General features: G+C 70.6%; 47 protein-coding genes, 1 other RNA gene and 1 riboswitch (1 of these 49 only partly in view). Of the genes, 15 read left to right on the top strand and 33 right to left on the bottom strand.

Going from position 1 to position 56,658, the window contains the following annotated elements:
• Positions 1–701: the 3' portion of a methionine adenosyltransferase gene (metK, locus tag ABB33_RS12460; protein WP_054668775.1), read on the top strand. The gene continues 535 nt to the left of window position 1, outside the view; the window shows 701 of its 1,236 coding nt (coding positions 536–1,236); its start codon lies off the left edge, out of view; its stop codon occupies positions 699–701.
• Positions 702–834: 133 nt separating this feature from the next.
• Positions 835–1,350 (top strand): acyl-CoA thioesterase, encoded by a 516-nt coding sequence (locus ABB33_RS12455; RefSeq protein WP_054667581.1) that lies wholly within the window; start codon positions 835–837, stop codon positions 1,348–1,350.
• A gap of 99 nt (positions 1,351–1,449) precedes the next feature.
• On the opposite strand, the gene ABB33_RS12450 is transcribed toward ABB33_RS12455, so the two are convergent.
• From ABB33_RS12450 to ABB33_RS12440, 3 genes are all read right to left on the bottom strand, one after another.
• Positions 1,450–4,377, bottom strand: coding sequence for a serine/threonine-protein kinase (locus tag ABB33_RS12450; RefSeq protein ID WP_056932320.1), 2,928 nt, complete (start codon positions 4,375–4,377; stop codon positions 1,450–1,452).
• A 42-nt stretch (positions 4,378–4,419) separates the two neighbouring features.
• Positions 4,420–7,131, bottom strand: a complete 2,712-nt coding sequence (ppc, locus tag ABB33_RS12445) for a phosphoenolpyruvate carboxylase (RefSeq protein ID WP_056932319.1) — start codon at positions 7,129–7,131, stop codon at positions 4,420–4,422.
• Between the two features lie 350 nt (positions 7,132–7,481).
• Positions 7,482–9,986 carry a S9 family peptidase gene (locus ABB33_RS12440; RefSeq protein WP_056932318.1) on the bottom strand — a complete coding sequence of 835 codons (2,505 nt, stop codon included), beginning with the start codon at positions 9,984–9,986 and terminating at the stop codon, positions 7,482–7,484.
• A gap of 105 nt (positions 9,987–10,091) precedes the next feature.
• A riboswitch (S-adenosyl-L-homocysteine riboswitch) is annotated at positions 10,092–10,198 on the top strand.
• Positions 10,199–10,230: 32 nt separating this feature from the next.
• Here ABB33_RS12440 and ahcY point away from each other — a divergent pair.
• From ahcY to ABB33_RS12425, 3 genes are all read left to right on the top strand, one after another.
• Complete coding sequence (gene ahcY, locus ABB33_RS12435; protein ID WP_056932317.1) at positions 10,231–11,676, top strand: adenosylhomocysteinase; 1,446 nt, start codon at positions 10,231–10,233, stop codon at positions 11,674–11,676.
• Positions 11,677–11,842: 166 nt separating this feature from the next.
• The gene (locus ABB33_RS12430; protein ID WP_182212897.1) at positions 11,843–12,661 is read left to right on the top strand and encodes an alpha/beta hydrolase; all 819 of its coding nucleotides are present in this window, start codon (positions 11,843–11,845) and stop codon (positions 12,659–12,661) included.
• A gap of 105 nt (positions 12,662–12,766) precedes the next feature.
• The gene (locus tag ABB33_RS12425; RefSeq protein WP_054667587.1) at positions 12,767–13,231 is read left to right on the top strand and encodes a GNAT family N-acetyltransferase; all 465 of its coding nucleotides are present in this window, start codon (positions 12,767–12,769) and stop codon (positions 13,229–13,231) included.
• 6 nt (positions 13,232–13,237) lie between these two features.
• On the opposite strand, the gene ABB33_RS12420 is transcribed toward ABB33_RS12425, so the two are convergent.
• A complete protein-coding gene (locus ABB33_RS12420; RefSeq protein ID WP_054667588.1) occupies positions 13,238–13,792 on the bottom strand; it encodes a DUF3228 family protein in 555 nt (184 codons plus the stop codon).
• 231 nt (positions 13,793–14,023) lie between these two features.
• On the opposite strand from ABB33_RS12420, the gene ABB33_RS12415 reads away from it, so the two are divergent.
• The 3 genes from ABB33_RS12415 to ABB33_RS12405 all read left to right on the top strand — a co-directional run bounded on the left by ABB33_RS12415 (position 14,024) and on the right by ABB33_RS12405 (position 16,338).
• Positions 14,024–14,782 (top strand): COG4705 family protein, encoded by a 759-nt coding sequence (locus ABB33_RS12415; protein ID WP_056932332.1) that lies wholly within the window; start codon positions 14,024–14,026, stop codon positions 14,780–14,782.
• 94 nt (positions 14,783–14,876) lie between these two features.
• Complete coding sequence (gene metF, locus ABB33_RS12410; RefSeq protein ID WP_054667589.1) at positions 14,877–15,707, top strand: methylenetetrahydrofolate reductase [NAD(P)H]; 831 nt, start codon at positions 14,877–14,879, stop codon at positions 15,705–15,707.
• A gap of 55 nt (positions 15,708–15,762) precedes the next feature.
• A complete protein-coding gene (locus ABB33_RS12405) occupies positions 15,763–16,338 on the top strand; it encodes a DUF4124 domain-containing protein (protein ID WP_056932315.1) in 576 nt (191 codons plus the stop codon).
• Here ABB33_RS12405 and ABB33_RS12400 read toward each other — a convergent pair.
• The 3 genes from ABB33_RS12400 to ABB33_RS12390 all read right to left on the bottom strand — a co-directional run bounded on the left by ABB33_RS12400 (position 16,328) and on the right by ABB33_RS12390 (position 21,686).
• Positions 16,328–17,281, bottom strand: coding sequence for a Nudix family hydrolase (locus ABB33_RS12400; RefSeq protein ID WP_056932314.1), 954 nt, complete (start codon positions 17,279–17,281; stop codon positions 16,328–16,330). The genes ABB33_RS12405 and ABB33_RS12400 overlap by 11 nt on opposite strands.
• 585 nt (positions 17,282–17,866) lie before the next feature.
• Positions 17,867–20,578, bottom strand: a complete 2,712-nt coding sequence (gene secA / locus ABB33_RS12395; protein ID WP_056932313.1) for a preprotein translocase subunit SecA — start codon at positions 20,576–20,578, stop codon at positions 17,867–17,869.
• A 157-nt stretch (positions 20,579–20,735) separates the two neighbouring features.
• Positions 20,736–21,686, bottom strand: a complete 951-nt coding sequence (locus ABB33_RS12390; RefSeq protein ID WP_056932312.1) for a M23 family metallopeptidase — start codon at positions 21,684–21,686, stop codon at positions 20,736–20,738.
• Between the two features lie 12 nt (positions 21,687–21,698).
• Here ABB33_RS12390 and ABB33_RS12385 point away from each other — a divergent pair, with 12 nt between their 5' ends.
• Positions 21,699–22,136 carry a DciA family protein gene (locus tag ABB33_RS12385; protein WP_056932311.1) on the top strand — a complete coding sequence of 146 codons (438 nt, stop codon included), beginning with the start codon at positions 21,699–21,701 and terminating at the stop codon, positions 22,134–22,136.
• 180 nt (positions 22,137–22,316) lie between these two features.
• Here ABB33_RS12385 and lpxC read toward each other — a convergent pair whose 3' ends face one another.
• From lpxC to mraZ, 14 genes are all read right to left on the bottom strand, one after another.
• Positions 22,317–23,228, bottom strand: a complete 912-nt coding sequence (gene lpxC, locus ABB33_RS12380; protein ID WP_056932310.1) for a UDP-3-O-acyl-N-acetylglucosamine deacetylase — start codon at positions 23,226–23,228, stop codon at positions 22,317–22,319.
• Between the two features lie 265 nt (positions 23,229–23,493).
• On the bottom strand, positions 23,494–24,723 hold the full coding sequence (gene ftsZ / locus ABB33_RS12375) for a cell division protein FtsZ (protein ID WP_054668777.1): 1,230 nt from the start codon (positions 24,721–24,723) through the stop codon (positions 23,494–23,496).
• 175 nt (positions 24,724–24,898) lie between these two features.
• Positions 24,899–26,134 carry a cell division protein FtsA gene (gene ftsA / locus ABB33_RS12370; protein WP_054667596.1) on the bottom strand — a complete coding sequence of 412 codons (1,236 nt, stop codon included), beginning with the start codon at positions 26,132–26,134 and terminating at the stop codon, positions 24,899–24,901.
• Entirely contained in the window at positions 26,131–26,859 is a 729-nt protein-coding gene (locus ABB33_RS12365; protein WP_056932309.1) for a cell division protein FtsQ/DivIB, read from the bottom strand. The genes ftsA and ABB33_RS12365 overlap by 4 nt, the downstream gene beginning before the upstream one ends.
• 100 nt (positions 26,860–26,959) lie before the next feature.
• On the bottom strand, positions 26,960–28,396 hold the full coding sequence (murC, locus tag ABB33_RS12360; RefSeq protein ID WP_054667598.1) for a UDP-N-acetylmuramate--L-alanine ligase: 1,437 nt from the start codon (positions 28,394–28,396) through the stop codon (positions 26,960–26,962).
• Positions 28,397–28,439: 43 nt separating this feature from the next.
• Positions 28,440–29,573: an undecaprenyldiphospho-muramoylpentapeptide beta-N-acetylglucosaminyltransferase gene (gene murG, locus ABB33_RS12355; protein ID WP_056932308.1), complete on the bottom strand. Its 1,134-nt coding sequence runs from the start codon at positions 29,571–29,573 to the stop codon at positions 28,440–28,442.
• Positions 29,573–30,880, bottom strand: coding sequence for a putative lipid II flippase FtsW (gene ftsW / locus ABB33_RS12350; RefSeq protein ID WP_054667600.1), 1,308 nt, complete (start codon positions 30,878–30,880; stop codon positions 29,573–29,575). Before ftsW ends, murG begins: the two co-directional genes overlap by 1 nt.
• A complete protein-coding gene (gene mraY / locus ABB33_RS12345; RefSeq protein ID WP_054667601.1) occupies positions 30,880–31,965 on the bottom strand; it encodes a phospho-N-acetylmuramoyl-pentapeptide-transferase in 1,086 nt (361 codons plus the stop codon). The genes ftsW and mraY overlap by 1 nt, the downstream gene beginning before the upstream one ends.
• Positions 31,955–33,337 (bottom strand): UDP-N-acetylmuramoyl-tripeptide--D-alanyl-D-alanine ligase, encoded by a 1,383-nt coding sequence (locus ABB33_RS12340; RefSeq protein ID WP_054667602.1) that lies wholly within the window; start codon positions 33,335–33,337, stop codon positions 31,955–31,957. Before ABB33_RS12340 ends, mraY begins: the two co-directional genes overlap by 11 nt.
• Positions 33,334–34,902 carry a UDP-N-acetylmuramoyl-L-alanyl-D-glutamate--2,6-diaminopimelate ligase gene (locus ABB33_RS12335; RefSeq protein WP_054667603.1) on the bottom strand — a complete coding sequence of 523 codons (1,569 nt, stop codon included), beginning with the start codon at positions 34,900–34,902 and terminating at the stop codon, positions 33,334–33,336. Before ABB33_RS12335 ends, ABB33_RS12340 begins: the two co-directional genes overlap by 4 nt.
• On the bottom strand, positions 34,899–36,758 hold the full coding sequence (locus tag ABB33_RS12330) for a peptidoglycan D,D-transpeptidase FtsI family protein (protein ID WP_054667604.1): 1,860 nt from the start codon (positions 36,756–36,758) through the stop codon (positions 34,899–34,901). Before ABB33_RS12330 ends, ABB33_RS12335 begins: the two co-directional genes overlap by 4 nt.
• Before the next feature lie 115 nt (positions 36,759–36,873).
• A complete protein-coding gene (ftsL, locus tag ABB33_RS12325) occupies positions 36,874–37,137 on the bottom strand; it encodes a cell division protein FtsL (protein WP_054667605.1) in 264 nt (87 codons plus the stop codon).
• Complete coding sequence (gene rsmH, locus ABB33_RS12320) at positions 37,134–38,120, bottom strand: 16S rRNA (cytosine(1402)-N(4))-methyltransferase RsmH (RefSeq protein ID WP_056932307.1); 987 nt, start codon at positions 38,118–38,120, stop codon at positions 37,134–37,136. Before rsmH ends, ftsL begins: the two co-directional genes overlap by 4 nt.
• 14 nt (positions 38,121–38,134) lie before the next feature.
• Positions 38,135–38,623 (bottom strand): division/cell wall cluster transcriptional repressor MraZ, encoded by a 489-nt coding sequence (mraZ, locus tag ABB33_RS12315; RefSeq protein WP_104939605.1) that lies wholly within the window; start codon positions 38,621–38,623, stop codon positions 38,135–38,137.
• A gap of 288 nt (positions 38,624–38,911) precedes the next feature.
• Here mraZ and ABB33_RS12310 point away from each other — a divergent pair, with 288 nt between their 5' ends.
• Positions 38,912–39,676, top strand: a complete 765-nt coding sequence (locus ABB33_RS12310; protein WP_056932306.1) for an NRDE family protein — start codon at positions 38,912–38,914, stop codon at positions 39,674–39,676.
• 834 nt (positions 39,677–40,510) lie between these two features.
• Here the strand turns inward: ABB33_RS12310 and rnpB are convergent.
• Both rnpB and rsmI read right to left on the bottom strand, forming a co-directional pair.
• Positions 40,511–40,862, bottom strand: an RNA gene (gene rnpB, locus ABB33_RS12540) — RNase P RNA component class A.
• Positions 40,863–41,055: 193 nt separating this feature from the next.
• Entirely contained in the window at positions 41,056–41,880 is an 825-nt protein-coding gene (rsmI, locus tag ABB33_RS12305) for a 16S rRNA (cytidine(1402)-2'-O)-methyltransferase (protein ID WP_056932331.1), read from the bottom strand.
• Positions 41,881–41,961: 81 nt separating this feature from the next.
• On the opposite strand from rsmI, the gene ABB33_RS12300 reads away from it, so the two are divergent.
• Genes ABB33_RS12300 through ABB33_RS12285 form a run of 4 tightly spaced genes read left to right on the top strand, consistent with a single transcriptional unit; the run spans position 41,962 to position 45,986 of the window.
• Positions 41,962–43,689, top strand: coding sequence for a penicillin-binding protein activator (locus tag ABB33_RS12300; protein ID WP_056932305.1), 1,728 nt, complete (start codon positions 41,962–41,964; stop codon positions 43,687–43,689).
• Entirely contained in the window at positions 43,679–44,053 is a 375-nt protein-coding gene (locus tag ABB33_RS12295; protein WP_056932304.1) for a YraN family protein, read from the top strand. The genes ABB33_RS12300 and ABB33_RS12295 overlap by 11 nt, the downstream gene beginning before the upstream one ends.
• Positions 44,053–44,595: a metal-dependent hydrolase gene (locus tag ABB33_RS12290; RefSeq protein ID WP_056932303.1), complete on the top strand. Its 543-nt coding sequence runs from the start codon at positions 44,053–44,055 to the stop codon at positions 44,593–44,595. The genes ABB33_RS12295 and ABB33_RS12290 overlap by 1 nt, the downstream gene beginning before the upstream one ends.
• Complete coding sequence (locus ABB33_RS12285; RefSeq protein ID WP_056932302.1) at positions 44,592–45,986, top strand: FAD-binding oxidoreductase; 1,395 nt, start codon at positions 44,592–44,594, stop codon at positions 45,984–45,986. The genes ABB33_RS12290 and ABB33_RS12285 overlap by 4 nt, the downstream gene beginning before the upstream one ends.
• Before the next feature lie 165 nt (positions 45,987–46,151).
• Here ABB33_RS12285 and thiL read toward each other — a convergent pair whose 3' ends face one another.
• The 10 genes from thiL to ABB33_RS12235 form a co-directional block, all read right to left on the bottom strand.
• Positions 46,152–47,123, bottom strand: a complete 972-nt coding sequence (gene thiL, locus ABB33_RS12280) for a thiamine-phosphate kinase (RefSeq protein ID WP_056932301.1) — start codon at positions 47,121–47,123, stop codon at positions 46,152–46,154.
• Positions 47,124–47,219: 96 nt separating this feature from the next.
• Positions 47,220–47,699 carry a transcription antitermination factor NusB gene (gene nusB, locus ABB33_RS12275; protein WP_056932300.1) on the bottom strand — a complete coding sequence of 160 codons (480 nt, stop codon included), beginning with the start codon at positions 47,697–47,699 and terminating at the stop codon, positions 47,220–47,222.
• On the bottom strand, positions 47,696–48,163 hold the full coding sequence (gene ribH / locus ABB33_RS12270) for a 6,7-dimethyl-8-ribityllumazine synthase (RefSeq protein WP_056932299.1): 468 nt from the start codon (positions 48,161–48,163) through the stop codon (positions 47,696–47,698). The genes nusB and ribH overlap by 4 nt, the downstream gene beginning before the upstream one ends.
• A 111-nt stretch (positions 48,164–48,274) precedes the next feature.
• Positions 48,275–49,375 (bottom strand): 3,4-dihydroxy-2-butanone-4-phosphate synthase, encoded by a 1,101-nt coding sequence (gene ribB, locus ABB33_RS12265; RefSeq protein ID WP_054667616.1) that lies wholly within the window; start codon positions 49,373–49,375, stop codon positions 48,275–48,277.
• Complete coding sequence (locus ABB33_RS12260; protein ID WP_056932298.1) at positions 49,372–49,974, bottom strand: riboflavin synthase; 603 nt, start codon at positions 49,972–49,974, stop codon at positions 49,372–49,374. Before ABB33_RS12260 ends, ribB begins: the two co-directional genes overlap by 4 nt.
• Positions 49,975–50,433: 459 nt before the next feature.
• Positions 50,434–51,528, bottom strand: coding sequence for a bifunctional diaminohydroxyphosphoribosylaminopyrimidine deaminase/5-amino-6-(5-phosphoribosylamino)uracil reductase RibD (ribD, locus tag ABB33_RS12255; protein ID WP_152985071.1), 1,095 nt, complete (start codon positions 51,526–51,528; stop codon positions 50,434–50,436).
• A gap of 34 nt (positions 51,529–51,562) precedes the next feature.
• A complete protein-coding gene (locus tag ABB33_RS12250; protein ID WP_056932296.1) occupies positions 51,563–52,039 on the bottom strand; it encodes a GNAT family N-acetyltransferase in 477 nt (158 codons plus the stop codon).
• The gene (gene nrdR, locus ABB33_RS12245) at positions 52,036–52,563 is read right to left on the bottom strand and encodes a transcriptional regulator NrdR (RefSeq protein ID WP_054667620.1); all 528 of its coding nucleotides are present in this window, start codon (positions 52,561–52,563) and stop codon (positions 52,036–52,038) included. Before nrdR ends, ABB33_RS12250 begins: the two co-directional genes overlap by 4 nt.
• A 168-nt stretch (positions 52,564–52,731) precedes the next feature.
• A complete protein-coding gene (glyA, locus tag ABB33_RS12240) occupies positions 52,732–53,985 on the bottom strand; it encodes a serine hydroxymethyltransferase (RefSeq protein ID WP_054667621.1) in 1,254 nt (417 codons plus the stop codon).
• Between the two features lie 137 nt (positions 53,986–54,122).
• Positions 54,123–54,602, bottom strand: a complete 480-nt coding sequence (locus ABB33_RS12235) for an RcnB family protein (RefSeq protein WP_056932295.1) — start codon at positions 54,600–54,602, stop codon at positions 54,123–54,125.
• A 216-nt stretch (positions 54,603–54,818) separates the two neighbouring features.
• On the opposite strand from ABB33_RS12235, the gene ettA reads away from it, so the two are divergent.
• On the top strand, positions 54,819–56,483 hold the full coding sequence (gene ettA, locus ABB33_RS12230; RefSeq protein WP_054667623.1) for an energy-dependent translational throttle protein EttA: 1,665 nt from the start codon (positions 54,819–54,821) through the stop codon (positions 56,481–56,483).
• The last annotated feature ends 175 nt before the right edge of the window (positions 56,484–56,658 follow it).

Genomic DNA, 56,658 nt, shown 5'->3' with positions numbered 1-56,658 from the left:
GCTACGGCCAGGATGGCCGGATCGAGGGCCTGGACGCGGTGGTGCTGTCGACCCAGCATGACCCGGGCGTGAAGCAGAAGGACCTGATCGAGGCCGTGCGCGAGCACATCCTCAAGCCGGTCCTGCCCAAGGCGTGGCTGGACGCGCTGCCGAAGAACAAGGTGCACATCAACCCGACCGGCATCTTCGTGATCGGCGGCCCGGTGGGCGACTGCGGCCTGACCGGCCGCAAGATCATCGTCGACACCTACGGCGGCATGGCCCGCCACGGTGGCGGCGCGTTCTCCGGCAAGGACCCGTCCAAGGTCGACCGCTCGGCCGCCTACGCCGCCCGTTACGTGGCCAAGAACGTGGTCGCCGCCGGCCTGGCCGACAAGTGCGAAGTGCAGGTCTCCTACGCCATCGGCGTGGCCGAGCCGACCTCGATCTCGGTCACCACCTTCGGCACCGGCAAGATCGCCGACGCGCAGATCGAGAAGCTGATCCGCGCGCACTTCGACCTGCGCCCGTACGGCATCATCAAGATGCTCGACCTGATCCACCCGATGTACCAGCAGACCGCCGCCTACGGCCACTTCGGCCGCAAGCCGAAGGAGTTCTCGTACGTCGACGGCGACGGCAAGACCCAGAACGCCACCGCGTTCTCGTGGGAGAAGACCGACCGCGCCGAGGCGCTGCGCAAGGCCGCCAAGCTCAAGTAAGCCCGGCCCGGCAGGTACCGACCGGAAAGGCCGCCCGCACGGGCGGCCTTTCCATTTGCGGATGGGCCAGCGGCGCGTGCATCCAGCCACCATGCCGGGTTAGCCTGCGGCTCCGCCCATCGCGCCGCCGCCCATGTCCGCACCCACGCCCCACCAGTTGTCGATGACCGTGCTGATGACCCCGGAGATGGCCAATTTCTCGGGCAAGGTGCACGGCGGCGCGGTGCTGCGCCTGCTCGACCAGGTCGCCTATGCCTGCGCCAGCCGCTATGCCGGCAACTACGTGGTCACCCTGTCGGTGGACCAGGTGATGTTCCGCCAGCCGATCGCGGTGGGCGAACTGGTCACCTTCCTGGCGTCGGTGAACTACACCGGCACCTCGTCGATGGAGGTGGGCATCAAGGTGGTGGCCGAGGACATCCGCAAGGGCAGCGTGCGCCACGCCAACAGCTGCTTCTTCACCATGGTCGCGGTGGACGACGACGGCAGGCCCACGCCGGTGCCGCCGCTGCAGCCGGCGAGCGGCGACGAGACGCGCCGCTACGCCGCCGCGCAGATCCGCCGCCAGCTGCGGCAGGACATGGAGCAGCGCCACCGGGAGCTGCTCGGCAGCAGCCCCGCCGCCGCCACGCAGCCGCGGTCCCCGTAGCGCCGCGCCGGCGCGCTGCCGGTCGCCGCAACCGGAACGGGGAAGCGGGCGGGCACCGCAAGCGCGGCGCCGGCCAATCCCATCATGGCCACCGCGCCCTCAGCGGCCGCCGGCCGCGGCGATCACGTCCCTTGCCTTGTCGCGGACCGAACGCATCCCGGCATCCAGTTGCGCGGGGTCCATCTTCACCACCGGGTCCAGGTAGCGGGTGCGCAGCACGCTGGCCTCGTCCGTGCGCTGCAGGCGCTGCAGCAACGCGTACAGGCGCGCGGCGCTTTCGATCGTGTTCGGCGCCTGGGCGCCCAGCTTCTGCGTACGCAGCTGCAGGGCCGTCGCATAGGCCGCGCGCGCCGGTTCCAGCCGGCCCAGGGCGAGCAGGATGTCGCCGTTCAGGTTCCAGGTCCCGGCGATGATCGGGTGGTCCGGCGCGAGCGTGCGCCGCTGGCCCTCGAGGCAGCGCTGCGCATGCGGCAATGCCTGCGCATGGCGCCCCTGCCGGTGCAGCAGGCTCGCCAGGCTGCCCTGCGCCAGCAGGGTATTGGGATGATCCGGACCGCGGTGCTGCAGGTGCGAATCCAGCACTGCCTGCTGTACCCGCAGCGCCTGTGCCATGAACCCTGCACTGGCGGCCGGGTCGTCGGCCAGCGCGGCGCGCTTGCTCAGCACGCCGACCAGCCCGGTCATCGGCGAGATGGTCTGGGCACTGTCTTCGCCCTGCTGCTGGCGCCGGTACTCGACGACGCGCTCGATATCGGCCTGCACCTGGGCCAGCGCCGCATCGTCCCGCGCAAGCGCGAAGCCGTTGGTCGCCACCAGGTAGCGCGCCGACACGGTGTCCGGATGGCCTTCGCCGTAGCGCCGCGCCAGCACGTCGGCCACGCTGCGGGCCAGCACCTGCGACTGTTCGAACTGCTTCTGCTCGCGCAGCAGCTTGGCCTGGACCAGCGCCACGTACAGCGTGTCGCGATGCGTGGGCCCCAGGGCCCGCTGGTACAGCGACAACAACGCCTCGGCCTCCGGCCCGGCCTCCTCGCGACGGCCGGCCTGGATCAGCGCGTCGATGCGGTAACGGCGCAGCCGCAGCATGCGCTCGTCGCTTTCCGGCAGCGCGCTGCCGACACCCGTGCGGATCGCGTCGTAGGCGGCGATGGCGTCGTCGAAGCGGCCCTGGATGATCATCACGATGGCCCGCCCGAGTTCGGCCTCCAGCCGCTGCGGATCGCTCATCGGCCGTCCCGCGGTGGCGGCGTGCACCTGCGTATACAGGCGCTGCGCCTCGTCCGGGCGCCCGAGGGTGACCAGCACCCCGGCCAGCGCCAGTTCCGTAGACAGCCGCTCCGGGCTGTCCGCTGCCAGCGACTGCCGCTGCTCCAGCACCCGCCGCAACTGCGCCTCGGCGCTGACGTTGCTGCCGATCGCATGCAGCACGCCGGCCAGCGACTGCCTCAGCTCCGCCGCCAGCGCGGTGTCGTCGTCCACCTCGTTGCCGATCCGGTCCAGCGCATGCGCCACCACGTAGGTCTCCAGCGCATCGCGGGCGAGGTCGGTGGCACCGCGCGCGGCCGCGGCATCCACCAGCTGCAGCACCTGCGGCGAGGCCAGTTGCCGCCCGGATGCCGCGTCGGCCTTGAGCAGCATGTCCTTCTGCGCTTCGGCCAGCGAGCGCCCCATTGCCTGGATGTCCACGCTTTCCAGCGTGCTCCGCTGGAAATCGACGATCCGCTGCAGCTCATGTCCGCGGCGTTCGGCCAGCGCCTGCTGCGCCCGCGCCTCGCGCAGGGCCAGCACCGAGGCCAGCAGGCCGCCCAGTACCGACAGCAGCACCAGCGCGGCGGCGGCCAGCGGCCAGGCATTGCGCCGCAGCAGCCGCCGCGCGCGATAACCGCGCTCGCCGGCGCGCGCGCTGACCGGGCGATGGGCCAGGTAACGGCGCAGGTCCTCGGCCAATGCCGCGACCGAGGCGTAGCGACGCTCCGGCTCCTTGCGCAGCGCCTTGAGCACGATGGCATCGATGTCTGCCGGCACCGCACGGGCGCGCGGCCGCGGCGTGCCGGCGTCGCGCAGCCGCCGGCTGGGCGGCGGCACGTCGGTGTTGGCGATGGCGTTGTACAGGCCGGCCGGATTGTCGATCTCGGCGAACGGCAACTGCCCGCAGACCAGCTGGTACAGCACCGCGCCCAGCGAGTAGACGTCGGTGGCCGTGGTCAGCGGCTGGCAGGCGAGCTGCTCGGGGCTGGCATAGGCCAGGGTGAGCGCATGCTGGCCGGTACGGGTATCGCCGGCCGCCGCACTGTCCTCGTCGATCAGGCGGGCGATGCCGAAATCCAGCAACCGCGGCTGGCCGCGGGCGTCGACCAGGATGTTGGCCGGCTTGAGGTCGCGGTGGATCACCAGGCAGCGGTGCGCCTCGGCCACTGCTTCGCAGATCCTGACGAACAGCGCGATGCGCTCGTCCAGCGGCAGGCGCGCGGCATGCACGTCAACGCGCTCGCCTTCGACGTACTCCATCGCCAGGAACGGACGGCCGTCGGCGAGGATGCCGCCGTCGAGCAGGCGCGCGATGCCGGGGTGGTCCAGCCGTGCCAGCAGCTCGCGCTCGCGGGCGAAGCGTTCGCGCAGTTCCGGCGACGCCTCGGCGACCGGGTTGAGCAGCTTCAGCGCGACCTTCTGCACGAAGCCGCCGTGGCTGCGTTCGGCCAGGTACACCACGCCCATGCCGCCGGCGCCCAGGCGCTGCAGCAGGCGGTACTCGCGGCTGGCGTCGGCCGATGCCTCCTGGCCGCTGAGGTCCTGCCCCGGGTCGGGCGGCGGCAGCCCGGGCGAGCGGCACGACACCACCAGCGTCTGGTCGGCCTCCATGCCGGCGAGCAGCGCCCGCACTTCATCGGCGATCGTCGCGTCACCGGCCGCCTCGCGGGCGATCAGTTCCTCGCGGGCGCTGCCCTGCAGGTCCAGCGCCTGCAGCACGATCTGCTTGATCCGGTGGTAACGCGCCGCGTCGCCAGCGTTCTCCTCCCCTTCGCGCATCGTCCCCATTCCCCGTTCCCCTCCCCGTGCGGCAGGCCACCGTCAGCCGGTATTCTGCACGCCCTGCGACACTCCGTTCACGCAGGCCACCAGCGCGCGCAGCAGCGCCTCGTCCTCGCGGCCACTGTGCCGCCAGCGCTGCAGCAGGTCCACCTGCAGGGTACTGATCGGGTCGATGTAGGGGTTGCGCAGGCGGATGGACAGCGCCAGCCGCGGATCGTGCGCGAGCAGTTCCTGCTGCCCGCTGAGCCGCTTGACCCAGTGCGCGGTCAGCGCCAGCTCCTCGCGGATCACCGGGAAGAAGCGCGCGTGCAGCGGCCCGGCCAGGCGCGAGAACTGCTCGGCGATGTGGATGTCGCCCTTGCTCAGCACCATCGCCATGTCGTCCAGGAAGGTGGCGAAGAAGGGCCAGTCGTGCGCCATCTCGCGCAGCCGCTCCTCGTGGCCCGCATCGGCGGCGGCCTGCAGGCCGCTGCCCACACCGAACCAGCCGGGAATCACCGCGCGCGCCTGGCTCCAGGCGAACACCCACGGGATCGCGCGCAGGTTGGACAGGGCCGCGTCCTGGCCGAGCCTGCGCGAGGGCCGCGAGCCCAGGGTCATGCGCTCGATCACGTCGATCGGAGTGGCGTTGCGGAAGTAATCCATGAACTGCGCGTCGCCGACGAAGCCGCGGTAGCGGCGTGCGCTCTCGGCCGCGACGATGTCCATCACCGGCGTCCACAGCCGCTCGCGCGGCTCGGGCGCGCGCGGGCGCAGGCTGGCCCGCAGCACCGCGCCGGCGGCCTGCTCCAGCGAGCGCAGCGCCAGCGCGCGGATGCCGTACTTGCGGTGGATCACCTCGCCCTGCTCGGTGACCCGCAGGCGGCCGTCGATGCTGCCCGGCGGCGAGGCGTCGACCGCATGCGTGGTCTTGGTGCCGCCACGGCTGATCGAACCGCCGCGGCCGTGGAAGAAGGTCAGGCGCACGCCGTGGGCGGCGGCCACGGCCAGCAGTTCCACCTGCGCCTGCTGCAACCCCCAGCGCGAGGCGGCGATGCCACCGTCCTTGCCGCTGTCCGAGTAGCCGAGCATCACCATCTGCACATCGCCGCGCGCGGCCAGGTGCGCGCGGTACACCGGGTCGTCCAGCAGATCGCCCAGGGTCGCGGTGCCGTGGCGCAGGTCGTCCACCGTCTCGAACAGCGGCGCGATGTCCAGCGGCACCGCGTTGCCGGCGTCGACCAGGCCGCCACGGCGCGCCAGCGCCAGCACCGCGAGCACGTCGCCACGGTCGTGGGCCATCGAGATGATGTAGCTGCCCAGCGCGTCGGCGCCGTGCCGGGCGCGCGCATCGGCCAGCGCCGCGAACACCTTGTCCAGCCGCTGCCCGGCTTCGTCGTCGCCGCGCGGCAAGGTGGTCTCGCCGGCGGCATAGGGCGCCAGCTGGCGGGCGCGCGCCGCGCCGTCCAGTGCCTCGAACGCCGCCTGCCCGCCCAGCACCTCGGCCAGCGCGCGCGCATGCACGCTCGATTCCTGGCGCACGTCCAGCCGCGCCAGGTGGAAGCCGAAGGTGCGCACGCGCCACAGCAGGCGCCGCACCGAGAACCAGCCGGCGTGGCGGCCACGGTTCGCGTCCAGGCTGTCGAGGATCAACTGGATGTCGTCGGCCAGCTCATCCGGCGAGCGGTATGCGCCCTCGGCATCGTCGAGCGTGGCCTGCAGCCGCGCGCGCATGCGGTCGTTGAGCAGGCGGTAGGGCATGTCGGCGTGGCGCGGGCGCGACTGCACCTGCGGCAACAGCGCGCGATATACATCCACGCGCGCGCGCACCGCCTCGCTCACCCCGACCAGTTCGGTGGACTGGCTGAGCAGGCTGGCGAGCTTGAGCAGGTCCCTCTGGTACAGCTCCAGCACCGCGGCGCGCTGCGCGTTCAAGGTGGCGGCGATGGTGCCCGCATCGACATTGGGGTTGCCGTCCATGTCGCCGCCCACCCAGGTGCCGAAGCGCACCAGCCGCGGCAGCGGCAGGGTGCGGCCCCAGGTGTCGCGCAGCGCCTGCTCCAGCGATTCGTAGAACACCGGCATCACCCGGTACAGCACCCGGGTGAGGTAGAAGCCGACGTGCTCGCGCTCATCCTCCACGCCGGGCCGCACCGGCGATGAATCGGCGGTCTGCCACGACGCGGTGAGCGCCATGCGCAGGCGCGCGGTATCGGCGGCCTGCTCGCCCGGCGTGCGCTGGCCGTCGAGGTTGTCCACCAGGCTCGCCACCATCAGCTGCTCTTTCTCCAGCAGCGCGCGGCGCACCGCCTCGGTGGGATGGGCGGTGAACACCGGTTCGATGTCGATGCGCGGCAACCACTGCACCAGCTCTTCCAGGGTCACGCCCTGCGCCTTGAGCTGCTGCAGCGCATCCTGCAGGCCTTCGGGCTGCGGACGCTTGGTGCCGGCGCGCTGGTAGTCGCGGCGGCGGCGGATGCGGTGCACGCGCTCGGCGATGTTCACCACCTGGAAATAGGTACTGAACGCACGCACCAGCGCCTCGGCCTGGCGCGGCGTGCGCCCGGCCAGCTGCGCGCTGAGCGTGGCCAGCGGCGCCTGGCTCTCGCGGCGCGCGATCGCGGCGGTGCGCACCTCCTCCACTTCATCGAGGAACGCGGGCGAGACCTGCTCGGAAAGGAGATCGCCGACCATCGCGCCGAGGCGACGGACATCGTCGCGCAGGGGCAGGTCGGGGGTGGCGAAGACGACGCTGCTGCGGTACTCGTTCATCCAGGAACCGGAACCTCGGAAGCGGGAACGTCCCCAAGCCTAACTGAAAAATTCCGCGTTTTTTGCAGTGCATCAACCGGGAAAATGGTTGCATCTGCATGTTGTCCGGCGGCTGTCGTTGCGGACATCGCAATGGCACCGCGAGCGCCGCGCCATGGACAGTGGATGACGCGAGTGACGCCAGGCTTCCCGCGACAGCGCCCGCTGCCGGCAAGGCGGGCCGGAAAGGCCCCGGGCCAGGAAGCCGCGAGTACATGGCGCCGCGACAGCCGGGAACAGGCCCCACGGCCTGCGACGCAGACCGTGGGGCGGGCGCGCGGAGCGCCGGCATGCGCCGGCCCGCGGCGGGATTAGCGCTTGCCGTCCTTCGCCGGTGCCGCCAGCCAGCGGTCCAGCCAGTCCTCGCTCTCGGCGAGCATGGTCATGATCGATTCGCGTGCGCGGTAGGCGTGCGATTCGTTGGGCAGCATCACCAGCCGCGCGTTGCCGCCCAGGCCCTTGACCGCGGCGAACATGCGCTCGCTCTGCATCGGGAACGTGCCCGAATTGTTGTCGTCCACGCCATGGATGAACAGGATCGCGTCCTTGATGTCGCCGGCGTAGTTGAACGGCGACATCTTCAGGTAGGTGTCCTGCGCCTGCCAGTAGTTGCGCTCCTCGGCCTGGAAGCCGAACGGGGTGAGCGTGCGGTTGTAGGCGCCGGAGCGGGCGATGCCGGCCTTGAACAGGCGCGTGTGCGCCAGCAGGTTGGCGGTCATGAATGCGCCATACGAATGTCCGCCGACGGCGATGCGGCCACGGTCGGCCACGCCACGGCGCACCACCTCGTCCACCGCCGCCTGCGCGCTGGCCACCAGCTGCTGCACGTAGGTGTCGTTGGGCTCGGCATCACCCTCGCCGACGATCGGCATGGTCGGGTTGTTGAGCACCACGTAGCCCTTGGCCAGGAACGCCTGCGGGCCCCAGTAGCTGATCGCATTGAAACGGTGCGGGGAGCCGCTGACCTGGCTGGCGTCGCCGGCCGATTTGAATTCGGCCGGGTAGGCCCACATCAGCAGCGGGCGCGGACCGTCCTTCTTCGGGTCGTAACCGGGCGGCAGCAGCAGGTCGGCGGTGAGTTCGACGCCGTCGTTGCGCGTGTAGCGGATCTGTTCCTTGTTCACGCCACGCAGCTGCGGCAGCGGATGCGTGTTGCGGGTCAGGGCGAGCGGCGCCGTCGCATCGCCCAGCGCACGCGTGTACAGGTTGGACGGCTCGTCGTTGGACTCGCGGCTGTACAGCACGCGCGGCATGGGGCCCTCGATCACCGCCACCGGTGACTCGTAGTACGGCGCCTGCGAATGGAACAGGCGCTCGGCGCTGCCGCTGTCCAGGTCGATCCGGTCCAGGAACGGGCGGTCGCCTTGCGGCGAGGCGCCGTCACCGACGCGGTAGAAGCCTTTGCCGTCGGCGCTGAACTGCAGGCGCGCGCGGCCGCTGTCGTCCGGCTGCAGCAGCGGCTCGCCCGGATCGCCGTAGCGGTCGTCCTCCGAGCGCGCGTACAGCAACGCCGGCGCCTGCTCCGGATGATCCGGCGCGATCTTCCACTGCTTCACCTGGCGGGTCTTCCACCAGTACTCGTCCAGCAGCGCCACGTCGCCGCGGCCCCAGGTGATGCCGGCGTAGCGCGAGCCCAGCCGCGCCAGAGTCACCGGCGGCCGCTCGAACGGCGCGGCCTGGACCAGCACCGCGTCGCGGATCGCCGCCTCGCGCGCCGGATCGCCACCGTCCTGCGCTTCGGCCCAGACCAGGGTGGCCGGCGCATCGGCGCGCCAGGAGATCGAACGCACCCCGGTCGGCACCGCGTCGTTGCCGGTCGGCAGGCCCTCGACCAGCGGCAGCCTGGCCACCGTGTGCGCGACCCGACCCTGCGCGTCCAGCACCTCGATGCGGCGCGGGAAACGGTTCACCGGCACCGCGTAGGAGAACGGCCGCTCCACGCGCTGGCTGAGCAGGTAGTTGCCGTCCGGCGAGGGCGACAGCCCCAGGTACAGACCCGGTATGCCCAGCGGCCGGCTCTCGCCGTTGATCGCCACCCGCACCGGCTGCGCCTGCAGGTAGTACTCGAACAGGCGCGCGTCATGCTCGTTCTTCAGCAGGTCCTGGTAGGTACGCACCGAGCGCACGCCAGCGCCGGCCTCGGTCTGCTGCACCGCCGGACCGGTCGGGATGCCGTCGCCCACCGGCGCGGCGCCCTGGCCGGCCGGGCGCTGCATCACCAGCAGCGCATCGCCGCCCGGCGCCCACGCATAGCCGTTGCCGACCACCGAGTTCAGCCGCTCGGCCACGCGGCGCGCGCTGCCGGCGGCCACGTCCACCAGCCACAGCTCGTTGCTGCCGCTGGCCGGATCCACCTGGTTGAACGCCAGGTACTTCTGGTCCGGCGACCAGGCCAGCGAGGCCACCGACAACGGCTGCGGCAGGCCGCTGATCTGGCGCTCGGCGCCATCGGCGGTGGAGATCAGCCACAGTCTGCTGCCGAACGAGAAGCGGCTGTCGGAAAAGGTCCTGGGGTTGATCCGCAGACCGGCCAGCTTCAGTTCCGGCTGCGCCACCTGGGCGATCGACGGCAGCGGCGGGGTCTGCAGCATCGCGGCCAGGTCGCGGCGCGGCGACAGCCGCAGGGTCGGCGCGCGCGGGGCGTCGACCACCGCCTGCAGCGCCGCCGACGGCAGGCGATAGCCCTGGGCATCGCTGGCGGCGGCGTTGGCGGCCGGGGCGGCCGCCAGCAACGGCGGCACGGCCAGCAGCAGGCCGGCGCACAGCACCAGCGCCGCGGACGCGCGGCGGGGGCGGCGGGAAGCGAACATCGTCATGGCAATCCTCTGGGTGCGGTCTCAACCGCACACGTTAACAATCCCCGGCTGCCGGCTCCCCTGCCTTTGGTTGGGCAGGGCCGGCGCGCGATATAATCGGCGCCCCCGTCCGAGGGGCGCTGCGACCGCCGTGTGGAGTCCCCCGCAAGGGCCGGACCGGCACGGCGGCCAGGCTCGGACGGCACCGCATGCAACAACGGCGCCCGGCGAACGCGAGCCTGCTCGCACCACACCGGAGCCTCACATGAACGCTGTTGCAAAGACCTTCTCCCAGGAAGGCGACTACAAGGTCGCCGACATCTCGCTGGCCGACTGGGGCCGCAAGGAAATCGACATCGCCGAGCACGAGATGCCCGGCCTGATGGCGATCCGCCGCAAGCACGCCGCCGCGCAGCCGCTCAAGGGCGTGCGCGTGACCGGCTCGCTGCACATGACCATCCAGACCGCGGTGCTGATCGAAACGCTCAAGGACATCGGCGGCGACGTGCGCTGGGCCTCGTGCAACATCTTCTCCACCCAGGACCAGGCGGCCGCGGCCATCGCCGCCACCGGCACGCCGGTGTTCGCGTGGAAGGGCGAGACCCTGGAGGAGTACTGGGACTGCACCCTGGAAGCGCTGACCTTCAAGGCCGCCGACGGCACCCTGCTGGGGCCGGAACTGGTGGTCGACGACGGTGGCGACGTCACCCTGCTGATCCACAAGGGCTACGAGCTGGAGAACGGCAGCGACTGGGTGAACACCCCGTCCGGCTCGCACGAGGAACAGGTCATCAAGAACCTGCTCAAGCGCGTGCACGCCGAGCGACCGGGCTACTGGACCCGCGTGGTCAAGGACTGGAAGGGCGTCTCCGAGGAGACCACCACCGGCGTGCACCGCCTGTACCAGCTGGCCGAAGCCGGCACCCTGCTGGTCCCGGCGATCAACGTCAACGACTCGGTCACCAAGAGCAAGTTCGACAACCTGTACGGCTGCCGCGAATCGCTGGCCGACGGGCTCAAGCGCGCGATGGACGTGATGCTGGCCGGCAAGGTCGCCGTGGTCTGTGGCTACGGCGACGTCGGCAAGGGCTCGGCGCACTCGCTGCGCGCCTATGGCGCGCGCGTGATCGTCACCGAGATCGACCCGATCTGCGCCCTGCAGGCGGCGATGGAGGGCTTCGAGGTCAACACCATCGAGTCCACCCTGGGCCGCGCCGACATCTACGTCACCACCACCGGCAACAAGGACATCATCCGCATCGAGCACCTGAGCGCGATGAAGGACCAGGCCATCGTCTGCAACATCGGCCACTTCGACAACGAGATCCAGGTCGATGCGCTGAACGGCTACACCGGCGTGAAGAAGATCAACATCAAGCCGCAGGTGGACAAGTACGTGTTCCCGAACGGCAACGCGATCTTCCTGCTGGCCGAGGGCCGCCTGGTGAACCTGGGCTGCGCCACCGGCCACCCGAGCTTCGTGATGTCCAACAGCTTCGCCAACCAGACCCTGGCGCAGATCGACCTGTGGGCCAACAAGGACAGCTACAAGGCCGACGTCTACCGCCTGCCGAAGAAGCTGGACGAGGAAGTGGCTCGCCTGCACCTGGAAAAGATCGGCGTCAAGCTGACCACCCTGACCCAGGAACAGGCCGACTACCTCGGCGTGCCGGTCGACGGCCCGTTCAAGCCGGAGCACTACCGCTACTGACCGGCGCGCCGGTCATCGCGTGAAGCACCAAGACGGGCGCCGCAGGGCGCCCGTCCTGCTTTCGCCGGACGCCCACGACCGCGGCACGTGTTCTCGCCGGCCACGCGCGCTTGCTACCCTGCGCGACCCTGTCCCGACGCCGTCCACCGACATGACGATGAGATCGATGCTTCCCGCCATCGCGGCCCTGCTGATGGCAGCCCTGCCAGGCACCGCCAGCGCGCAACCGGCGCTGCCGGCACACGACAGCTTCGTCATCCAGTCGCAGCGCCTGCAGGAGGCGCGCACCATCAACGTCTACCTGCCGCCCGCCGACGCGGCAACGGCGCATCCGGTGCTGTACATGCCCGATGGCGGCATCGCCGAGGACTTCCCGCACGTGGCCGCCACGGTCGATGCCGGCATCCGCGCCGGGCGGATCGCGCCGCTGCTGGTGGTCGGCATCGAGAACACCCAGCGCCGCCGCGACATGACCGGCCCGACCCGGGTCGACAGCGACCGCCGCATCGCGCCGGTGGTCGGCGGCTCGGCCGCGTTCCGTGCGTTCATTGCCGAGGAGCTGGTGCCCGAGATCGAGCGCCGTTACCGCACCACGGGCTCGCGCGGCATCATCGGCGAGTCGCTGGCCGGGCTGTTCATCGTCGAAACCCTGTTCGAGCAGCCGACCCTGTTCGATACCTGGATCGCCTTCAGCCCCAGCCTGTGGTGGAACGAAGCGGCACTCACCCGCAGCGCCGGCGGGCGGCTGCAGGGCATGCCCGGCCTGAAGGGCCGGATGCTGCTGGCCTGGGGCGACGAGGACACCATCGGCCCGCACGCGCAGGCGCTGTCGGACACGGTGAAGCGTGCCGGTCCTGCGCACCTGCAGTGGCAGGCCCTGCCGCGCCCGGACCTGCGCCACGACACCATCTACACCACGCTCGAAGCCATGGCGATCGAGCGCATGTATCCGGCCACCCCCGGCAACGGCGACGGCAGGCGCTGACCCTTCGCGGGAGGCGACCAGGCGCATGGCCGCAAGCGGGCGCGGATTCGGCTTCCGGTGGAGAATCCGACGCCGACCCCGGTTTACCCTGACCCCGGTTCACGCATGTCTCTTTCGATCCACGAAGTACCGCCGACCGATGCGCCGCTGGCGCTGCTCCTGCTGGCCGATCCTTCCGAGTCCAAGGTACGCGCCTACCTGCCGGGCGCACGCTGTTTCGCAGCGCGCGTGGACGGCGCCATCGCCGGCATCTGCGCGGTGGTGACGCACGCGCAGGGCCGCCACGAGCTGATCAACATCGCCGTCGATCCGGCCTGGCAGCAGCGCGGCATCGGCTCACGGCTGCTGGTGCACGTGATCGACACGTACCGGCGCGAAGGCGCGGACCGGCTTGAAGTCGGCACCGGCGCCTTCGGCTACCCGCTCGCGTTCTACCAGCGGCATGGCTTCCGTGTGTTCCAGGTGGACCGCGACTTCTTCCTGCGCAACTACGACGAAGCGATCGTCGAGGACGGCATCCAGCATCGCGACATGCTGCGCCTGGCGCTCGACTACCGCCCGGCGCACTGAGCGCGCTCAGCGCCAGTTCGCGTTCGCTTCCCAGAATTCCACCGCGCGCCGGTAGGCATCGCGGTCGATGGGCACGCCCGAGCCGCCCTCCTCCACGCCGAGCGCATTGCGCATCATGGTGATCGGCGCCATCGGGATTTCCGCCGGCTCGGCGGTGTACAGGCAGCCGACCACGCCCCAGTCGGCCTCGATGGGCGCGCCTTCCTTGGCCAGCTGTTCGCGGCTGTAGAGGATGACGACCAGGTAGTCGGCCACCGGCGGCTCCACGCCTTCGAACCAGCGCACCAGCACCGGCAGTTCCTCGCGCGTGCGCGCCTCGTAGGCCGAGCGCAGCAGGTGGCGGTTGCCATCGGTGACCGGCACGGTCAGGCAGCGGGTGGAGGTCCAGTTGCGGTGCACGTGCAGCTTGCAGAACGGCGCGTAGCCGTCGAGCACGCGCAGCGGCGCATGTGCGTTGAGGTGCCGCTCGAACTGCTCGGGCGTGCAGTCGCGGATCGTGTTCGGGCGCGGCGTGCGGGGGAACAGGCGGGTACGGGCGAAGGGGGTGAGGAAGATCGACATGGCCGGGACGTTCGGAAAACCCGGTCATTGTCGGCCATCGCCACCCGCCCGCGCACGCTGCGGCCGGGTCCGCGCCGGCGGTGGATGCGCGATGCGACCGGCACGTACAGCGCATGCCGGCCCCGGCGCCGTCCGCAGCGTGAACCGCTGGCGCCGCACACGGGATTCCGACACGGCTCCGACCGCCGCCCGCGCACGGTGGCGTTGTCGCCTCCACACCGGACCGCCGTCATGCAGACCCGTCCCCACCTGGGCGACAGCAAGGTTCCCGAAGTCACCCTCGCTTTCTGGATCACCAAGATCCTTGCCACCACCCTGGGCGAAGTCGGCGGCGACGCGGTCACCATGTCGATGGGCCTGGGCTACCTGGCCGGCACCGCGCTGTTCGCCGTGGTGTTCGCCGCCGCCGTGGCCGCGCAGATCCGCGCCAGCAGCTTCCGCCCCTGGCTGTACTGGGCGGCGATCATCGCCAGCACCACCGTGGGGACCACCCTGGCCGACTACCTGGACCGCTCGCTCGGCATCGGTTACGGCGGCGGCAGCAGCGTGCTGCTGGCATTGCTGCTGGGCACCCTGTTCTGCTGGCAGCGCAGTACCGGCAGCGTCTCGGTGGTGGACATCAACTCGCGGCGCAGCGAGCTGTTCTACTGGCTGACCATCACCTTCTCGCAGACCCTGGGCACCGCGCTGGGCGACTGGGCGGCCGATACCCGGGGGCTGGGCTATGCCGGTGGCATGGTCCTGTTCGGTGGCCTGCTGGCACTGGTCGCGGCGCTGCACCTGACGACCCGCCTGTCCAGGACCCTGCTGTTCTGGGCCGCCTTCATCCTCACCCGGCCACTGGGCGCGGTGGTCGGCGACTTCCTCGACAAGCCGCTCGATCACGGAGGGCTGGCGCTGAGCCGCTATGCCGCCTCGCTGGTGCTGTTGATGGCGATCGTGGCCTGTATCGCCCTGTTGCCGCAGCGCGCCGCCCGGCGGGCCCACTGAACCCACGCACGGGCGCCCGGTGACAACAGAAACAATTGCACATCCATCTTGATGGAGAGATATAATCTCGGCCAGGCCCACTCACCGCCCCGCCATGACCGCGCTCAGCTTCGAGTTCTACCCGCCCAAGACCGATGACCAGCGCGCGCAGCTGGACCGCACCGCGAGCAAGCTCAAGGTGCATGCCCCCGAGTACGTGTCCTGTACCTTCGGCGCCGGTGGCTCGACCCTGAGCTACACCTCCGAGACGGTGCGCCACCTCAACCAGCACCATGGCCTGCAGGCCGCGCCGCACCTGTCCTGCGTGGGCGGTACCCGCGAGGAGATCCGCGAGCTGCTCAAGCTGTACCGCGCCATCGGCGTGCGCCGCATCGTCGCCCTGCGCGGCGACCTGCCCTCGGGCATGGGCTTCCCCGGCGACCTGCGCTACGCCTCGGAGCTGATCGCGTTCATCCGCGCCGAGCACGGCGACGCGTTCCGCATCGAGGTCGGCGCGTATCCGGAAACGCACCCGCAGGCCAGCGACGCGCTGGCCGACCTGCGCCATTTCAAGGCCAAGATCGACGCCGGCGCCGACGCCGCCATCACCCAGTACTTCTACAACGCCGACGCCTACTTCCAGTTCGTCGATGCCACCCGCAAGCTGGGCGTGGACGTGCCGATCGTCCCCGGGGTGATGCCGATCTCCAACTTCAGCCAGCTGCGGCGCTTCTCCGAGCAGTGCGGCGCGGAGATCCCGCGCTGGATCGCCAAGCGCATGCAGGCCTATGGCGATGATGTCGACTCGGTGCGCGCGTTCGGTGCCGACGTGGTGGCGGCGTTGTGCGAGCGGCTGATCGCCGGCGGTGCGCCGTCGCTGCACTTCTACACGCTCAACCTGGCCAGGCCGACCAGCGCGGTGCTGCAGCGGCTCGGCCACGGCTGATCCCCCGCCGCACGGGTACACATCCCGTCACCCGGCCGCGGGTTAGGCTTGGCCCATGCGATCACTGCCGCTCCTGCTGCTCCCTGCCGCCCTGTGGGCGGGTGCCGCGCATGCGCAGCACGTCAACCGCTGCACCGACCCGCAGGGGCGGACGGTATACGGCGACAAGCCCTGCGAGGCGATGGGCGCGCGCGCGCGCCTGCTGCCCGAGGCGCGTCCTGCCGGCGCCAGCGGCCTGTACCGCGACAGCTGCGCGCGCCGGCTCAGCGAGGTCGTGGCGCAGATCCGCGCCGCGGTCGAGGCGCGCGACCCCAATCACCTGTCCGGCATCTATGCCTGGAGCGGGCTGTCCAGCACCGAAGCCACGCGGGTCATGGACCGCCTGGACGCCATCGTGCAGCGTCCGCTGGTCGACATCGCGCCGGTGTTCCCGCGTGACCCGGAGCTGCTGCCCGAGGGCGAAGGCGACCATGCCGCCGGCGACGCTGCGGCCATGTCCACCGAGATGCCGGCGCGGCGCCCGCGCCCGGTGGCGCTGCGCCTTGAGCAGACCCTCGGGCAGGGCGCCACGCCGTCGCGCACGCTGCTGAAACTGCGCCGGCAGTACAACTGCTTCTGGATCAGCCTGTAACCGGCCGCGGCCACAACGCGCGGATCGCGGCCACGCCCTGCGCGCCGTGCCGGCGCGCGGTGTCGATATCCGCGGCGGCCAACCCACCGATGGCGTAGATCGGCAGCGACACCTGCTCGCGCAGCTGCTCGAACGCGGCCCACCCCAGCGGCGTCGCCGCCGGATGGCTGGCGGTGGCCTGCACCGGGCCGAGCACCGCGAAGTCGCAGCCCAGGCGCTGTGCGGCCTGCAGCTGTGCCAGGTCGTGGCAGGAGGCACCGACCAGGACGCTTTCCGGCAACGGTCGCTGCTGCAGCTGCTGCAGCTGCTCGCTGCCCAGGTGCACGCCCACCCCCAGCTCCCTGGCCAGCGCGATGTCGCGGTTGAGCAACAGCTCGGCCTGGCGGCCGAGGCGCTCCACCGCGTCGCGCGCCAACGCTGCGCGGTCGCCGGCCTGCGGCGTGCGCAGCTGCACCCGGCGGATGCCGGCGTCCACCGCGGCCTGCACGCCCTCCAGCCAGGCTTCGCCGCCGGCCGCGGGCTCGGGCGTGACCAGGTAACGATCGGCCTGGCGCAGCGCGGCCACCACCGGCAGGTCCGCCGGCGGCATCGAATAGCGGCCCAGCCTGTCAGGCGCCACCCAGGTGATGGCCTGTCCTTCGCGCCCGCGCGCGCTTCCCTTCCAGCGCTGCACCAGGCGCACTTCCAGGCGCAGGCGCTTGTCCGGATAGAGTTGCGGCACTTCCATCAGCCAGTCGCCGACCTCGGCCTCGATGCCAAGCTCTTCGTGCAGCTCGCGCGCCAGCGCCTGCTCGGAGGTCTCGCCCGGCTCGCGTTTGCCGCCGGGGAATTCCCACAGCCCGGCCATGTCGCTGGTGCCATTGCGGCGGTTGAGCAGGATGCGGCCACGCGCGTCGGTGATGACGGCGGCCACGACATGGATGGAGCGCAACGGAGGAGTCATGCGCCGAGAATGCCGAAAACCCGGGGGACGGCGCAATCGCCTGCATGCGTGCATTTCCGGGCTGGGCGGTCATCGGAGGCCCGGTGTGGGGCGAGCCCCGCACCTGCGGTCATGCGCTGAGCCCAGGGACGCGCGCCACGGTCAACGGGCGGTATCACCGGGGAGCGCCTTTGGAGGAGCCCGCTGCGCCTGGGCGCGTCGGCGTACGAAGCGCGAATGGCGGAGCCGGCCCGAAGAGCGAACCACGTGCGGCAAGTCAAGGCGCGGGGTAGGCGTGACCTGCCTGCGCGACACCACCGGGCAGGCCAGCCGGGCGCCCGGTGCACTACGCCGGTCCGGGGAGGAAGAAAGCAACGCGTGGCCGCGGCCTCCGGCGCAGATCATGGAACAACGGCGCGCAGCGATGGCATGTCGCGGCCAATGGCCGGCATTGCGGGTATCCACCCGATGAGCCCCCCCCCCTTGGCAAGGGGGGCGCGTCGAAGGCGCAGGGGATCGGGGACAAAGACCGTGTACCCATGATCCGTGCAACGGATCATGGATGTGTAGCCCGCCGCGCGGGCTACACCACGGTCAACTCAACTTTCAGTTGAGTTGACCGTGGCAGTGCTTGTACTTCTTGCCGCTGCCGCAGGGGCACGGATCATTGCGGCCGACCTTGGGCTCGGCGAGCGCGGCCTGCACCTCGGCCGCCTCCTCGTCGGCGCCGTAGCCGCCGTTGTCCTGGTGCTGGAACTGCGACATCTGCAGGCGCGCTTCGGCCTGCTGGCGTTCCAGCGCCTCCATCGCCGCCACTTCCTCCTCGCTGCGGATGCGCACGCGCGAGAGCAGCTGGATCACTTCGCGCTTGACGTTCTCCAGCATCTCCGAGAACAGTTCGAAGGCTTCCTTCTTGTATTCCTGCTTGGGCTGCTTCTGTGCGTAGCCGCGCAGGTAGATGCCCTGGCGCAGGTAATCCATGCGCGCCAGGTGCTCCTTCCAGCTCTGGTCGAGCACGGTCAGCATCACGTGCTTCTCCAGCGCGCGCATGGTCTCGGCGCCGACCGCCGCTTCCTTCTGCTCGAAGTGCCGCTCGATGTGGTCGGCAACGGCCTGGGCGATGCCCTCGGCATCCAGTTCCTCGTGCTGCTTGAACAGCCCCACCAGGTCCATCTGCACGCCCAGGTCGGACTCCAGCGTGGCCTGCAGGCCCGGCAGGTCCCACTGCTCGTCCACCGAGTTCGGCGGCACGAAGCGGGCCACCAGGTCGTAGATCACGTCGCCGCGGATGCCATCGATGTTGTCCTTGACCGACTCGGCGTCGAGCAGCTCGTCGCGCTGCGCGTAGATCACCTTGCGCTGGTCGTTGTTGACGTCGTCGAAGTCCAGCAGGTTCTTGCGGATGTCGAAGTTGTGCGCCTCGACCTTGCGCTGCGCCTTCTCGATCTGGCGGCTGACCAGGCGGTCCTCGATGACGTCGTCTTCCTTCATGCCCATCAGGCGCATCGCCTTCTGCACCCAGTCGGAGGCGAAGATGCGCATCAGGTTGTCTTCGAGCGACAGGTAGAAGCGCGAGGAACCCGGGTCGCCCTGGCGGCCGGAACGGCCGCGCAGCTGGTTGTCGATGCGGCGCGATTCGTGGCGTTCGGTGCCGACGATGTGCAGGCCGCCGGCGGCCTTGACCGCGTCGTGACGCTCCTGCCAGGCCGCCTTGACCGCGGCCTTCTGCTCGGCGTTGGCCTCCTCGCCCAGTTCCTGCAGCTCGGTCTCCAGCGAACCGCCGAGCACGATGTCGGTACCGCGGCCGGCCATGTTGGTGGCGATGGTCACCGAGCCCGGGCGGCCGGCATTGGCGACGATGGTCGCTTCGCGGTCGTGCTGCTTGGCGTTGAGCACCTCGTGCTTCACGCCGGCCTTGCGCAGGTGCTCGGACAGCATCTCCGAGGTTTCGATCGAGGTGGTGCCGACCAGCACCGGCTGGCCGCGCTTGGCACATTCCTCGATGTCGGCCAGCACCGCGTTGAACTTGCCCTTGCGGTTGAGGAACACCTGGTCCGGGTGGTCCTTGCGGATGGTGGGCTTGTTGGTCGGGATCACCACCACTTCCAGGCCGTAGATGCTCTGGAACTCGTAGGCTTCCGTGTCGGCCGTACCGGTCATGCCGGACAGCTTCTTGTACATGCGGAACAGGTTCTGGAAGGTGATGCTGGCCAGCGTCTGGTTCTCGCGCTGCACCGGCACCCCTTCCTTGGCTTCCACCGCCTGGTGCAGGCCGTCGGACCAGCGGCGGCCGGCCAGGGTACGGCCGGTGAACTCGTCGACGATCACCACTTCGCCGTCGCGCACGATGTAGTCCACGTCGCGCTGGTAGATCGCGTGCGCGCGCAGCGCGGCGTTGAGGTGGTGGACCACCGTCAGGTTCTGCGCGGCGTACAGGCCGCCGTCGTTGTCGGCGTCGATGATGCCAGCCTGCCGCAGCAGGTCCTCGGCGTGCTCCATGCCCGCTTCGGACAGGTGCACCTGCTTGCCCTTCTCGTCGACCCAGAAATCGCCTTCGCCTTCCTCGGTCTCCTGCTTGACCAGCTGCGGCACCACGCGGTTGACGCGGATGTACAGCTCCGGCGAGTCGTCGGCCGGGCCGGAGATGATCAGCGGGGTGCGGGCCTCGTCGATCAGGATCGAGTCGACTTCGTCGACGATGGCGTAGTGCAGGCCGCGCTGGTAACGGTCGGCGCGGGTCAGCGCCATGTTGTCGCGCAGGTAGTCGAAGCCGAACTCGTTGTTGGTGCCGTAGGTGATGTCGGCGGCATAGGCTTCGCGCTTGTCGCCATGCGGCATGCCCGGATAGACCACGCCCACGCTCAGCCCCAGCCAGTTGTAGAGCCGGCCCATCTGCGCGGCGTCGCGCCGCGCCAGGTAGTCGTTGACGGTGACCACGTGCACGCCCTTGCCTTCCAGGGCATTGAGGTACACCGGCAGGGTGGCGACCAGGGTCTTGCCTTCACCGGTGCGCATTTCGGCGATCTTGCCCAGGTGCAGCACCATGCCGCCGATCAGCTGCACGTCGTAGTGGCGCATGCCCAGCACGCGCAGCGAGGCCTCGCGGCAGACCGCGAAGGCTTCCGGCAGCACCTTGTCCAGCGCCTCGCCAGCGGCGATGCGCTCGCGGAACTCAGGGGTCTTGGCCTTCAGCTGGTCGTCGGAAAGCTTCTGGATTTCCGGCTCCAAGGCATTGATCTTGGCGACGATACGGTTGAGCTGGCGGAGCTGGCGCTCGTTGCGGCTGCCAAAAACGCGGGTAAGCAGGCTGTTGATCATTGAAGGAACCGGTTTGAATGGAATGCCGTGCGCGGACCCCACCCCAAGCGGGACCAGCCGGGCACAAACGAAACAGGGCGCAATGCGCCCTGTCGATGGCAACGCCTATTGTAGCTTGGGGCGGGCGCCTGGCGATTCAAGCGCCCGCAGGCGCCCGTCAGCCACGCTGGATGCGGCCCACCGGGGTGGTGCCGCCGTCGCCCAGGAACTTGCGCGGGTTGACCACGCGCCCGTCCTGCCAGACCTCGAAATGCACGTGCGCGCCGGTGGAGCGCCCGGTGGAACCGGCCTTGGCCACTTCCTGGCCGACCCGGACCAGGTCGCCCTCGCGCACGCTCAGGCGCGAGTTGTGCGCGTACAGGGTCTTGTAGCCATTGCCGTGGTCGACCTCGACCACGTTGCCATAACCGCCCTTGACCCCGGAGAAGCTGACCACGCCTTCGGCCACCGCCGTCACCGGGTCGCCGACGCGGGCGTGGAAGTCCATGCCCTTGTGGGTAGCGGCACCGCGGCCGAACGGATCGGCGCGGGTACCGAACCCGGAGGTCACGTAGCTGTTGCGGATCGGCATGCGCGAGGGCACGGCGTTCTGTTCCAGCTGGTGGTCGAACAGCAGCGACTCGAGCACCGACAACTGCCTGCCTGAAGCAGCGAAGCGCTGCTCCAGCACCTGTAAGTCGCTGTTGACCGCGCTCAGCGGGATGTCCTGCGCTGGGCCGGCATCGCCGTCACCGAGGCCGGGCGTCTCGTTGAAATCGAACTCGCCGTCCTCGAGCTTGCCCATCTGGGTCAGGCGCTCGCCCAGCGCGTTCAGGCGGGTGGCCTGGGCCTGCAGCTCGCCCAGCCGCGCCGCCAGCGCGTTGACCTGGGTCTGCGCGTCGGCCTGCACCTTGGCGAGCTCGCGCTCCTGGCGTTCGACCTGCGCGCGCAGCGCCGCGTCGCCGGCCGCGCCGACGCCGAGGGTGAGCCCCACGCCGACCAGGCAACCCAGGCCCATCACGCTGCCCAGCAGGGCCTTTGGCCTATCCTCGAAAAACATCTGCAGGCGCGCCAACGGCGTTTTTGCCTGCTGCCCCCGTGTTTTGATTACGATCTTTTTGAATGCCATCGAAGAATTCTTATGTCTGAGCCGAAATCCAGCGTTCGTTCCCGCAGCGCGCCCAAACAGGCGCTGGAAGCGGTCATGGCGGACAAGGCCGGGAACCCGCTGCGACGAGCCCTGTGGCTCGATGCGCTGGACCGGCAGTTGCGCCCCCATCTGCCGCCTGCGCTGGCCAACCGTTGCCGGCTGGCCAATGTGGACGGCGAACACCTCGTTTTTCTCGTCGAATCGCCGGTCTGGCATGCCAAGGTCAGGCTTGCCGAAAACCAGCTGCTCGACGCGGCCCGATCCATCGGGCTGAAGGCCACCCGGGTGACCGTCAAGACTGCAACCGCGCCTGCACCCTCCCCGGTGCGCAACGACCAGCGCAGCACTCACGCAGTAACGGCCGCCACGCACAAAGGCCTGCGCGACGCCTTGGCTTGTCTGGCGGATGTGAAGGGCACCCGTTCCTGAATGCGGGTGGGGTTGCTCCACCACATCCGGGCATCCCGAAGGACCCCAGCACCAAGCCGGCAGGAATCCTAGCCGCGACTTGCAGTGGAGGAGTTAGTCTTTTGTTAATTAATCGTTAAATTCAGGCTGAAATGGCGCCTGGATTCACATTTTGTCTACGCCTATCCGTAGACCGCCCATTCAGGCGTAGGCCGTCGCCCCGTAGACGATCGGGTCGGCGACAGCCGGCGAATCGAAGCTCGCCCACTCCCAGGCGCTGGCGTCGGCCAGCAGGGCGCGGACCAGCTTGTTGTTGAGCGCGTGGCCGGATTTGTAGCCCTCGTAGGCACCCAGCACCGGGCCCCCGGCCAGGTACAGGTCGCCGACCGCATCGAGGATCTTGTGCCGCACGAACTCGTCGGCGTAGCGCAGCCCGTCGTCGTTGAGAACGCGGAATTCGTCCAGCACGATGGCGTTGTCCATCGAACCGCCCAGCCCCAGGTTGCGCTCGCGCATGTACTCCAGGTCGCGCATGAAACCGAAAGTGCGCGCGCGGGAGATTTCCTTGATGTAGGCGGCGGTGGAGAAGTCGATCTCCACCCGCGACTGGCGGGCCGGGATCATCGGGTGGTCGAACTGGATGGTGAAGCCCAGCCGGTAGCCCTCGTGCGGTTCGAAACGGGCGACCTTGTCGCCGTCGCGCACTTCCACGGTCTTGAGGATGCGCAGGAAACGCTTGGGTGCCGGCTGCTCGACGATGCCCGCCGACTGCAGCAGGAACACGAACGGACCCGAGGAACCGTCCATGATCGGCAGTTCGGCCGAGGACAGCTCGACGATGGCGTTGTCCACGCCCAGGCCGGCCATGGCCGACATCAGGTGCTCGACGGTCTGGATCTTGGCGCCTTCGCAGGTCAGGCCGGTGCACAGGGTCACCTCGGTGACCAGGTCGGCGCGCGCCGGCACTTCCACCACCGGGTCCAGGTCGACGCGGCGGAACACGATGCCATGGTCGACCGGCGCCGGGCGCAGGGTCATGTAGACCTTGTCGCCGCTGTGCAGGCCGACGCCGGTGGCGCGGATCGTGTTCTTGAGGGTGCGCTGCTGGATCATCGGGGTACGTTCTGGAGGGACCGCCCGGAGCGCGGCCATAACCAAACAAGAATAACACGCATCAACATCCGTCCCTGGCGCGCGGCCACCACGCCTCCTCCGGGGAGGCGAAGCTGCCGCCGGGCCGATCCTGGCCCGGCAGCAACGGACATGGATGCTGCCACCGGGGAGGACAACCCCGGCGTCTACGACAACTCACCACCTGCCGGCCATGCCGCCCGCCGAAGGCGCCCCGTCGGGACGCCCGGCGATGGCGACCGGCTGGTCAGTCGGCCTGGCGGCGGAGGAACGCCGGGATGTCCAGGTAGTCGCTCGGCAGCTCCGCCGCGGCCGGTGCGGCCGCCGGGGCCGACGCGGCCGCGGTGTCCGAACTGGGGCGGCGCAGGCCCATGCCCAGCGAACTGCCGACGGCCTTGGCCACCGCATCGGCCGGGCTTTCGTAGTCGCCGCCGAACTCGGCCTGGCCGGTGGTGGCGTTGCGCACCAGCTTGATCGGCGCACGCTCGCCGGGGCGCTGCGCGTTCTTGGCCACGGCGCGGTTCAGGCCGGTGGCGACCACGGTCACCCGCACCTCGTCCTGCATGTCCGGATCGAGCACGGTGCCGACCACCACGGTCGCGTCCTCCGAGGCGAAGCCATCGATGGTGCGGCCGATCTCGTCGAACTCGCTCATGGTGAAGTCCGGGCCGGCGGTGATGTTGACCAGGATGCCGTTGGCGCCGGCCAGGTTCACGTCGTCCAGCAGCGGGTTCTGGATGGCGGCCTCGGCGGCGGCCTGGGCGCGGTCGTCGCCGCGGGCGGTGCCGGTGCCCATCATCGCCAGGCCCATTTCCGACATCACGGTGCGCACGTCGGCGAAGTCGACGTTGATCAGGCCCGGGCGCACGATCAGGTCGGCGATGCCCTGCACCGCGCCCTGCAGCACGTCGTTGGCCGCACGGAAGGCCTGCACCATGGTGGCGTTGCGGCCGAGCACGGTGATCAGCTTCTCGTTGGGGATGGTGATCAGCGAATCGACGTGCTGGCTGAGCTCCTCGATGCCCTTGAGCGCCACCTGCATGCGGCGACGGCCCTCGAACGGGAACGGCTTGGTGACCACGGCCACGGTCAGGATGCCCATTTCCTTGGCCAGCTGCGCCACCACCGGCGCGGCGCCGGTACCGGTGCCGCCACCCATGCCGGCGGTGATGAACACCATGTCCGCGCCCTGCAGGGCGTCCATGATCCGCTCGCGGTCTTCCAGCGCGGCCTGGCGGCCGACTTCCGGGTTGGCGCCGGCGCCCAGGCCCTTGGTGACATTGGTGCCGAGCTGCAGCTGCAGCTTGGCGCCGCAGTTCTTGATCGCCTGCGAATCGGTGTTGGCGGTGATGAACTCGACGCCGTCCACGCTGGAGTTGACCATGTGCGCCACGGCGTTGCCGCCGCCGCCGCCCACGCCCACCACCTTGATCACCGCATTGGGTGCCATCTTCTCGATCAGTTCGAAATGTGCCATGTCCATGTCCTCGTTATAACCGCTTCCGTTGGCGTGGCCCCGCAGGCGTCCTGCCCTTGGTCACCGCGCCGCCATTGCGGCAGTTGTCGTTGGAATCCCTCGTGGCCAGCGCCACTACGGGGTACCGCCCTGCTTCAATCACCGGCCAGTGGCCGGCGTTACCGCCTGCCCCGCGTCAGAACTCGCCGCGGAACCAGTTCTTCAATTTGTTGAACAGCGTGCCGGCGCGCCCGGTGGGCAGCGACGGACGCCGCGGGTGTTCGATCTGGCTGCCCATCAGCAGCAGGCCGACGCCGGTGGCATGCACCGGGTTGCCGACCACCTCGCCCAGCCCGGTGACGTGCTGCGGGATGCCCACGCGCACCGGCATCTGCAGCATTTCCTCGGCCAGCTCGACCACGCCTTCCATCTTCGAGGCGCCGCCGGTGAGCACCATGCCGGCACGCACCATTTCCTCGAAGCCCGAGCGCCGCAGTTCGGCCTGCACCATCTCGAAGATCTCCTCGTAGCGGCCCTGCACCGCCTGCGCCAGCGAGGCGCGCGGCATGCGCCGCGGCGGGCGGTCGCCGACTGACGGCACCTGGATGCTCTCCTCGGCGGTGGCCAGCTGCGCCAGCGCGCAGGCGTAGCGCACCTTGATCTGCTCGGCCTCCGGGGTCGGCGTGCGCAGCATGTGCGCGATGTCGTTGGTGACGTGGTCGCCGGCGATCGGCAGCGAGGCGGTGTGGCAGATCGCGCCCTGCACGAACACCGCGATGTCGGTGGTGCCGGCGCCGATGTCCACCATCACCACGCCGAGTTCGCGTTCGTCGGCGGTCAGCACCGCCACCGACGACGCCAGCGAGGACAGCACCAGGTCGTCCACCTGCAGGCCGCAGCGCTGCACGCACTTGCTGATGTTGGCCGCGGCCGACTGCGCGCACACCACCAGGTGCGCGTGCACCTCCAGGCGCACGCCGGTCATGCCGACCGGGTTGCGGATGCCTTCCTGCGAATCGTCCAGCACGTACTCGCGCGGGATCGCGTGCAGGATCTTCTGGTCGGCCGGGATCGCCACCGCCTTGGCCGCCTCCAGCACCCGGTCCAGGTCGCCCCAGGTCACCTCGCCCTCGCGGATCGGGGTGATGCCCTGCGAGTTGCGGCACTGCACGTGGTTGCCGGAGATCGAGGCGTAGACCGAGCGGATCTCGCAGCCGGCCATCAGCTCGGCTTCCTCGATCGCGCGCTGGATCGACTGCACCGTCGACTCGATGTCGACCACCACGCCGCGCTTGAGCCCGCGCGACTCGTGCGAGCCGATGCCGATCACCTCGATCGGGCTGCCCGGCGAGTACTCGCCCACCAGCGCCACCACCTTGGAGGTGCCGATGTCGAGGCCGACGATCAGTGATTTGTCACCCTTGCGATTCATGTCCTGTCCTGCGTCTGCTTTGCTGCCGGCGGCGGAGTTCCCCAGCTCAGCGTGAAACCGTTGGTGTAGCGGAGATCGGCACGCACGATCGGCACCTGGGTGCGCGTGAGCTGCGGCAGCACGCGCACGAAGCGGCCCAGCCGCGAACGCGCGTCGTCGCGGCCGACGATGACTTCGGTGCCGTTGTCCAGCGCCAGCGACCAGCTGCCGCGCGCGTCCATCGCCACCCGCCGCACGTCCATGCCCACCGGCGCGAACAGCGCGCGCGAATCGTTGTAGAGCTCGACCACCTCGGCGGTCTTGCTGTCGGGCCCGTCGAGCTCGGGCAACGGCGCGTTCTCCAGCCCTTGCGGGGTGGCGAACAGGCGCCCCTGCTCGGACAGCAGCCGGTCCTTGCCCCAGCGCGCGAACGGCTTGTGCTCGACCACGCTCACTTCCAGCACGTCCGGCCACTGCTTGCGCACCTGCGCGCTCTCCACCCAGGGCAACCGCTCCACCGCGTGCTGCGCGTCCTGCAGCTTGACCGCGAAGTAGCCGGCACGCGCATACGGCAGCAGCGCCCTGCGCAGGTCCTCACCGGGCACGCGCTTGAACTCGCCGTGCACGCGCAGGCGGGTCAGCGGCCAGCGCTCGGCGCCGACCCAGCCGTTGAGCACCGCGACCACCGGCAGCGCCACCAGGGCGATGGCCAGCAGCCAGGCGAGCATGCGCAGCAGCGCGCTCATGCCCGGCCTCCGTGCGCCCGGGCGGTTCCGCACGGCCGCACCGCGCCCTGGCCGCGCGCGGCCCTGGACGGGGTGCATGCCGACGGAAGCAGCCAGGCAATCATTCGTCCCGCGCCTCCTGGAAGCCGCCGCTGGCGATCTGCTGGGCGACGTGGCCGATGTCGCCGGCGCCCATCATCAGCAACAGGTCGCCGTCGCGCAGCACGTCCGGCAGCACCGACACCAGGTCGTGGGCATGGCCGACCACCACCGGTTCGCTGCGGCCACGGGCGCGGATGGCGCGGGCCAGCGACTTCGAATCGGCACCGGGGATCGGCGCCTCGCCGGCCGGGTACACCTCGCTCAGCACCAGCGCGTCGACTTCCGACAGCACCGCGGCGAACGCGTCGAACTGGTCGCGGGTACGGCTGTAGCGGTGCGGCTGGAACGCGACCACCAGGCGCTGCTCGGGCCAACCGCCGCGGGCCGCGGCGAACACCGCGGCCAGCTCGCGCGGATGGTGGCCGTAGTCGTCGATCAGCCGCACCCGGGCGCCCTTGGCGGTGGTGACCACGCCCAGGTCGTTGAAGCGGCGGCCCACGCCTTCGAACTTCTCCAGCGCCGCGGCGATGGTGTCCGGGGCCACGCCCAGCTGCCAGCCGATGGCGGCGGCGGCCAGCGCATTGAGCACGTTGTGGCGGCCGGGCAGCGCCAGCGTCACCGGCACGCTGCTGCCTTCGGGCAGGCGCAGGGTGAAGCGCATGCGCGCGCCGTCCTGCTCCACGTCCTCCGCGCGCACGTCGGCGTTGCCGCTCATGCCGTAGGTCATGACGTGGCGCGGGGTCTGTGTCGCCAGCGCGGCCACTTCCGGATCGTCGATGCACAGCACCGCCAGCCCGTAGAACGGCAGCCGCTGCAGGAACTCGGCGAACGCCGCCTGCACGCGGGCGAAGTCGTTGCCGTAGTTCTCCAGGTGGTCGGCGTCGATGTTGGTGATCACCGCCACCAGCGGGTTCAGGCGCAGGAAGCTGCCGTCGCTCTCGTCGGCTTCGGCCACCAGCCACTGCCCACCGCCGAGCTTGGCGTTGGCACCGGCGGCCAGCAGCTGCCCGCCGATCACGAAGGTCGGGTCCAGGCCGCCTTCACTCAGTACCGCGGCGGTCAGCGAGGTGGTGGTGGTCTTGCCGTGGGTACCGGCCACGGCGATGCCGCGGCGGAAGCGCATCAGCTCGGCCAGCATCGCCGCGCGCGGCATGATCGGGATGCGCTGGCTGCGCGCCTCCATCAGTTCCGGGTTGTCCTCGCGGATGGCGCTGGACACCACCACGCAGTCGGTGCCGAGCACGTTGGCGGCCGAGTGCCCGCGCATCACCCGCGCGCCCAGCCGCGCCAGCCGGCGGGTGGCGGCATTGTCGGCGTTGTCCGAGCCGGAGACTTCATAACCCAGGGTCAGCATCACCTCGGCGATGCCGCTCATGCCGGTGCCGCCGATGCCGACGAAATGCACCCGCGGGAACGCCCGGACCAGGTCGGTGGTGTCGTGGAGGCGGCGGATCATGCGCGGCCTCCGGCAAGGCGGGCGCGGGTGCGCGGTGCCGTGTTCATGCTGCTTCCTCGAGGATGATGTCGGCGATGCGTTCGGCCGCATCGGCCTTGGCCAGCGCACGCGCGGCCTGGGCCATCTGCATGCGTCGGGCGGGAGTGGCGGCGAGCGCGCGCAGCACGCCCTCCAGGTTGGTGGCCAGCGCGTCGTCCTGCTTCAGCAGTTCGGCGGCGCCGCGCTCGACTAGGTATTCGGCGTTGCGGGTCTGGTGGTCGTCGACCGCCGCGGCAAACGGCACCAGTACGCTGCCGACGCCCACCGCGCACAGCTCGGCCAGGGTGGAGGCGCCCGAACGGCACACCACCAGGTCGGCCCAGGCATAGGCCGCGGCCATGTCCTGGATGAAGGCATCGACGCGGCCGTCGACGCCGGCCTCGCGGTAAGACTGCCGGGCTTCGTCGAGCAGCTTCTCGCCGCACTGGTGCCAGACCTCGATGGCGACGCTGCCGGCCAGCGCGGCCAACGCCCGGGGCACTGCGTTGTTGAGCGCGCGCGCGCCCTGGCTGCCGCCCAGCACCAGCACCCGCATCGGGCCGCTGCGGCCCCCCAGGCGCTGCTCCGGCGCCGGCAGCGCGGCGATCTCGGCGCGCACGGGATTGCCGACGACCTCTTCGCCGGTGGCGAAGCTGCCGGGGAAGCCGGTCAGCAGGCGCCGCGCGAAGCGCGACAGGATGCGGTTGGTCATGCCCGGCGCGCGGTTCTGTTCGTGCACCAGCAACGGCAAGCCGTGCAGGCGCGCGGCCATGCCGCCAGGGCCGGAGGCGAAGCCGCCGAACGCCACCACCGCGCGCGGGTTGCGCTCGCGCAGGATGAAGCCGGCGGCGCGGATCGCGCGCAGCACCCGCAGTGGCGCGGCCAGCAGCGCCAGCTTGCCCTTGCCGCGCAGGCCGGAGATCGCCAGCGTGTCGATGGCGATGCCGTGCTGCGGCACCAGCCGGGTCTCCATCGCGCCCTCGGCGCCGAGCCAGGTGACCGCGACGCCGCGCTCGCGCAGCACCCGGGCCACGGCCAGCCCCGGGAAGATGTGCCCGCCGGTGCCACCGGCCATGATCAGCACCGGGCGCGCGTCATGCGACGGCCTCGGGCTGCCTTGCTGTTGGGCCACGGCCTGCGGCTGCGAGGGATGCGTCATCACGCGATCCTCCCGAAGGTCGGTTCGACACGCTGCTGCATGCGACTGGTGCCGCGCGTGGTACCGGCCTGCATGGCCGCGGCGATCGCGCTGGCGGTGGCCGGCTCGGCCGGCTGCGCGCCGGTCTCCGCCGGCGCATCGGCCACGTCGGCGTCATCGCGCACTTCCTGGCGGCGCACCGCGCGGTTGTATTCCCACGACACGCGCAGCAGCACGCCGACCGCCACGCAGGTCATCATCACGCTGGAACCGCCGGAGGAAATCAGCGGCAGGGTCAGGCCCTTGGTCGGCAGCATGCCCAGGTTCACGCCGATCGACACGAAGGTCTGCAGGCCGATCCACAGGCCCACGCCGAAGGCGATGTAGCCGGAGAAATGGCGGCGCATCTCGATGCAGCGCATGCCCAGCCAGAACGCACGGCCGACCAGCAGCGCGTACAGCGCGACGATGGTGCACACGCCGGCGAACCCCAGTTCCTCGGCGATCACCGAGAAGATGAAGTCGGTATGCGACTCGGGCAGGTAGTTGAGCTTCTGGATGGACGCGCCCAGGCCCACGCCGGTCCATTCGCCGCGACCGATCGCCATCAGCGCGTTGGACAGCTGGTAACCCGAACCCAGCTGGTCTTCCCACGGGTCCATGAACGAGGTCACGCGGCGCATGCGGTAGGGCTCGAAGATCACCAGCAGCACCAGCGCCGGCAGCATCAGCAGCAGCGGCAGCATGATCCGCTTGAGCTGCGCGCCGCCCAGCACCAGCATGCAGGTGGTGATGCCCAGCAGCAGCATCGACGAACCGAAGTCCGGCTGCAGCAGCAGCAGCACCACCAGCACCCCGACCACGCCCACCGGCTTGAGCATCGCCTGCCAGGTAGCGTTGACCTCGTCGCGGAAGCGCACCAGGTAGCTGGACAGCCAGACGATGTACAGCACCTTCACCGCCTCGACCGTCTGGAACTTGGACACGCCCAGGTTGATCCAGCGGCGGGCGCCGTTGACGGTGCTGCCCAGGCCGGGCACGAACACCACCACCAGCAGCGCGAAGCAGCCCAGCAGCAGCAGGTGGTTGTACTTCTCGACCTCGCGCAGCTCCACCCGCATCGCCACCGCCGCCAGCGCCACGCCGATGCCGATGAACACCAGGTGCCGGGTCAGGTAGTAGAACGGGCTCTGGGTGAGCGCGATGGAGCTGGAGGCGACCATCACGATGCCCAGCGACGCCAGCGCCACGGCCGCGCCCAGCAGCCACTTGTCGTAGTGGCCGCCGATCGCTTCGAGCCGGGTTGCCTGGCGCGCGGTATCGTCCATCAGCGCACCTTCAGCGTCGCCAGGCCGATCAGCACCAGCACCACCGAGATGATCCAGAAGCGCACGATCACCCGCGGTTCGGGCCAGCCCTTGAGTTCGAAGTGGTGGTGGATCGGCGCCATGCGGAACACGCGCTTGCCGGTCAGCTTGAAGCTGGCCACCTGGATCATCACCGACAGCGTCTCGATCACGAACACGCCGCCCATCACCACCAGCACCAGTTCCTGGCGCACGATCACCGCGATGGTGCCCAGCACCGCGCCCAGCGCCAGCGCGCCGACGTCGCCCATGAACACCATCGCCGGGTAGGTGTTGAACCACAGGAAGCCGAGGCCGGCGCCGGCGATCGCCGCGCAGATGATGACCAGCTCGCCCGCCCCGGGGATCTGCGGGATCTGCAGGTAGCTGGAGAACACCGCGTTGCCCGAGGCGTAGGCGAACACGCCCAGCGCGCAGGCGACCAGCACGGTCGGCATGATCGCCAGCCCGTCCAGGCCGTCGGTCAGGTTGACCGCGTTGGAGAAGCCGACGATCCAGAAGTAGGCGATGGCGACGAAGCTGATCCCGGCCAGCGGCAGCGCGATCGCCTTGAACATCGGGATGTACAGGGTCAGCGCCGCCGGCACGTCGGCGGTATGGAACAGGAACAGGCCGGCGCCGAGACCGAAGATCGACTGCAGCAGGTACTTCCAGCGCGACTTCAGCCCGTTGGGGTCGCGCCGGGCGATCTTGATCCAGTCGTCGTACCAGCCGATGGCGCCGAAGCACAGCATCACCGCCATCACCAGCCACACGTAGCGGTTGCGCAGGTCGCCCCACAGCAGCACCGCCATCAGCACCGACAGCAGGATCAGGCCGCCGCCCATGGTCGGGGTACCGGCCTTGGAGAAGTGCGACTGCGGGCCGTCCTTGCGGATCGGCTGCCCGCCCTTGAGCTGCGCCAGGCGGCGGATCGCCGCCGGCCCCAGCCACAGCGACAGGCCCAGCGCGGTCAACGCGGCGAGGATGCCGCGGAACGTGAGGTAGTTGAACAACCGGAACAGGTCGTCCAGCTGCTGCAGCCAGCGGGCCAGTTCAAGCAACATGCGGTGTGTCCTCGCCGCGCTTGAGCAGCGCGGTCACGATCTTGTCCATGGCGCTGCCGCGCGAGCCCTTGACCAGGCAACGCACGCCAGCATGAAGGTCGGCTTCCAGCGCGGCGGCCAGCGCGGCGTGGCTGTCGAAATGGCGCCCGCCTTCGCCGAACGCGGCGGCGGCGGCAGCACTCAGCGGCCCCAGCGCGTACAGCCGCTTGAGCCCGGCCTCGCGCGCACGCGTGCCGGCCTGCGCATGCAGCGCCTCGGCATCGGGGCCGAGTTCGCGCATGTCGCCCAGCACCAGCCAGCCTTCTTCGCTGGCCGCGGCGAGCGCGGCGATCGCCGCGGCCAGCGACCCCGGGTTGGCGTTGTAGCTGTCGTCGACCAGCACCGCGCCGCCGGGCAGCGCATGGGCGACCTGGCGGCCCGCCACCGGGCGCGCCTGCTGCAGGCCTTCGGCGACCCGCGGCAGGGCGATGCCCGCGGCCAGCGCCAGCGACGCGGCGGCCAGCGCGTTGAGCACGTTGTGCCGGCCCGGCAGCTGCAGCGCCACCTCGGCCTCGCCCTGCGGCGCATGCAGGCAGAAGCGCGAACCGGCTTCGGCCAGCACGATGGCGCTGGCGGTGACGTCGGCGCTGGCTTCCAGGCCGAAGCGGAGCACGCGGTGGGCACCAGCGCGCTCGGCGAAGAACGGGGCGAACGCGTCGTCGGCATTGACCACCGCCACTCCACCCTCGCGCAGGTCGTCGTAGACCGCCGCCTTGGTGTTGGCGATCTCCAGCAGGCTGCCCATCCGTTCCAGGTGCGCGGGCGCGACGTTGTTGACCAGCGCTACGTCCGGCGCGGCGATGGCGGTCAGGTAGGCGATGTCGCCCGGCTTGCCGGTGCCCATCTCGTAGATCGCGAAGTCGGCGTCTTCCGGCGCGTCGATCACCGCCAGCGGCATGCCGATCTCGTTGTTGCGGTTGCCCGGGGTGGCGTAGACCTGTCGGCCCTCGACCATCGCCACGTGCTGCAGGATCGCCAGCAGCAGGGTCTTGACGCTGGTCTTGCCATTGCTGCCGGTGATGGCGAACACGCGCGTGGCGCGGTCGCGCTGCATCGCGGTGGCGATCCGGGCCAGCGCGCGTTCGGCGTCGGCGACCACCACCTGCGGCACGTCCAGCGGCAGCAGGCGCTCGACCAGCAATGCGCTGGCGCCGTTGTCCACGGCGCCGGCGGCGAAGTCGTGGCCGTCGAAGCGCTCGCCGCGCAGGGCCAGGTACAGGCTGCCCGGTGCCAGCGTGCGGCTGTCGTTGCCGATGGCATCGATGCTCGCGTCCTCGCCATGCAGCTCGCCGCCGGCCCAGTGCGCGATCAGCGACAGCGGGGTGCGCTTCATCGGGCGCCTCCCGCGGCCGCGTCGCCGCTGGAACCCTGTGCGGCGCGTGCGCTTTGGCGGCTGGCCAGCGCGCGCGAGGCGACGTCGGTGTCGTCGAAAGGATGCTTGATGCCTGCGATCTCCTGATAAGGCTCGTGCCCCTTGCCGGCGACCAGCACGATGTCGCCGGGGCCGGCCTGGGCGATGGCCGCGCCGATGGCGCGCGCACGGTCGCGCTGTACGTGAATTTCGGTGGGCCGGTGCGCCGCAGCGCTGCCCGCGGCGGCGCTGCGGGTGCTTTCGCCCGTGGCGAAGCCGGCCATGATGTCGGCGACGATGACGTCGCCGTCCTCGCCGCGCGGGTTGTCGTCGGTGACGAACACCACGTCGGCATGCGCCTGGGCGATGGCCGCCATCTGCGGACGCTTGCCGGTGTCGCGCTCGCCACCGCAGCCGAACACGCACAGCAGGCGGCCGTCGAGGTGGCCATGCAGGCTGCGCAGCGCCTGCTCCAGCGCGTCAGGGGTGTGCGCGTAATCGATGACCACGGTCGGCTCGCCGTGCCCGCCGAGGCGGTTCATGCGGCCGCGGATCGGCTGCAGCCGGCCCAGCACGTCGGCGATGGTCGCCGCCGGGTGGCCCAGCGCATGCAGCGTGCCGGCCACGGCCAGCAGGTTGTCGACGTTGAAGCGGCCCAGCAGCGGCGAGCGCAGCGGGTGGCGCTCGCCGCCGATGACCAGGTCGAAGCCGATGCCCTGCCCATCCAGCACCAGCGCCTCGGCGCGCACGCTGGCGCCCGCCTGCCCGGTCGAGCTCAGGCCGATGCCGCGGACCCCGCCGGCCAGGGTGCCGGCCAGTTCGCGGCCGAACCCGTCGTCGAGGTTGATCACCGCCGCCTTCAGGCCGTCACGGTGGAACAGCCGCGCCTTGGCCGCGCCGTAGCTGGCCATGTCGCCGTGGTAGTCCAGATGGTCGCGGGTGAGATTGGTGAACACCGCCACGTCGTAGTGCACGGCATCGACGCGGCCCTGGTCCAGCGCATGCGAGCTGACCTCCATCGCCACCGCCTGCGCACCCTGGTCGCGCAGCCGCGCCAGCACTTCGTGCATCTGCAGCACCAGCGGCGTGGTGAAGCCGGTCGGCACCACGTCGCCGTACAGGCCGACGCCGAGCGTGCCGATGCTGCCGCTGCGGGTACCCAGCAGGTGCCAGGCCTGCGACAGCAGCTGCACGGTCGAGGTTTTGCCGTTGGTGCCGGTCACGCCGACCATGGTCATCGCGCGCGAGGGATGGCCATGGAACTGGTCGGCCATCGCGCCCATGCGCTGGCGCAGGCCGGGCACGGCGATGGCGTCGGCCGGTGCCGGCAGCTGCGCCGGTGCCGGCGGATCGAACAGGATGGCGCTGGCACCAGCCGCGCGGGCCTGCTCGACGAAACCCAGCCCATGCGCGCCGAAGCCGGCGATGGCGACGAAGGCGTCGCCGGGGCGCACCTGGCGCGAGTCCAGCACCAGCCCGCCGATCTGCGGGTCGGACGCCAGCGCCAGGTCGGGCAACAGCTGCGACAGCGGCATCGTGCGGCTCACTGGCGCACCTCCGGCGTGGCCGGCTGCGGCGCGGTGGCGGTGGGGATGGCCGCGTTGAATTCGGCATCGATATTGGGCTCGGCCGGATCCTGCGGCACCGGCAGCACCGCCGGGTTGTGGACCGGGTTGCCGCCGACCTTGCCGGCCGCCTGCGCCGCCAGCCACGACTGGATGTCGTCCGGCGGCACGTCCATCAGCCGCAGCGTGCCCTCCATCACGTGGTGGAACACCGGCGCGGACACCAGGCCGCCGTACTGCAGCCTGCCGCGCGGGTCGTTGACCACGATCACCGCGGCAAAGCGCGGGTTGGTGGCCGGCACCACGCCGGCGAACAGCAGGTTGTAGTGGCCGCGTTCGTAGCCGTTGGGGCCGTTCTTGCGCGCGGTGCCGGTCTTGCCGGCGACGTGGTAGCCCAGGATCGCCGCCTGCTTGGCACCGCCCTGGGTCACCACCGTCTCCATCATCCGCACCACTTCCTGCGCGACCGCTGGCTCGATCACCTGGCGCGCTTCGTTGTGCTGGCCCTTGACGAAGGTCGGCTGGATCACGCGCCCGCCGTTGGCCAGCGCCGAGTAGGCCTGCGCAATCTGCAGCGGCGTCACCGACAGGCCGTAGCCGTAGGACATGGTGGTCTTGGTGGTGCCGTACCAGCCCGGGCTGCCCGGCGACGGCACCACGCCGGCCGACTCGCCCGGGAAACCGCTGTGCGGCGCCACGCCGTAACCGAAGGCGCGCACCGCGTTGTAGAAGGTCTGGTCCGGCAGCCGCGCCACGATCTTGGCCGCGCCGATGTTGGAGCTGCGGGTGATCACCCCGGTGACGTTGAGCACGCCGTTGTTGCGCGGCACGTCGCGGATCGTATAGCGGCCCAGCGACAGGTAGCCGGGGTTGGTGTCGATGATGGTGTCCGGGGTGACCACGCGGTTCTGCAGCGCGGTGGCGATGGTCAGCGGCTTCATCGTCGAACCCGGCTCGACCAGGTCGGTCACGGCGCGGTTGCGGCGCGCATCCGGCGTCGCCCCGCTGACCGAGTTCGGGTTGTAGGTCGGCAGGTTGGCCATGGCCATGATCTCGCCGGTGGCCACGTCCATGATCACGATGGAGCCGCCGGCCGCTTCGTTGGCGGTGACCGCGTTGCGCAGCTCGCGCATGGCCAGGAACTGGATGCGGCGGTCGATGCTGAGGGTCAGGTCCTTGCCCGGCTCGGCCGCGCGCACCAGGTCGATGCTCTCCACGATCGCGCCCTTGCGGTCGCGGATCACCTTCTTGGCGCCCGGCTTGCCACGCAGCCATTCGTCGAACGCCAGCTCCAGGCCTTCCTGGCCGTGGTCGTCGATGTTGGTGAAGCCCAGCACGTGGGCCATCGCCTCGCCCTGCGGGTAATAGCGGCGGAACTCGCGCTGCGCGAACACGCCGGGAATCTTCAGCGCGACGATCTGCTCGGCCACGTCCGGGTTCATCCGGCGCCGCAGGTACATGAACTCCTTGTCGGCCTTCTGCGTGAGCTTGGCGGTCAGCTCGTCCACCGGCAGCGACAGCGCCTGCGCCAGCTCGGGGATGCGCCCAGGCGCGCGCAGCAGCTCCTGCGGGTTGACCCAGATCGAGGCGACCGGGGTGGATACCGCCACCGGCTCGCCATTGCGGTCGGTGATCATGCCGCGCGAGGTGGCGATGGGCACTTCGCGCAGGTAACGCGCTTCGCCCTGGCGCTGGTAGAAATCGCTGTTGACCAGCTGCACGTAGGCGGCGCGGCCGACCAGGGTCACCGCGCACAGGCCCAGCCCGGCGCCGACCATCAGCATGCGGTTGCGCAGGTTGAACTGGCTGCGGTTGCGGTTGCGGCGGGGGGCGCTCATGGCGCACCTCTGACCGCCATGGACGGCGGGAATGCCGGTTTTGCAGGAGCACAAACCGACCCTGCGCCGCCCTGCGGGCGGCTTCGCCGTGCAAAACCTCTGTCCTGCCGCTTCGTCATGGCCGCACCACCACGATGTCGCCGGCTTCCGGGAACTTCATGCCCAGGCGCCCACGCGCCTCCTGGTCCACGCGGGTGGCCTGGGCCAGGGTGGCCTGCTCCAGCTGCAGGCGGCCGAATTCGATGTTGAGTTCGTCGCGCGCGTGTTCCAGCCGCGACAGCTCCACGAACAACTGGCGATGGCGGTGGCGCATGAACACCACGCCGATCGCCGAGGCGATCGTGCAGGCCAGCAGCACCACCAGCAGCAGGCGGCTCATGCGGCGCCTCCCCCGGTGGCCGGCGCGCGCTTTTCCGCCACCCGCAGCACCGCACTGCGCGAACGCGGGTTGGCCGCCAGCTCGTCGTCCTCGGCCTTGATGGCGCCACCGACCAGGTCCAGCGTCGGCACGAAGGCCTGCACTTCCGGCAGCCGGCGGTTGCTCGGCGGCGCCTTGGCGTGGCGGTTCATGAACTGCTTGACGATGCGGTCTTCCAGCGAATGGAAGCTGATCACCGCCAGCCGGCCACCGGGCTTGAGCCGCGCCATCGCCGCGTCCAGCCCGGCCTCGAGGTCGGCCAGCTCGCGGTTGATGTGGATGCGGATGGCCTGGAAGCTGCGCGTGGCCGGGTGGATCTTGTCCTTGCCGCGCGGCATCACCGAGGCGATCAGCTCGGCCAGTTCGGCGGTACGCGAAAACGACTGCCTGGCGGTGCGGTACTGGACGATGGCGCGGGCGATGCGGCGGCTCTGCCGCTCCTCGCCGTAGGTCCACAGCACGTCGGCAATCTCGCGTTCCTCGGCGCGGTTGAGCCACTGCGCTGCGCTCTCGCCCGAATCCGGGTCCATGCGCATGTCCAGCGGACCGTCCTTGCCGAAGCTGAAACCGCGCTCGGCCACGTCCAGCTGCGGCGAGGACACGCCCAGGTCGAACAGCACGCCGTCCAGGCCGGCGGCGGTCTCGCTCCAGTCCAGCAGGTCGGCGAAGCTGCCGCGATGGATCGCCACGCGCGGGTCCGGCGCGAAATCGCGCTCGGCCACGGCAATGGCTTCCGGATCCTTGTCCATCACCAGCAGGCGGCCATGGGGACCGAGCTGGCGCAGCACGCCGCCGGCGTGGCCGCCACGGCCGAACGTGCCGTCCAGATAGGTACCGTCCTCGATCACCCTCAGGCCCTGCAGGACCTGGGTGTACAGCACCGGCAGGTGAGCCGCCGGCGGCTGCGACACCGGAGGGTGACCGGCCTGCGCTTGACCGCGCACCCGGGCACCCCGGCTCACAACTTCAGATCGAGCAGCCCATCGCCCAGATCCTCGTCAGACAACGTCTGCTGGATCAGTGCGCGATGCGCTTGCTCGCTCCATAGTTCGAACTTGTCGCCCATGCCCATCAGCACCGCCTTCTTCTCGATGCCGACCGCGTTGCGGTGGCTGGACGGCAGGCTGATGCGGCCATTGCCATCCAGTTCCAGATGGGCGGCCGAGCCGACAAGTTTCTGCTGCAGGGTGCGCACCACGCGCTGGGTGTTGGGCTTGGCCATCACGTCGTCGCGCACCCGCTCCCACTCCTGCTCGGCGTACAGCCACAGGCACCCGGCTTCGAACGGGTTGTAGGTCAGCACCAGGCGGTTGCCGCTCGCACGCGCGACCAGGTCGCGGTAGGCGGTTGGCACCGCCATGCGTCCCTTGTCGTCAACCGTGATGGCCGTCTCGCCTTGAAACACGCCGTCTCTACCTTCAGTGCCTGATGTCGCTTGGGCGGTCATTGAACCACGGAAAACCACAAAAAACCCGGTTTTCCCTCGGATGACCACCTTAGCAGCGGCCGAAGGCTTGTCAACAACTTTTCGTGGGCAAAATCGTCATTCGCATCAAGGGTTTGCGCCAATCTTTAGAGACTTGTTCAAACTTTATCCACAAGTTGCTGTTTCGTCTCAAATTTTGAGATTTCAAGGAAATTCAGGCGTGTGGAGGGCATGTGAAAACACCGATCCGGTCGGGCCGCTGTTCAGGTGGGCGTGGCCGCTGACCGCGCGGGAAGGCACACTGGCCGCATGTGCCTGGTCGCTCTCGCCTGGAAGTCCCACCCCCGCTGGCGCCTGTTCATGGCGGGCAACCGCGACGAGTTCCACGCCCGCCCGGCGGCCGCGCTGGACCGCTGGCCGCCACCGTACGGCGACGTGGTCGCCGGCCGCGACCTGCGCTCGGGTGGCACCTGGATGGGCATCGGCGGCAGCGGCCGCGCCGCGGTGATCACCAACGTGCGCGACCCGCGCGCGGCCAGCGGCGGACCGTCGCGCGGTGCCCTGGTAGCCGATTACCTGGGCGGTGCCGGCACCTCCGCAGCCGGGCAGATCGGGCAACTGGCGGCCTCGGCCGGCGACTACGCCCCGTTCAACCTGCTGCTGGCCGACGCCGACGGCTGCCACTACCTGGGCAACCACCCACCGGCGCGGCAGGCCCTGGCGCCCGGCGTGCACGGCATGTCCAACGGCACGCTCGACGCGCCGTGGCCGAAGACGCGGCGCCTGATGGCGGCACTGGAAGACTGGCTGGCACGGAACGACCCGCCACTGGACCCGCTGTGGGCGGCGCTGGCCGACGAATGGCGCCCAGACGACGCCGAGCTGCCGGCGACCGGCATCGCCCTGCCACTGGAACGCCAGCTTTCGGCCGCCTTCATCCGCGGCCGGGACTACGGCACCCGCGCCAGCACCGTGATCGCCATCGACCACGACGGCCATGGCTTCATCGCCGAACGCCGCTTCGGCCCGGAAGGCGTGTTCCTCGGCCACAGCCGGGTGGATATCGCGCCCTGACCACACCGCAGCGCGCCTGTCGACCCACGCACCAGACGGGATGCGAAGCGGGCAGGCCATGCCGCCGGAGCCACAACGCCCTCCAGCAAAGGAGGCGCACCAACAGGCACAGGGCGGATTGCAAAAGACCTGCAGCCCGCTGTTTCAATCCCGCAGCCGCAGCAAGGATCGGCTGGCTCTCCCGCCTGCCAGAAGCGATGCGAAGCGAGCAAGCCATGCCTCCGGAGCCACAACGCCCTCCAGCAAAGGAGGCGTACCAACAGGCACAGGGCGGATTGCAAAAGACCTGGAGCCCGCAGTTTCAATCCCGCAGCCGCAGCAAGGATCGGCTGGCTCTCCCGCCCACCAAACGCGATGCGAAGCGGGCAAGCCATGCCGCCGGAGCCACAACGCCCTCCAGCAAAGGAGGCGCACCAACAGGCACAGGGCGGATTGCAAAAGACCTGCAGCCCGCTGTTTCAATCGCGCAGCCGCAGCAAGGATCGGCTGACTCTCCCGCCTGCCAGAAGCGATGCGAAGCGAGCAAGCCATGCCTCCGGAGCCACAACGCCCTCCAGCAAAGGAGGCGCACCAACAGGCACAGGGCGGATTGCAAAAGACCTGGAGCCCGCTGTTTCAATCCCGCAGCCGCAGCAAGGACCGGCTGGCTCCCCCGCCTGCCAGAAGCGATGCGAAGCGAGCAAGCCATGCCTCCGGAGCCACAGCCCCCTTTAGTAAAGGGGGCGCGCCGACAGGCGCGGGGTTGTGGAGGGCAAAGGGCCCGGGGCCCATTGTTCTGTACCGCTTCCGCGGTACGGAACAATGGGGCTTTTCCCGCCCGGCAGGCGGGAAAAGCGGCGGAGCCGGCCTGTAAGCCGGGTTCTGTCGTGGACAGTCATTCTTCTAGGCGCCACGTCACCGTGACGCTCGAGCAACCTACCCGGACCCGACGCGGGCCACGCCATTAGGTCCCTATTTGGTCTTGCTCCAGGTGGGGTTTGCCGTGCCGGTCCGTTGCCGGACTCGCGGTGCGCTCTTACCGCACCATTTCACCCTTACCGGCCTCCCGAAAGAGACGTAGGCGGTATCTTTCTGTTGCACTTTCCGTCGGCTCGCGCCGCCCAGGCGTTACCTGGCACCTTGCCCTGTGGAGCCCGGACTTTCCTCGGCGTTCCCGAAGGAACGACGCGACTGTCCGGCCGACTCCGCCGCGCATAGTGTACGTGCTGGCGCCGGCGCTGCGGGCATCGCCGCGAAAGTCCGCCGGACAGACTTCAGGTTCCGGCGTGCGTCTCGCCCGTCGCCCGTCGCCCGTCGCCGCGGCCGCTTGCCCCACCCTCGCGCAGAAAGCGGCGCTTCACCTGTGCCATGCCGCGCTCCCGCCCGCTTCAGGGCCCGGGCTAACCGCCGTACAGCAGCTTGCGCGGCGCGCCGCTCAGTTCGGCGGCGAGCTTGGCCGCGGTGGACGGCGGCAGGTATTCCTTGAGCCGGGCATGCAGCCGGCGGCCTTCGGCGATCTTCGCCGCTTCATCGTCGGCCGCGCCCTGCACCATCACCACGAACTCGCCCTTGCGCTGGTTGTCGTCGGCCTCGACCGCCGCGCGCAGCTGCGCCAGGGTGCCGTCGAGCACGGTTTCGAACAGCTTGGTCAGTTCGCGCGCGACCACCGCCGGGCGCTCATCGCCGAACGCGGCGGCCATGTCGGCCAGCGATTCGGCGATGCGGTGCGAGGATTCGTAGAACACCAGGGTGCCGGTTTCGCCGGCCAGGCGCTGCAGGCGCTCGCGCCGGGCCGCGGCCTTGGCCGGCAGGAAACCCTCGAACACGAACCGGTCGCTGGGCAGGCCGGCCACGCTCAACGCCGCGATCGCCGCACACGCGCCGGGCACCGGGCTGACCTTCACCCCGGCCGCACGCGCCGCGCGCACCAGCCGGAAGCCGGGGTCGCTGACCAGCGGGGTGCCGGCGTCGCTCACCACCGCCATCGATTCGCCGCCGAGCAGGCGCGCCACCACGCGCTCGGCCATCGCTTCCTCGTTGTGGTCGTGCAGCGCCACCAGCGGCCGGCTGATGCCGAAGTGCGACAGCAGCTGCCCGGTATGGCGCGTGTCCTCGGCGCAGATCGCGGCCACCGACCGCAGCACCTCCTGCGCGCGCGGACTCAGGTCGGCAAGGTTGCCGATCGGCGTGGCGACAACGTACAGGGTGGCGGGGGCAGCGGGCATCATCGGCTTTTCCATGGGCAAGGGTAGAATCCTACCGTGTCACCCACCCGGCGCCGCCGCGTGCCGTTGAACGGACCCCGAATGAACAAGCCCGCCGCACGGATCACCGCCCTGTCCCTGTCGCTGCTGCTGTTGGCCGCCTGCGCCACCACCGGCCCGGCACCGACCACCTCGCCGGGGCAGCAGGCCGCCATCGCCCTGCTCGAACAGGGCAAACCGCGCGAAGCCGCGCAGCAGCTGGAAGCCGAAGCCGCGCTGGTCCGCGGCGCCGCCAGGTCGCAGTTGCTGGCCGATGCCGCGTTCGCCTGGCACGAAGCCAACGACGATGCGCGCGCGCGCATGCTGCTGCCGCAGGTGCAGGCGCGCCAGCTGAGCGGCGCCAGCCGCCAGCGCCATGCCCTGCTCGTCGCGGAACTGGCCCTGGCCGACAAGCAGCCGGCCGCCGTGCTGCAGGCGCTGGGCACGCAGCAGCCGGACCTGCTCGCGGCCACCCAGCAGGCGCGCTGGCACCTGGCCCGCGGCCAGGCGCTGGAAGCCAATGGCGATGCCTTCGCCGCGGCCGGTGCCCGCGCCCGCGCCGGCGTGCTGCTGGCCGGCGCTGCGCGCACCGACAACCAGCGCGCCATCACCCGCCTGCTGGCAGGACTGGACGATGCCACCCTGGCCAGCCGCAGCGCCGCGCTGCCGGCCGGTGACCCGCTGTACAACCATGCCGGCCGCGCGCTGATCGGCCGCGGCCTGCCGCTGCCGCGGCCGTTCGAGCGCGATGCCGCGTGGCAGCTGGACACCAGCAAGCGCCCGCCGGCCGACACCGACGGCTATCGCCCGCCGCTGAAGATGGCGGTGCTGCTGCCGCTGTCCGGCACCCTGGCCACTGCCGCCGCGCCGGTGCGCGATGGCCTGCTGGCCGGTTACTACGGCGAGTACCGCCGCCGCCCGCAGGTCGATTTCATCGACACCCGCGGCACCCCGGCCGGCGCCATCGCCGCCTACGACAAGGCCGTGGCCGGCGGCGCCGATTTCGTGGTCGGGCCGCTGGGCCGCGACGAGGTCGACGCGCTGTTCGGTCGCGCGCAGCTGCAGGTGCTGCTGCTCGCGCTCAACCGCGGCAAGGACACGCCGCCGGCGGGCAGCGCCGGCTTCTCGCTGGCACCGGAGGACGACGGCATCATGGCCGCCGAGTACCTGCTGGCCCGCGAGCGCGGCAAGGTGCTGGTGATCGGCAGCAACGACGACAACGGCCGCCGCGCCACCGCCGCCTTCGGCGAGCGCTTCGCCGAGCGCGGCGGCAAGGTCGTCGCCAGCCTCACCGTCGGCGACGCCCCCGGCGACATCGGCGCGCGCCTGCGCCAGGCCGGCACGGTCGATGCGGTGTTCCTGGCGGTCAAGGGCTCGCAGGCGCGGGTATTGGCGCCGCAGCTGGCGCTGGCCGGCATCGGCGGGGCTACGCGAGTGGGCACCTCGCAGCTGGTGTCGGGCACCGGCAAGGCCGACGAGGACATGGCGCTGGACGGCATCGCCTTCCCGAGCGAGGCATGGGCCGTGCGCGGTGCGCCGGGGCTGCCGGCAGCCGCCGAACTGGCCGCCACCCTGCCGACCGCGCGCGGTGCCGCCGCGCGCCTGTTCGCCTTCGGTTTCGATGCCTGGAAGATCTCCGCCTACCTGGAAAAGCTGGCCAACAGCACCCAGGGCGGCCTGGCCGGCGCCACCGGCACCCTGCACCTGGACGGCTTCGGCAACGTGCTGCGCACCCCGGCGTGGTCCACCTTCAGCGCCGGCCAGCCGGTGCCGATCGGTGATGGCCGCTGACCAGGCCGCACGCGGCGCCGCGGTGGAAGCCGCCGCGCGCCGCCACCTGGAGCGGGCCGGCCTGCGCTGGCTTGCGGGCAACGTCCGCTACCGCGGTGGCGAACTCGACCTGGTGATGGCGGACCCGGCCAGCGGCGGCCTCGTCTTCGTGGAAGTGCGCTACCGCCGCAGCCGCGCGTTCGGCGGTGGCGCCGCGTCGGTGGATGCCAGCAAGCGCCGGCGCCTGCTGCTGGCCGCACAGCTGTACCTGGGCGCGCACCCGGCCCATGCCCAGGCGCCGTGCCGCTTCGACGTGGTCGAAGCCAGCGGCGAACCGCCGCAGCTGCACTGGCTGCGCGACGCCTTCCGCGCCGACGACGGCTGATGCCCAGCGTCTTCACCCATGCCGCCGTGCCGCTGGCCCTGTGGTGCGCCAGCGCGCGCGGGCGCGTGTCCACGCGGCTGCTTGCCGCCGGCGTCGCCGCCGCGGTGCTGCCCGACGCCGACGTGCTGGGCTTCGCCCTGCACGTCCCCTACGCCGATGCCTTCGGCCATCGCGGTGCCAGCCATTCGCTGCTGTTCTCGGCCGTGCTGGCGGCGCTGGCCCTGGCCCTGCACCGGCCGCTGCGCGCGGGACCGGCGCAGGCGGCGGCCTTCGTCTTCGCCTGCGCGCTGTCGCACCCGCTGCTCGACGCGTTCACCTCCGGTGGCCTCGGCGTCGCGCTGTGGTGGCCATGGAGCGAGGCACGCCTGTTCGCCCCGTGGCGGCCGATCCGGGTCTCACCCTTCGCCAATGGCTTCTTCAGCGCACGCGGCCTGCAGACCGTGCTGTCCGAGCTGCGCTGGGTGTGGCTGCCGTTGACCCTGGCGGTGCTCGGCTGGCGCCTGCTCCCACACCGTTCCCCTGCCGGTTCCCGCACCCCATGACCTGCCTGCCCGCCGCATTCGACCAGACGCTCTCCGACCTGCTCGGCGCGCACTGGCGCACCGACCCTGCCGCCCTGGCCGCGCACGCGCAGGACAACTCCTGGCGGCACGCGCTGCCGCTGGGCGTGGCGCTGCCGGAGGACCGCGCGCAGGTACAGGCCATCGTTCGGGCGTGCCGCGCGCACGGCGTGCCGCTGGTCGGGCGCGGTGCCGGCACCGGCACCACCGGCGCCGCGGTGCCGGTCGCAGGTGGCATCGTGCTGTCGTTCGCGCGCATGAACCGCATCCTCGCGCTGCGCCCCGGCGACCGCTGCGCGGTGGTCGAGCCGGGCGTGCTGAACGGCGACCTGCAGCAGGCGCTGATGCCGCATGGCCTGTTCTGGCCGCCGGATCCGTCCAGCTTCGAGAGCTGCAGCATCGGCGGCAACCTGGCCACCAATGCCGGCGGCCCGCGCGCGGTGAAGTACGGCACCACCCGCGACAACGTGCTCGGGCTGGTGGCGGTGACCGGCGCCGGCGAACTGATCGAATGCGGCGGCCCGTGGACCAAGGACGCCACCGGCTACGACCTTACCCACCTGCTGGTCGGCAGCGAGGGCACGCTGGCGCTGATCGTCGAAGCCACGCTCAGGCTGGCGCCGCGACCACGCGCGCAGGCCGGGCTGCGCGTGCTCTACCGCGACGCGGCCAGCGCAGCGGCGGCGGTGTCGCGGGTGATGGCGCAGCCGGCCACGCCGACCACGCTCGAATTCATGGACGCGCGCAGCCTGGAGCTGCTGCGCGGCAACGGCGCGCAGGTGCCCGATGCCGGCGCGATGCTGCTGATCGACGCCGACGGCGATGACGACACCCTGCCCAACATCCTGCACGCGCTGGCCCAGGCCGCCGAAGGCGAGGGCCTGCTGGCGCTGGACGTGGCAATGGACGGCAGCGCGCGCGAACAGCTGTGGGCGGCGCGGCGCGCACTGTCGCCGGCGCTCAGGCGCATCGCCCCCGGCAAGATCAACGAAGACGTGGTGGTGCCGGTCTCGCGCATCCCCGAGCTGGTGGCCGGCGTGCAGGCGCTGTCGGCGCGTTTCGAGCTGCCCATCGTCACCTTCGGCCATGCCGGCAACGGCAACCTGCACGTCAACATCCTCTACCACCCCGACGACGCCGGGCAGAACGCGCGCGCGCATGCGGCACTGCCGGAAGTGTTCGCGCTGGCGCTGGCGCTGGGCGGCACCCTGTCCGGCGAACACGGCATCGGCCTGGCCAAGCGCGGGTTCATGGCGCAGGCCTTCACCCCGGCCACGCTGGCGGCGATGCGCGCGATCAAGCGGGCGCTGGACCCGGACGACATCCTCAATCCGGGCAAGGTGCTGCCCGATGCCGAAGCCGCGCATCGCTGACGGCGCCACCGCGTGGCGCAGGTACCGGGCCCCGGCAGGTGTCGTGCGCAGGATTGGAAGCCACCGGGCGGATGGCCCGCGGCGCGGCCACACGCCGCCTTCGCGTGCCGCGGGGGCGTGCCGGCACCGGCAACCGGGCGCGCCCGGGATGCGCCAGCCGCCGCCCTACTCCGCGAAGTGGCGGTAGCCGCTGCGACCCGCGCCGGCATCGCCTTCGCAGTGCACGCCGCGGCCTTCGGCGATCACGCCGATGCGCGCCAGCGGCAGCGCGAGATCCGCTGTCAGGGCCTGCACCGCCTGGCGCCGTTCCGGCGCGGCGGTGAAGCACAGTTCGTAGTCGTCGCCGCCGCGCAGGGCGCAGTCCAGGGCGGCGGCATCGCCGAGCGCGGTACGCAGCGCGGCCGACAGCGGCACCGCGTCGGCCTGCAGCACCGCGGCCACGCCGCTGCGCGACGCGATGTGGCCCAGGTCGGCGAGCAGGCCATCGGACACATCGGCGGCCGCATGCGCGCAGGTGCGCAGCGCCAGCCCCAGCGACAGCCGCGGCATCGGCCGCTGCAGACGCTGGCGCAGGCGTTCGTGGGCGGCATCGGCCACCACGCCGCGTACGTCCAGCCGGCCCTGCTGCCACAGCCGCAGGGCGCCGGCGGCCTCGCCGGGATGACCGCTGACCCAGATGTCGTCGCCCACCCGGGCGCCGTCGCGGCGCAGCGCCTGCGCGGCCGGCACCCGCCCGATCGCGGTGATCGAGATCGACAGGGGCCCGCGCGTGGTATCGCCGCCGACCACGGCGATGCCGCTGGCGTCTGCCAGTGCGAACAGCCCGTCGGCGAAGGCATCCAGCCAGTCGCCCTCGGCCTGCGGCAGGGACAGCGACAGCGTGCACCAGGCCGGCACGGCCCCCATCGCCGCCAGGTCGGACAGATTGGCCGCCAGGGCCTTCCAGCCGATGTCGGCCGGGGCGCTCTCGGCCGGGAAGTGCACGCCGGCATTGAGGGTGTCGGCGGTGACCGCCAGCTGCTGCCCCGGCGCCGGCTGCAGCAGCGCCGCGTCGTCGCCGATGCCCAGCACGATGTCGGCACGCGCCCGGGTGCGGCGCGCGATGCGTTCGATCAGGGCGAACTCGTCAAGGCTCATGGGCAGGCATTCCTGGAACGAAAACGCCGGCGCCGATGCTGCCGGCCCCGGCGTCGTGCTGGAAGCGGCCGGCGCACCCAGGCACCGGCAGCGGCGTCACTGGCCCGATTCGACCTTGCGCCATTCCACGGCGGCGCGGTCGAGCACGCCATTGACGTAGGTGTGGCCATGCTCGGAACCGAAACGCTTGGCGGTTTCGATGGCCTCGTTGATCACCACCCGGTACGGCACGTCGACGCGGTGGCGCAGTTCGTAGGTGGCCACGCGCAGCACCGCGCGCTCGATCGCGTCGACCTCTTCGACCGGGCGGTCGAGGAACGGCACCAGCGCCTCGTCCAGCTCGCGGCGATGGTCGAGCACCCCGCGCAGCAGGTTCTCGAAGTAGGCCAGGTCGGCCACTTCGTGCGCCTGCTCGTGGGCGAACTGGGCCAGCAGCGACTCGGCGTTGCCGCCGGAAATCTGCCACGCGTAGATCGCCTGCAGCGCGCGGCGGCGCGCGCGCGAACGCAGCACCGGGTCGACGCCGTCGCGGCGGAAGGGCTTGCCGGCAGGCTTGCCGTGGTTCTTGTTGCTCATGGCAGCTGCTCCAGAAGATTGACCATTTCCAACGCCGCCAACGCGGCTTCCTCGCCCTTGTTGCCGTGGCTGCCGCCGGCGCGGGCCTCGGCATCCTCCACCCGTTCGACCGCCAGCACGCCATTGAGCACCGGCACGCCAAAATCCAGCTGCGCGCGCATCAGGCCCTCGGCGCAGCGGTCAGCCACGTGCTCGTAGTGGCGGGTGTCGCCGCGGATCACGCAGCCCAGGGTGATGATGGCCGCATGCCGGCCGGCGGCGGCCAGGCGGGTGGCGACCAGCGGGATCTCCCAGGCGCCGGGCACGCGCACCACGTCGATGGCGTCCTCACCGATGCCGTTTCCGGCCAGGCTCTGCCGCGCGCCGGCCACCAGCACGTCGGTGATGCGCGCGTTCCAGCGGCTGGCGATGATGACGAAACGGGCCGTTCCGGCCGGGCGGAGGTCGCCTTCGTAGTGGCTCATGGGGCGGTGCGATCCAAAAGGTGGGTCAGTTTACCGTGTAGGTGCGTGGCTTGCCCCGCACCGCACGCGGCCGCAGCGGGCATGGGGCCGGCCCCGCACCCGCGTGCAGGCTCAGGGCTGCAGGGTCTCGACGATCTCCAGGCCGTAGCCGGCCAGGCCGATCTGCCGGCGCGGGGTACCGAGCACGCGCAGCCTGCCCAGGCCCAGGTCGGCCAGGATCTGCGCGCCGGCACCGTTGCGGCGCCACTGGCCCACGTCCTTGTCCTTGCCGGCCGGGCGCACTTCCGGCTCGCGCCGCAGGCGTGCCAGCAGCGCGTCGGAATCGCGCGGGGCCGACAGCACCACCATCACCCCCTGGCCTTCGCTGGCGATGGCGCGCAGCGCATCGGTGGCGGCCACGCCGAAATCGTCGCGACGCCAGTGCAGCAGGTCGGCCAGCGGGTTCTCGACCTGGACCCGCACCAGGGTCGGGGTGTCCTTGTGCGGCTGGCCCTTGACCAGCGCGAAATGCAGGTCGTGGGCGATGCGGTCGCGGTAGGTGACCAGCGTGAAGGCGCCGAACTCGGTGTCGATCTCGCGCTCGTCCACGCGCTCGACGGTGTGTTCGGTGGCCAGGCGGTAGGCGATCAGGTCGGCGATGGAACCCATCTTCAGCCCGTGCTCGCGCGCGAACACCTCCAGCTCGGGACGCCGCGCCATGGTGCCGTCGGGGTTGAGGATCTCCACCAGCACGCCGGCCGGCTCCAGCCCGGCCAGCATCGCCAGGTCGACCCCGGCCTCGGTGTGGCCGGCGCGGGTCAGCACGCCGCCGGGCTGTGCGATCAGCGGGAAGATGTGGCCGGGCTGGTGCAGGTCCGAGGGCCGGGCACCGGGCCTGACCGCGGTGCGGATGGTGTGGGCGCGGTCGGCGGCGGAGATGCCGGTGGTCACGCCCTCGGCGGCCTCGATGCTGACCGTGAAGTTGGTCTGGAACTGCGCGGTGTTGGCGCGCACCATCGGCGCCAGCCCGAGCTGGCCGGCGCGCTCGCGGGTCAGCGGCAGGCACACCAGGCCGCGGCCGTGGGTGACCATGAAGTTGATGTCCGACGGCTTGACCAGCTCGGCGGCCATGATCAGGTCGCCTTCGTTCTCGCGGTCCTCGTCGTCGACGATCACCACCATGCGGCCGGCGCGGATCTCTTCCAGCAGTTCGGGAACGGGGGCGAAGTTCATGCGGCGGCTCCTTGGCCCAGCAGGCGCTCGACATAGCGCGCCAACAGGTCGATTTCCAGATTGACGGCGTCGCCGACGCCGGTATGGGCAAAACGGGTATGGGCGACGGTGTGCGGGATCAGCGCCACCTCGAAACCGGCGTCGTCGGCTTCGTTGACGGTGAGGCTGACGCCGTCGACGCAGATCGAGCCCTTCTTCGCGATGTACCTGAGCAGCGGCGCGGGCGCGGCGAAGCGCCAGCGCTGGGCGCGGGCGTCGTCATGGATCGACAGCACCGTGCCGATGCCATCGACGTGGCCGCTGACCAGGTGGCCGCCGAGGCGGTCGCTCGGGCGCATGGCGCGCTCCAGGTTCAACGCCGCGCCGGGGGCCAGCCGGCCGAGCGTGGTCAGGCCCAGGGTCTCGGTGGAGGCATCGGCCTGGAACGAGCTGGCGTCGAACGCGATCACGGTCAGGCACACGCCATTGACCGCGATGCTTTCGCCCAGCCGCACCTGCTCGAACGGCAGGCTGCCGACCTCGAAGGTGAAGCGGACGTCGCCGTCAACGGGCTCGTGCGCGGCCAGGCGGCCGACGCCTTCGATGATGCCGGTGAACATCAGCGCACCCCCATGGCCAGCGGCCGGGAGTACGGATGGGGAATGGAGAGGGTTTTCATGAACGTTTCCCGCGGTTGGAGAGCGAAAAACGCCGCAAGGCATACAGGCGCACGCACGGCGGGGCCGCGCGCGGGCCGTCTTCTTTCATCCGGACTCTAGGCGGCACCGCATTCGCGGCGTCGCCAACCGTCGGCTCCGGCATCGGACCGGATCTGCTGACCCTTGGCCGTGGAACCCGCACGCCAGCGCGCGGGTTCCGGCGAATGATTCGCGCGCCGGCCTCGGCGCTCGCGGGCTCGTGCGCGCTCCCCTCGGGGAACCGCGTACCTACCGCCGGTGGGGAATTACACCCCGCCCTGAAGACGTTCGTGGTTGCCGGCTAACCGGCCGGCGCATTGTACCAGTCCGTCCGCGGCGGACCTGTCCGGCAGATGGATGGCAGTGTTGCAGCAGCGGGCGTCAGCGCGGGTCCGGGCGCAGCAGCAGGCGCAGGTCCCCGCCGACCATGCGCAGGTCCGCCACATCCAGCGGCCAGGCCTGCGCCATGCGCCCGATCCCCAGCCCGGCCAGCAGCGGGCGGGCGCCCTCGCCCATCAGCAGCGGCGCCATGTACAGCAGCAGCTCGTCGACCAGGCCGGCGCGCAGCAGCGCCCCGCACAGGGTCGGGCCGGCCTCGACATGGACTTCGTTGATGCCGCGGGCAGCCAGCAGCGCCATCACCGCGGCCAGGTCGAAGCGGCCATCGGCCAGCAGCGGCGCGGCGGCGAATTCCGCACCCTGCAGCACCGGCGCGGCCAGCGCCGGATCGTGCAGGTACAGCGTGGCCGCATCGCCTTCGCGCACCCGTGCGCAGGCCAGCGTGCGCAGCCGCGCATCGAGCACCACCCGCAGCGGCGGCAGGAAATCGCCGGCCTCCGGGCGCGCGGTCAGTGCCGGGTCGTCGGCCAGCACCGTCGCGGCCCCGGTCAGGATCGCGCCGGCGCGGGCACGCCAGCGCTGCACGTCGGCGCGTGCGGCCTCACCGGTGATCCACTTCGATTCGCCGCTGGCCATGGCGGTGCGCCCGTCCAGGCTGGCCGCCAGCTTGACCCGTACCAACGGCCGGCCGCGCTCGATGCGCGACAGGAAGCCGCGGTTGAGCGCGCGCGCGCGGTCCGCCATCAGCCCCACCTCCACCTCGATCCCGGCCTGGCGCAGCAGCGCGAAGCCACCGCCATCGACATCCGGGAACGGATCGCCCATGGCCGCCACCACCCGCGCCACCCCCGCCTCGATCAGCGCCAGCGCACACGGCGGCGTGCGCCCGTAGTGCGCGCACGGCTCCAGGGTGACGTAGGCGGTGGCACCGCGCGCGCGCGCGCCGGCCTGGCGCAGCGCGAACACTTCGGCATGCGGGCCGCCGGCACGCTGGTGGAAGCCTTCGCCCACGACCTCCCCGCCATGGGCGATGACGCAGCCGACCATCGGGTTGGGCCGGGTGGTCCACGCCCCGCGTTCGGCCAGGCGCAGTGCGCGCGCCATCAGCTGGTGGTCGGTGGCGGTGAACTCATGCATGGAAAACCTCATCGGAAACAGGTGGCGTACCGCCTCAGGGCGGCGCCGGATCGATCTGCATCACGGTGACGGCCAGCGGCCCGAGCTGCAGCCGGGTGTGCGGCGCCCAGCCCAGCGCGCGGTACCACGGCACCATCGCCGCCTCGCAGTAAAGATACAGGCGCGGCACGCCCAGCTGCGCGGCATGCGCCACGCAGTGCCGGACCAGCCGTGCGCCGACACCGCGGCCCCGCGCCGTGGGCCGCACGTACAGCGACGCCAGCCACGGCGACCAGCCACGGATCTGCTCGTGGTCGTCATGCAGCAGGCTCACCGAGCCCAGCCAGCCGGTGTCGTCCTCGGCCACCCAGGTACAGGGAATGGTGTCATCGCGCTGCATGCGCAGCTCGGCCTCGGCCTGCTCGACGGTCCACGCCGGCAGCAGCGTGCCGAAGGCCTGCACATGCGCCCGCGCCAATGCCGGCAGCCACCCGGGCCGCGCCTGCAGACCGACGATGCGCACCGGCGTCAGCGCGATGCCTTGCGCTCGCGGCGTGCGGCGGTGGCGGCATCCAGCAGCGACAACTGCTCGTCGCCGGCCGGGTGGTCGCGCTCGAGCTTCTCGATCTCGTCGCGGAAATCGGCCACGTCCTCGAAACTGCGGTACACCGAGGCGAAGCGCACGTAGCCCACGTGGTCGAGCTTGCGCAGCTCGTCCATCACGAACTCGCCGACGCGGATCGACGGCACCTCGCGCTCGCCGCTCATGCGCAGCTGGTGGACCACCGCGCGCACCGCCGCCTCGATCCGCTCCTCCGCCACCGGCCGCTTCTGCAGCGCGCGGTCGAAGCCGACCCGCAGCTTGCGCGCATCGAACGCCTCGCGCCCGCCATCGCTCTTGACGATGACCGGCAGCTTGAGCTCGATGGTTTCCAGCGTGGAGAAACGCTCGCCGCAGGCTTCGCAGCCGCGCCGGCGGCGGATGGTCGCGCCATCCTCGGAAACGCGCGAATCGATCACGCGGGTATCGGTGTGCTGGCAGAACGGGCAGTGCATCTATCTCGCCTTGGACATCAGGCGCCGCGGCTGCGGCATCCCTTCACTACAAGGCAGATACAGCAAACCCCGGGACGGAGCAAGACTGCCCGGCCCGGGGCGAGGCCACCGCTGCGGTGGCGGACGCATGGCAAGGCCGCCACCGGGGCTGCCGGCGGCGGCGCCGGATCAGCCGTAAACCGGGAACTTCCGGCACTGCAGGGTGACGTTCTCGCGCACGCCGGCGATGACGTTGTCGTCGTTCGGGTTGTCCAGCACGTCGGCGATCCAGTTGGCCAGCGCCACGCAGTCCGGCTCCTTGTAGCCGCGGGTGGTGATGGCCGGGGTGCCCAGGCGCAGGCCCGAGGTCACGAACGGCGAACGCGGGTCGTTCGGCACCGAGTTCTTGTTGACGGTGATGTGGGCCTTGCCCAGCGCGGCTTCCGCGTCCTTGCCGGACACGTCCTTGCCGATCATGTCCACCAGCATCAGGTGGTTGCGGGTGCCGCCGGAGACGATCTTGTAGCCGCGCGAGATCAGCGTGTCGGCCATCGCCTGCGCGTTCCTGACCACCTGCTCCTGGTAGGCCTTGAACCCCGGCTCCAGCGCTTCCTTGAAGGCCACCGCCTTGGCCGCGATGACGTGCATCAGCGGGCCGCCCTGGATGCCCGGGAACACGATCGACTGCAGCTTCTTCTCGATCTCCTCGCCGGCGCCCTTGGCGATGATGATGCCGCCGCGCGGGCCGCGCAGGGTCTTGTGGGTGGTCGAGGTGACCACGTGGGCGTGCTCGATCGGGTTCGGGTAGACGCCGGCAGCGACCAGGCCGGCCACGTGCGCCATGTCCACGAACAGGTAGGCGCCGACCTTGTCGGCGATGGCGCGGAAGCGCGCCCAGTCGACGATCTGCGAATAGGCCGAGAACCCGGCCACGACCATCTTCGGCTTGTGCTCCAGCGCCAGCCGCTCGACTTCGTCGTAATCGATCAGGCCCTGCTCGTTCACGCCGTACTGGACGGCATTGAACAGCTTGCCCGAAGCGTTGACCTTGGCGCCGTGGGTCAGGTGGCCGCCATGGGCCAGGCTCATGCCCAGGATGGTGTCGCCCGGCTGCAGCAGCGCGAAGTACACGGCCTGGTTGGCCTGCGAGCCGCTGTGCGGCTGGACGTTGGCGTAATCGGCGCCGAACAGCTGCTTGAGGCGGTCGATGGCCAGCTTCTCGGCGATGTCCACGTACTCGCAGCCGCCGTAGTAACGCTTGCCCGGGTAACCCTCGGCGTACTTGTTGGTCAGCTGGCTGCCCTGGGCCTCCATCACCATCGGGCTGGCGTAGTTCTCGCTGGCGATCAGCTCGACATGGTCTTCCTGGCGCTGGCATTCGGCGGCGATGGCCTTGGCCAACTCGGGGTCGTAGGACTCGATACGGGCGTCACGCGGGAACATCTCGGCTCCTGGGAGGGTGGGCGGGGAGAATGCCGATTGTAGCGCTTCCCCGGCCCCGCACCGGCCGCCGCCCGCGCCGCGCCAGAAAAGGCAAGGGCGCCCCGGGGGCGCCCTGCCGCCACGCGACCGCAGCCGCCTCAGTGGTTGAACACGATGTCGGCGATGATGCCGGTGGCGATGGCCACCATCAGCATGTTGCCGCGGTCGTCGCGGATCCAGCGGTGGCCGTGCGGCGGCCGGCGCAGGTGGTAGCGGTCGTAGTCGTTGACCACGTAGACCGGGCCGCCGTAGTAGTTGTTGTAGCGGTAGCCGCGCTCGAACCCGTAGGGACGGTAGACCACGCGCGGCGGCGGGGCGTAGTAGCGGCGGTCGTTGTGGCGGGCGTCGCGGTAGCCCTCGCGGTAGCCGGCGTTGTAATGGCGGCGGTCGTCGCGCCAGTCGCGACGGTCACGGCGGTCGTCACGGCGGTCATGGCCGTGGCCGTGGCCGCGGCCACGGTCGTCCCAGCCGTGGCGGCCGCGATCGTGGTCGCGATCGCCGGCGGCGAAGGCCGGGGCCGTGGCGCCGAAGGCCAGCAGGGTGGTCATCGCGGCGACTGCAAGTCGGTGCATCTTCATGGTGGCCCTCGCGGTGTTGATGGACGCATCCCATCATGCTCACGCGATCTGAACGGCTTCCGGCTGGAAACGGTTACCGACAGCGCCATTCATCAATCGGCCAGCCATGCCGCGACCGCCGGTGCGGGGCGGCTTCCCGCTATAATCGCCCATTCCCTTTTGCCTCGGGCTCGTCCGCCTTGCGGACCGGGCGCGGGCGTGCGCTACGGAGACGTCATGTCCTCGCAATACATCTACACCATGAACCGCGTCAGCAAGGTGGTCCCGCCCAAGCGGCAGATCATCAAGGACATCTCGCTGTCGTTCTTCCCGGGCGCCAAGATCGGCCTGTTGGGCCTGAACGGCGCCGGCAAGTCCACCGTGCTGAAGATCATGGCCGGCGTGGACACCGATTTCGAGGGCGAGGCCCGCCCGCAACCCGGCATCAAGGTCGGCTACCTGGCCCAGGAACCGGAGTTGAACCCGGAGCACACCGTGCGCCAGGCCGTGGAAGAAGGCGTGGGCGACGTGCTGCAGGCGCAGGCCGCGCTGGAAGCGGTTTACGCCGCCTATGCCGAGGAAGGCGCCGATTTCGACGCGCTGGCCAAGGAGCAGGAGCGCCTGGAGGCGATCCTGGCCGCCGGTGACGCGCACACCGTCGAACACCAGCTGGACGTGGCCGCCGATGCGCTGCGCCTGCCGCCGTGGGACGCGGTGATCGGCAAGCTGTCCGGCGGCGAGAAGCGCCGCGTCGCGCTGTGCCGCCTGCTGCTGCAGAAGCCGGACATGCTGCTGCTCGACGAACCGACCAACCACCTGGACGCCGAGTCGGTGGAATGGCTGGAGCAGTTCCTGCACCGCTACACCGGCACCGTGGTGGCGGTCACCCACGACCGCTACTTCCTGGACAACGCCGCCGAGTGGATCCTGGAGCTGGACCGCGGCCGCGGCATCCCGTGGAAGGGCAACTACACCCAGTGGCTGGAGCAGAAGGAAGAGCGGCTCAAGCAGGAAGAGAACCAGGAAAAGGCCCGCCAGAAGGCGATCGCCAAGGAGCTGGAATGGTCGCGGCAGAACGCCAAGGGCGGCCGTTCCAAGGGCAAGGCGCGCCTGGCCCGCCTGGAAGAACTGCAGTCGGTCGACTACCAGAAGCGCAACGAGACCAACGAGATCTTCATCCCGCCGGGCGAGCGCCTGGGCAACTCGGTGATGGAGTTCAGGAACGTGTCCAAGAAGTTCGGCGACCGCCTGCTGATCGACAACCTGTCGATGATCATCCCGCCGGGCGCCATCGTCGGCATCATCGGCCCCAACGGCGCCGGCAAGTCGACCCTGTTCAAGATGATCACCGGGCAGGAGAAGCCGGACTCGGGCGAGATCGTGATCGGCCCGACCGTGAAACTGTCCTACGTGGACCAGAGCCGCGAGAAGCTGGAAGGCAACCACAACGTCTTCCAGGAAATCTCCGGCGGCCTGGACATCCTCAACATCAACGGCGTCGAGATCCAGTCGCGCGCCTACATCGGCCGCTTCAACTTCAAGGGCCAGGACCAGCAGAAGATGGTCGGTTCGCTGTCCGGTGGTGAGCGTGGCCGCCTGCACATGGCCAAGACCCTGCTGCAGGGCGGCAACGTGCTGCTGCTCGACGAACCGTCCAACGACCTGGACATCGAAACCCTGCGCGCGCTGGAAGACGCGCTGCTGGAGTTCCCGGGCAACACGTTCGTCATCTCGCACGACCGCTGGTTCCTGGACCGCATCGCCACCCACATCATCGCCTTCGAGGGCGACTCGCACGTGGAGTTCTTCCAGGGCAACTACCGCGAGTACGAGGAGGACAAGAAGCGCCGCCTCGGCGACGACGCCGGTCCCAAGCGCCTGCGGTTCAAGGCACTGAAGTAAGCAGCACCGGGACGGCCGCAGCGATGCGGCCGTCCGCTTTCCAGCCCGCCGCCGGCCAGGGCCCGCGCCCCGACCGCGGCGTGGCGACACCTTCGTCATGGCCGCGGCCGCAGGATATGCGTGGCGTCCGCGCCCGGCGCAGCGCCCCCTCCCGCCCGGGCGCGCGCCCGGGCGG

Origin of the sequence: Stenotrophomonas acidaminiphila, assembly GCF_001431595.1 — a bacterium.
In the GTDB taxonomy this organism is placed as follows: Bacteria; Pseudomonadota; Gammaproteobacteria; order Xanthomonadales; family Xanthomonadaceae; genus Stenotrophomonas; species Stenotrophomonas acidaminiphila.
This window is presented reverse-complemented; position numbering and strand designations above follow the sequence as displayed.

Bases quoted from the DNA above. Each gene is read 5' to 3' on its own strand.
- ABB33_RS12455 (WP_054667581.1), top strand. From the start codon at position 835: ATGTCCGCACCCACGCCCCACCAGTTGTCGATGACCGTGCTGATGACC.
- ABB33_RS12450 (WP_056932320.1), bottom strand. From the start codon at position 4,377: ATGCGCGAAGGGGAGGAGAACGCTGGCGACGCGGCGCGTTACCACCGG.
- ppc (WP_056932319.1), bottom strand. From the start codon at position 7,131: ATGAACGAGTACCGCAGCAGCGTCGTCTTCGCCACCCCCGACCTGCCC.
- ABB33_RS12440 (WP_056932318.1), bottom strand. From the start codon at position 9,986: ATGACGATGTTCGCTTCCCGCCGCCCCCGCCGCGCGTCCGCGGCGCTG.
- ahcY (WP_056932317.1), top strand. From the start codon at position 10,231: ATGAACGCTGTTGCAAAGACCTTCTCCCAGGAAGGCGACTACAAGGTC.
- ABB33_RS12430 (WP_182212897.1), top strand. From the start codon at position 11,843: ATGCTTCCCGCCATCGCGGCCCTGCTGATGGCAGCCCTGCCAGGCACC.
- ABB33_RS12425 (WP_054667587.1), top strand. From the start codon at position 12,767: ATGTCTCTTTCGATCCACGAAGTACCGCCGACCGATGCGCCGCTGGCG.
- ABB33_RS12420 (WP_054667588.1), bottom strand. From the start codon at position 13,792: ATGTCGATCTTCCTCACCCCCTTCGCCCGTACCCGCCTGTTCCCCCGC.
- ABB33_RS12415 (WP_056932332.1), top strand. From the start codon at position 14,024: ATGCAGACCCGTCCCCACCTGGGCGACAGCAAGGTTCCCGAAGTCACC.
- metF (WP_054667589.1), top strand. From the start codon at position 14,877: ATGACCGCGCTCAGCTTCGAGTTCTACCCGCCCAAGACCGATGACCAG.
- ABB33_RS12405 (WP_056932315.1), top strand. From the start codon at position 15,763: ATGCGATCACTGCCGCTCCTGCTGCTCCCTGCCGCCCTGTGGGCGGGT.
- ABB33_RS12400 (WP_056932314.1), bottom strand. From the start codon at position 17,281: ATGACTCCTCCGTTGCGCTCCATCCATGTCGTGGCCGCCGTCATCACC.
- secA (WP_056932313.1), bottom strand. From the start codon at position 20,578: ATGATCAACAGCCTGCTTACCCGCGTTTTTGGCAGCCGCAACGAGCGC.
- ABB33_RS12390 (WP_056932312.1), bottom strand. From the start codon at position 21,686: ATGGCATTCAAAAAGATCGTAATCAAAACACGGGGGCAGCAGGCAAAA.
- ABB33_RS12385 (WP_056932311.1), top strand. From the start codon at position 21,699: ATGTCTGAGCCGAAATCCAGCGTTCGTTCCCGCAGCGCGCCCAAACAG.
- lpxC (WP_056932310.1), bottom strand. From the start codon at position 23,228: ATGATCCAGCAGCGCACCCTCAAGAACACGATCCGCGCCACCGGCGTC.
- ftsZ (WP_054668777.1), bottom strand. From the start codon at position 24,723: ATGGCACATTTCGAACTGATCGAGAAGATGGCACCCAATGCGGTGATC.
- ftsA (WP_054667596.1), bottom strand. From the start codon at position 26,134: ATGAATCGCAAGGGTGACAAATCACTGATCGTCGGCCTCGACATCGGC.
- ABB33_RS12365 (WP_056932309.1), bottom strand. From the start codon at position 26,859: ATGAGCGCGCTGCTGCGCATGCTCGCCTGGCTGCTGGCCATCGCCCTG.
- murC (WP_054667598.1), bottom strand. From the start codon at position 28,396: ATGATCCGCCGCCTCCACGACACCACCGACCTGGTCCGGGCGTTCCCG.
- murG (WP_056932308.1), bottom strand. From the start codon at position 29,573: ATGACGCATCCCTCGCAGCCGCAGGCCGTGGCCCAACAGCAAGGCAGC.
- ftsW (WP_054667600.1), bottom strand. From the start codon at position 30,880: ATGGACGATACCGCGCGCCAGGCAACCCGGCTCGAAGCGATCGGCGGC.
- mraY (WP_054667601.1), bottom strand. From the start codon at position 31,965: ATGTTGCTTGAACTGGCCCGCTGGCTGCAGCAGCTGGACGACCTGTTC.
- ABB33_RS12340 (WP_054667602.1), bottom strand. From the start codon at position 33,337: ATGAAGCGCACCCCGCTGTCGCTGATCGCGCACTGGGCCGGCGGCGAG.
- ABB33_RS12330 (WP_054667604.1), bottom strand. From the start codon at position 36,758: ATGAGCGCCCCCCGCCGCAACCGCAACCGCAGCCAGTTCAACCTGCGC.
- ftsL (WP_054667605.1), bottom strand. From the start codon at position 37,137: ATGAGCCGCCTGCTGCTGGTGGTGCTGCTGGCCTGCACGATCGCCTCG.
- mraZ (WP_104939605.1), bottom strand. From the start codon at position 38,623: ATGACCGCCCAAGCGACATCAGGCACTGAAGGTAGAGACGGCGTGTTT.
- ABB33_RS12310 (WP_056932306.1), top strand. From the start codon at position 38,912: ATGTGCCTGGTCGCTCTCGCCTGGAAGTCCCACCCCCGCTGGCGCCTG.
- rsmI (WP_056932331.1), bottom strand. From the start codon at position 41,880: ATGCCCGCTGCCCCCGCCACCCTGTACGTTGTCGCCACGCCGATCGGC.
- ABB33_RS12300 (WP_056932305.1), top strand. From the start codon at position 41,962: ATGAACAAGCCCGCCGCACGGATCACCGCCCTGTCCCTGTCGCTGCTG.
- ABB33_RS12295 (WP_056932304.1), top strand. From the start codon at position 43,679: ATGGCCGCTGACCAGGCCGCACGCGGCGCCGCGGTGGAAGCCGCCGCG.
- ABB33_RS12290 (WP_056932303.1), top strand. From the start codon at position 44,053: ATGCCCAGCGTCTTCACCCATGCCGCCGTGCCGCTGGCCCTGTGGTGC.
- ABB33_RS12285 (WP_056932302.1), top strand. From the start codon at position 44,592: ATGACCTGCCTGCCCGCCGCATTCGACCAGACGCTCTCCGACCTGCTC.
- thiL (WP_056932301.1), bottom strand. From the start codon at position 47,123: ATGAGCCTTGACGAGTTCGCCCTGATCGAACGCATCGCGCGCCGCACC.
- nusB (WP_056932300.1), bottom strand. From the start codon at position 47,699: ATGAGCAACAAGAACCACGGCAAGCCTGCCGGCAAGCCCTTCCGCCGC.
- ribH (WP_056932299.1), bottom strand. From the start codon at position 48,163: ATGAGCCACTACGAAGGCGACCTCCGCCCGGCCGGAACGGCCCGTTTC.
- ribB (WP_054667616.1), bottom strand. From the start codon at position 49,375: ATGAACTTCGCCCCCGTTCCCGAACTGCTGGAAGAGATCCGCGCCGGC.
- ABB33_RS12260 (WP_056932298.1), bottom strand. From the start codon at position 49,974: ATGTTCACCGGCATCATCGAAGGCGTCGGCCGCCTGGCCGCGCACGAG.
- ribD (WP_152985071.1), bottom strand. From the start codon at position 51,528: ATGCATGAGTTCACCGCCACCGACCACCAGCTGATGGCGCGCGCACTG.
- nrdR (WP_054667620.1), bottom strand. From the start codon at position 52,563: ATGCACTGCCCGTTCTGCCAGCACACCGATACCCGCGTGATCGATTCG.
- glyA (WP_054667621.1), bottom strand. From the start codon at position 53,985: ATGTTCCCGCGTGACGCCCGTATCGAGTCCTACGACCCCGAGTTGGCC.
- ABB33_RS12235 (WP_056932295.1), bottom strand. From the start codon at position 54,602: ATGAAGATGCACCGACTTGCAGTCGCCGCGATGACCACCCTGCTGGCC.
- ettA (WP_054667623.1), top strand. From the start codon at position 54,819: ATGTCCTCGCAATACATCTACACCATGAACCGCGTCAGCAAGGTGGTC.